This window comes from Burkholderia sp. MSMB1498 (genome assembly GCF_001526245.1).
Taxonomy (GTDB): domain Bacteria; phylum Pseudomonadota; class Gammaproteobacteria; order Burkholderiales; family Burkholderiaceae; genus Burkholderia; species Burkholderia savannae.
Genome location: NZ_LOYJ01000120.1, coordinates 1 through 55,641, shown reverse-complemented (window position 1 = coordinate 55,641; position 55,641 = coordinate 1). Strand labels below are relative to the sequence as shown.

Here is a 55,641-nt window from a genome sequence, read left to right as displayed (position 1 = left end):
CGGGTCGGCGGGTCGGCGGGTCGGCAGGTCGGCAGGTCGGTGAGCGGCGGGTCAGCGGGCCCACGCCGCGTTTCATGATCCCGGCCATCGTCTCCGCGCGCCGCCGTCGCGCGGCGTCCGCGCATCGGTTAAGCTCGGCGTTTTCGTTGGACGATTCCGCGCCGAGCTGCCGACATGACCGCCTTCCTGCTGATCTGGAGCCCCAAGAAATGGCCTTGGCCCGAGCTGCCCGAAATGGCCGCGCGCGTGAAGGCGGGCGAAGCGGTCGCCGACGTCTGGGGCTGCGGCTTCTCGCGCAGCATCCTGCCGGGCGACCGCGTGTTCCTGCATCGTGTCGCGAAAGAGCCGAAGGGCGTGTTCGGTTCCGGCTACGTGACGCGCGAGCCGTACGAGGTGCCTGATCCGCAAACGAAGCGCGGCTACCGGCTTTGCATCGACTTCGTCTACGACTGGCTCGTCGACGGCCACAGCGAAGTCGTGATCCCGCGCGACGCGCTGCGCGCGCATCCGTTCTCGGTGCAGACGTGGGATGCGCAGACGTCGGGCACGTCGATCAAGCCGATGGTCGAGGGTGCGCTCGAAAAACGCTGGGCCGAACTCACCGGCAAGCGCAAGCCACCGAAGCGCGCATAGCCGGCGCACCGCCGCTCGTCACGCGCCGCCCGTCGGGCGGCGATTCGTACGGCAATTCGCGCTGCAATTCGTGCTGCAATTCGCGCGGCGACTCGCCCCGCGCCTCATCCCGCCGTTCGCCGCGGCGAACAACGGCAATCGGCACCAAACCACGACCCATTCGTCGATCGACGCGACGAATCCGTCCGGCACCGCAGGAATCGCGCGAATCTCGCCGCGCCCGAGCGTCGATCGCGAACCGTTCCTCGATACGCCGCGCCGCGGCGTCGCCCGGACCCGCGTTGCCCGCGCTCCGCCCACACGCCCCGCCCCGCGCGCCGAACCGCCGCAGCGCCGGGAAAGCCCGCGCCGCGCGTCTCCGGTACAATCGGTCGGATCGATACGCCCGACGCGAGCCGCGGCGCTTCGCCGCTCGCGCGCACTCTCTCGCAGGTCCAATTCATGTCGAACAATCAGACTCTCTTCGAACGCGCTCAGCGAACCATCCCGGGCGGCGTCAATTCGCCGGTGCGGGCGTTCCGCTCGGTCGGCGGCACGCCGCGCTTCGTCGCGCGCGCGCAAGGCGCGTACTTCTGGGATGCGGACGGCAAACGCTACATCGACTACATCGGCTCGTGGGGCCCGATGATCGTCGGCCACGTGCATCCGGACGTGCTCGCCGCCGTGCAGCGCGTGCTCGCCGACGGCTTCTCGTTCGGCGCGCCGACCGAGGCCGAGATCGAGATCGCCGAGGAAATCTGCAAGCTCGTGCCGTCGATCGAACAAGTGCGGATGGTGTCGAGCGGCACCGAAGCGACGATGAGCGCGCTGCGCCTCGCGCGCGGCTTCACCGGCCGCAGCCGGATCGTCAAGTTCGAAGGCTGCTATCACGGCCACGCGGACAGCCTGCTCGTGAAGGCGGGCTCGGGGCTCCTCACGTTCGGCAATCCGACCTCGGCGGGCGTGCCGGCCGACGTCGCGAAGCACACGACCGTCCTCGAATACAACAACATCGCGGCGCTCGACGAAGCGTTCGCCGCGTTCGGCGACGAGATCGCCGCGGTGATCGTCGAACCCGTCGCGGGCAACATGAATCTCGTGCGCGGCACGCCCGAGTTCCTGAACGCGCTGCGCGCGCTCTGCACGAAGCACGGCGCCGTGCTGATCTTCGACGAAGTGATGTGCGGCTTTCGCGTCGCGCTGGGCGGCGCGCAGCAGCACTATGGAATCGCGCCGGACCTCACGTGCCTCGGCAAGGTGATCGGCGGCGGAATGCCGGCCGCCGCGTTCGGCGGCCGCAGCGACATCATGTCGCATCTCGCGCCGCTCGGCGGCGTCTATCAGGCGGGCACGCTGTCGGGCAACCCGATCGCGGTCGCCGCGGGCCTCGCGACGCTCAAGCTGATCCAGGCGCCCGGCTTCTACGACGCGCTCGCTCAAAAGACGCGCCGGCTCGCCGACGGTCTCGCCGCCGAAGCGCGCACGACCGGCGTGCCGTTCTCGGCCGACGCGATCGGCGGGATGTTCGGCCTCTACTTCACCGAGCACGTGCCGGCGAGCTTCGCCGACGTGACGAAGAGCGACACCGAGCGCTTCAACCGCTTCTTCCATCTGATGCTCGACGAAGGCGTGTATTTCGCGCCTTCCGCGTACGAAGCGGGCTTCGTGTCGAGCGCGCACGACGACGACACGCTCGACGCGACGCTCGCCGCCGCACGCCGCGCGTTCGCGGCGCTGCGCCCCTGATCTGCCGCACGACTGACAGGACGAATCGATGTTCTCGGAAAGCGACTTCACCCACATGCAGCGCGCGCTCGCGCTCGCCGCGCGCGGGATGTACACGACGACGCCGAATCCGCGCGTCGGCTGCGTGATCGTCAAGGACGACGTCGTGATCGGCGAGGGCTTCACGCAGCCGGCGGGCCAGGATCACGCGGAAGTGCAGGCGCTGAAGGACGCGCGCGCGCGCGTCCACGACCTGCGCGACGCGACCGTCTACGTGACGCTCGAGCCGTGCAGCCACTTCGGCCGCACGCCGCCGTGCGCGCACGCGCTGATCGACGCGCGCGTCGGCAAGGTCGTCGCGGCGATGGAGGACCCGAACCCGCAGGTGTCCGGGCGCGGCCTCGCGATGCTGCGCGACGCGGGCATCGACGTGCGCTGCGGCCTGCTCGCGCACGAGGCGCACGAAATGAACATCGGCTTCGTGTCGCGAATGACGCGCGGCCGGCCGTGGGTGCGGATGAAAACGGCCGCGTCGCTCGACGGCCGCACGGCGCTCGCCTCCGGCGAAAGCAAATGGATCACGGGTGACGCCGCGCGCGACGACGGCCACAAGTGGCGCGCGCGCGCGTGCGCGATCCTGACGGGCATCGGCACCGTGCGCGAAGACGATCCGCAGTTGAACGTGCGCGGCGTCGACACGCCGCGCCAGCCGCGCCGCGTGCTGATCGACAGCCGCCTCGACATTCCGCTCACCGCGCGCCTGCTCGAAGGCGGCTCGCTCCTCATCTTCTGCGGCGCGCTCGATTCGCAAAGCGAAGCGCGCGCGCTGGCGCTGCGCGAGCGCGGCGCGGAGATCGTGCCGCTCGCGAACGCGCGCGGCAAGGTCGACCTGCCCGCGATGCTCGCCGTGCTCGGCGAACGCGGGATCAACGAACTGCACGTCGAGGCGGGCCACAAGCTGAACGGCTCGCTGCTGCGCGAGCGCTGCGTCGACGAGCTGCTCGTCTATCTCGCGCCGAGCCTGCTCGGTGCCGACGCGGCCGCGATGTTCGATCTCGCCGCGCCGGCGTCGCTCGCCGATCGCACGCGCCTCGCGTTCCACAGCGTCGAGCGCGTCGGCGACGACCTGCGCATCCTCGCGCGCTTCGCGCCCGCACACGCGAGCGCGCCCCCCACTCACTGATAACGGAACCCGACACGATGTTTACCGGAATCGTCGCGGCAGTCGGCCGCATCGAAACGATCGAGCCGATCGCCTCCTCGCCCGACGCGGGCGTGCGCCTCACGCTGCGCGCGGGCGGGCTCGACCTCGCCGACGTCGCGCTCGGCGACAGCATCGCGATCCAGGGCGCGTGCATGACGGTCGTCGCGAAGACGGCCGACACGTTCGATGTCGAGGTGTCGCGCGAAAGCCTGAACAAGACGGTCGGCCTCGCCGAACCCGGCGACGTGAATCTCGAAAAGGCGCTGCGCGCGCACGATCGCCTGGGCGGCCACATCGTGTCCGGGCACGTCGACGGGCTCGGCGCCGTCACGCGCTTTGCGCCCGTCGGCGAATCGCACGAACTGCGGGTGATCGCGCCGCGCGAGCTCGGCCGCTACCTGGCCTACAAGGGCTCGATCACCGTCAACGGCGTGAGCCTCACCGTCAACGCCGTCGAGGACCGCGACGACGGCTGCGAATTCTCGATCAACCTGATTCCTCATACGGTCGAGGTGACGACGCTGCGGCATCTGAAGCCGGGAGCGAAGGTCAATCTGGAAATCGACATGATCGCGCGGTATGTCGAAAGGATGCTGTCGTCGGCGTCACTCATGAGACGCCCGTAACTGGTTAAACCAGCGCGAGTTTCGAGTTTAATCGTCCGCCGACTTACTTGGCGATCCGCTGCCGGAACCATTCCGCCAGCGCAGCTTCATCGAGCGCGCCAGCAGCAACCATTTCCATCGTCCTTACGGCGTCGGCCGGATCAAACTTCAGCCGATAGCCGTTGTCTGCCAGGAAAAGGCGCGCGACCACCCACGCAGTTCTCTTGTTGCCGTCCGCAAAGCCATGATTCCGAGCTAGTCCATACGCATAGGCGGCAGCGAGCGCCGCCGCGTCCGCATTTGCGTATAGGTCCAGGTTCTGCGGCCGAGCCAGTGCTGACTCCACTGCGCCTTTGTCGCGCACGCCATCGAGCCCTCCATGCTCGGCAAGCTGGCGATCATGCACCGCATAAGTCAGATCTGCGCGTACCCAGCGCCACGCTGTCATTGAGCCAGCGCCCGCAGAATCTCGCGGTCATCGTGCATGATCTCTTCCGCCAACTTCATCTGGCGTTCAAAATCCGGGTTGTACGGCGTAATCCGGTAGCCGCCTTCGGGCGCCTCAGTCAGATACACGGTATCGCCCTTCTGCACCTTGAGCCGTGCCATCGCCTCCTTGGTAAGAATGAAGCCAGCCGAAGCTCCGACCGTTGTGACCTTGAATGTAAGCATGACGCCCTCCTTGCTATATAATTTTCATTATATAGCAATCGCTCGAAGGACATGGATTGAACCGCTCCACGACAGTTGGTGTTCAGGGACAGAAAGGTGTCCATCCCGTTCACGACGCCGACACAACACTAGAGATCAGCGAACTGGAGCGGTTGCGCGCCGAAAATGCGAGGCTCCGTGCCGTGCTCGATGCGCACGGCATCGACTTCCAACGGTCGTTGGCCGAACCAGTGGCCCCGCAGCAGTCCGAGGCGTCCCGGCTTAGTACGGACGAGAAAGTCGCTTTGTTTCGCCGGCTGTTTCAGGGTCGTACCGACGTTTATCCGGTCAGATGGCAAAGCAAGGCTGGCAAATCAGGCTACTCACCCGCTTGTGCCAACGAGTGGAGACCCGGTATTTGTGAGAAACCCCGAATCAAATGCTCCGACTGCGGCCACCGCCTCCTGATACCGTTGTCGGACCAGATTGTCTATGACCACCTTGCCGGTAGGCACACGATTGGCGTCTACCCCTTGCTGGCTGACGATACCTGTCATTTTCTTGCCGTCGATTTCGATGACGCCGACTGGCAGGAGGATGCTCAGGCTTTCAGGTCGTCATGCACCGAATTAGGCGTACCGGTTGCGCTGGAAATCTCGCGATCTGGCAATGGCGCGCACATCTGGATTTTCTTCCGGTCGGCCGTACCTGCTCGGGATGCGCGACGCCTGGGCACCGCGATCATCAGCCACACATGCGCGCGAACCCGGCAACTGAAGCTGGCATTCTACGACCGCCTTTTCCCTAATCAAGACACGATGCCGAAGGGTGGCTTCGGCAATCTGATTGCACTTCCTCTGCAAAAGACGCCGCGCGAGCAGGATTGCAGTGTATTCGTCGACGAGAACTTCCAACCCTACACGGACCAGTGGGCCTACCTGGCGTCGATTCAGTCGATGGCGACTGACTCCGTCGAGCAGACCACCATGGATGCTACGGGCGGTACGCACCCTCTCGATGTAACCTTCATTACCGAGGAGGATCAGGCAGAACCGTGGAAAGTGCGCAAAAACCGGCAAGACACACTGCCGGGTCCGATGCCAGCTTCGCTCTCTGTCACAGCAGCAAATCTCGTCTATTTCGAGAAAGCATGCGTCCCCCAACCTTTGCTAAACCGGCTGATCCGCCTCGCCGCCTTTCCAAATCCCGAATTTTTTAAGGCCCAGGCTATGCGTTTCCCTGTCTGGGACAAACCACGAATTATTGGTTGCGCAGAAAACCACCCGAAGCACATCGCGTTACCGCGCGGATGTCTTGACGCCGCCCGCAAGTTGCTTCGTGACAACAGAATTCGGTGCGAACTTCACGACGAGCGGTTTTCAGGCAAACCCCTCGATGTCGCCTTTTCAGGCACGTTGCGAGCCGATCAGGAAGAGGCTGTCACGGCGATGCTTCGACACGATACCGGGGTGCTATGTGCTCCAACCGCATTCGGCAAAACAGTAACTGCGGCAGCCCTGATCGCGCGACGTGGGGTCAACACGCTAGTCCTTGTACACCGAACCGAACTGCTCCGGCAATGGCAGGAGCGGCTACAAGCGTTTCTCGGTGTCAGCAAGGGTGTTGTCGGCACAATTGGCGGCGGAAAAGTGAAGCCCAGCGGGCGAATCGATATTGCCGTCATGCAGTCGCTCTCACGCCAGGGCGACACGAGCGAGTTGATCGAGCAGTACGGGCATGTGATCGTGGACGAATGCCACCATCTCTCTGCGGTCTCATTCGAAGGATTGCTGAAGCGCGCCAGAGCGAAATATGTGCTCGGGCTGACTGCGACGCCGATCCGCAGAGACGGCCAGCATCCCATTATATTCATGCAGTGCGGACCAATCCGCCATACTGCCTCGCGACCGGACACGGCGCCACACGACCTTGAGGTCATTCCCCGAATCCAATCTTCGACGATTGACCTACCTGCCGAAGCAGGTATTCAGGATGTCTTCCGGCATGTCGCTACCGACCCGCACCGTACGGCGGCCATCGGGGACGAGGTGGTCGCTGCACTTTCCAGCGGGCGCAAGGTTCTCGTTCTGACCGAGCGCACCGAACACGTCGCGGCCATCGAAGAAGTTCTGACCAGAAGCGTGGAGAAGATTTTCACACTGCATGGGCGCATGTCGAAGAAACAACGAAGTCTCGTAATCGCCGAACTCGAAGCGTTGCCGGCAGATGCTCCACGAGTGATTCTGGCAACCGGCAAGCTCGTGGGCGAAGGTTTCGACCATCCTCCGCTTGACACGCTCGTCCTCGCAATGCCCATCTCATGGAAAGGTACGCTTCAGCAATACGCCGGAAGACTACACCGCGAGCACGCAACGAAAGCCGATGTTCGCATCCTCGATTTCGTCGACACTGGGCATCCGGGCTTGCTTCGGATGTGGGACAAGCGCCAGGCAGGTTATCGAGCAATCGGATATAGGGTAGAACATCCTAACCCGACTCATCGGCTTCTATAGCAGCCGATCAACGGCAGGAAAGTTCAGCGAGCCACAACCTGGCGCGACAACCGATTGCCCCGAAATGAATATTGAAACGTGAGCGAATACCAATACTACGAATTTGCCGCAGTCGACCGACCGCTTACTGGGCAACAGCAGGCTGAGTTGCGAACCCGCTCAACGCGTGCAACGATCACAGCCTCGAGCTTCGTCAATGAATATCACTGGGGCAACCTCAAAGGCGATCCGCTCGACTGGGTAGAGCGCTACTTCGACGCCCATGTCTATTCAGCCAACTGGGGGAGCTGCCGCCTTCTGTTGCGACTGCCACGGGCAATATTCAATGCTCGGTCGCTGCTCGATTACACCGGTCGCAAGGGGCGCGCGGCACCGTCGCAATTTGCGAAGACGTTCAACGCAATCGACACTGGCGAACATTGCCTCCTCGACTGGTGGTTCAACGACGACTCTGGAGAACACCTTCGCTTCTCGGAAGAAGCAGACGGCGCAGGGTGGATGGCCCGGCTGCTACCCATCCGCGATGAACTGCTCAGAGGCGATACACGCCCGCTTTATCTCGGCTGGCTAGCGCGGATAGGTAATGGCGAGTTGCGCGACGATGACAGTGAACCGCCATTGCCGGACGGACTCAAGACACTGACACCTGCACAGAACGCCCTCGCTGAATTCCTGATGCTCGATCCGGACTGGCTCGCCGCCGCAGCAGAAACGAGCCCTCCACAGGCTGCTGGATCCGGGGATGATGACCGGTTCGATCCTTGGCTGCTCGAGTTGACGGAAGATGAAATGCGGGCAGCACTACGCATGCTGCTCGAAGGACGAAGCCAGGAAGCCGAGCGAACCCTTCGGCGCAGGTTCCTCACGTGGGAGCAGACAAGGCTTCCCAATCGCGTCACGAGCCCTGAACTACGACGTGTAGGCGAAATTGAGGCGCGGGTCTGTTTTCATCGTGAAGTCCGCGAGCAAAGGGAACGTGAAGCGCGCGAAGCTGCTGAAGCACGGCGCAAGACGGAGCGCGCAGGCTACCTGACATCGCTTCTCGAAGACGAGGACAGTGCGTGGTCCGCCATCGATTCGAAGCTCCTGCGTGGATCAGGGTCGTCCTACGACCAGGCTTTCCGCGCGCTACAGGATCTTGCCGAGGCGTACGCAGGCGCCAAACGCGACACGACATTTCGACGCCGCCTTGTTCGACTGATGGCACAGCACGGAAAACGCGGCGCCTGGGTGACCCGGTTGACCAAGGCGGGATATGTGTGGGAGCCAAAGCGGTGAGCAACGGAAGTACTAATTGCCCTCGGCGCCGACGGAGTGAGGCAAGGCATGTGTTGCGTCTCGTGCTATCCATTGCAGTCTCGCTTCAGCCACCGCTACTTGACGGTATACGCGTGCACTTTCGACCCCCGCGCCATGCCGAGTAAGCCTTTCCGGCCAGACTCAACATAATCGCGCGGTATGTCGAGCGGATGACGACCGCGCCGAAATAAGCGCCCGCCCCGCCACGTCCGGCGCCGCGCGCCGCCGGACGCGCCCGGGGTGCGACGCATGCGCGCGCGACCGGGCATCGGAACGATCGGCTCTTCGGCGCGCGCATGGCGCCCTTTACGCCTGCTCGCCGTGCGCGACGCATCGCGCGCCGATCTTTACCGACGCTCGCAAACACCCGCCGGACGGCCGCCGCCGGGCTATCCGGCCGCATCGTCGCACGCGCCGCCGTCGGCCATTCGGCCAACGCGCCGGCCGCCCTCGCCGCATCCGTCTAAAACCCGGCCGGCGTGGCGTAAAATACGCGCTTTCCCTTGCCCTGATCCTTTTATGACGCTCGCCTCCACGCCCGACATCATTGCCGAGCTCAAAGCCGGCCGGATGGTGATCCTCGTCGACGAAGAAGACCGCGAAAACGAGGGCGACCTCGTGCTCGCCGCCGAGTTCGTCACGCCGGAAGCGATCAACTTCATGGCCCGCTACGGCCGCGGCCTGATCTGCCTCACGCTCACGCAGGAGCGCTGCAAGCAGCTCAACCTGCCGCTCATGACGTATCGCAACGGCACCCAGTACGGCACCGCGTTCACGGTCAGCATCGAGGCGGCCGAAGGCGTGACGACGGGCATCTCGGCCGCGGACCGCGCGCGCACGATCGCAACGGCGGTCGCGCACGACACGCGCGCCGAGCACATCGTGCAGCCGGGCCACGTGTTCCCGATCATGGCGCAGCCGGGCGGCGTGCTCGTGCGCGCGGGCCACACCGAGGCGGGCTGCGACCTGACCGCGCTCGCGGGCTTGACGCCCGCCGCGGTGATCTGCGAGATCATCAAGGACGACGGCACGATGGCGCGCCTGCCGGACCTGATCGAATTCGGCAAGGAGCACGGCCTGAAGATCGGCACGATCGCCGATCTGATCCACTATCGCAGCCGCACCGAATCGATCGTCGAGCGCGTCGCCGAGCGCACGATGCAGACCGCGCACGGCCCGTTCAAGGCGGTGCTGTACCGCGATCACCCGACGGGCTCGCCGCACATCGCGCTCGTGCGCGGCAAGCCCGCGCCGCACGACGAAACGCCCGTGCGCGTGCACGAGCCGCTGTCGGTGCTCGACCTGCTCGAGACCGGCGTGTCGACCCACTCGTGGACGCTCGACGCCGCGATGAAGGAAATCGCCTCGCGCGAGCTCGGCGTGATCGTGCTCCTGAACTGCGGCGACACGAGCGAGCATCTCGTCGACGTGTTCCGCGCGTTCGACGAGAAGGAAAAGGCGGCCGTGCTCAAGCGCCGGCCGGTCGATTTCAAGACGTTCGGCATCGGCGCGCAGATTTTGCGCGACGTCGGCGTCGGCAAGATGCAGGTGCTGTCGAATCCGCGCAAGCTCGGCAGCATGTCCGGCTACGGTCTCGAAGTCACCGGCTTCGCGCCGATGCCGGGCGGCGCGGCATCCGCCTGCGACGCCGCGTGACGGTTTCGTGTCGTAGTGTCGTACCGTTGTCAGCCTGTGCTGCAGCCCCTATCACCGCTCATCCACTCCACGGAAAGAATATGGAAATCGGACAATATCAACCGAACCTCGAAGGCGATGGCCTGCGTATCGGCATCGTTCAATCGCGCTTCAACGAACCCGTTTGCAACGGCCTCGCGGACGCGTGCGTCGAAGAGCTGGAGCGCCTCGGCGTCTCCGGCGAAGACGTGCTGCTCGTGACGGTTCCGGGCGCGCTCGAAATCCCGCTCGCGCTGCAAAAGCTCGCGGAAAGCAACCAGTTCGACGCGCTGATCGCGCTCGGCGCGGTGATCCGCGGCGAGACGTATCACTTCGAGCTCGTGTCGAACGAGAGCGGCGCAGGCATCACGCGCATCGCGCTCGACTTCAACACGCCGATCGCGAACGCCGTCCTCACGACCGAAACCGACGAGCAGGCGATCGCCCGGATGACCGAAAAGGGCCGCGACGCCGCGCGCGTCGCCATCGAGATGGCGAACCTCACGATGACGCTCGATCAACTGAGCGACGATGAAGACGAAGAGGACGAAGACGAGGGCGACGAAGACGAAGAGGAGCGCGCATGAAGAAGAGCGCCCGCCGACAATCGCGCGAGCTGGCGACGCAGGGCCTGTATCAGTGGCTGCTGTCGAACGCGGCGCCGGGCGAGATCGACGCGCAATTGCGCGGCGCGCTGGGTTACGACAAGGCTGACAAGACGCTGCTCGACACGATCCTGCATGGCGTGATCCGCGAGCATGCGACGCTTGCCGAGGCGATCTCGCCGAATCTCGACCGTCCGATCGATCAGTTGTCGCCCGTCGAGCGCGCGGTGCTGCTGATCGCGACGTACGAGCTCACGCATCAGATCGAAACGCCGTACCGCGTGATCATCAACGAAGCCGTCGAGCTCGCGAAGACGTTCGGCGGCTCGGACGGCTACAAGTACGTGAACGGCGTGCTCGACAAGCTGGCCGTCAAGCTGCGCCCGGCCGAAACGCACGCGCGACGCGACGCGTAACCCCCTTCGCGGGCGCGCGGCGCGCGCCCGCTTTTCGCTCTTTCCGCACCGCTTTGATTCGACGATGAATACCGCTGCCGATTCGCTCCTGAGGCTTGCGTCGCGCGTCGACGCGATCGAGCCGTTCTACGTGATGGAAATCGTCAAGGAGGCCGCCGTTCTCGAGCGCGCCGGCCGCGACATCATTCACATGAGCATCGGCGAACCGGATTTCACCGCGCCGGAGCCCGTCGTCGAGGCGGCCGCCGCGGCGCTGCGCCGCGGCGTCACGCAATACACGAGTGCGCTCGGCATCGCGCCGCTGCGCGAGGCGATCGCCGCGCACTACGCGCGTGCGTACGGCCTGTCGATCGAGCCGGAACGGATCGTGGTGACGGCAGGCGCGTCGGCCGCGCTGCTGCTCGCGTGCCTCGCGCTCGTCGGGCGCGACGACGAAGTACTGATGCCCGATCCGTCTTACCCGTGCAATCGCCACTTCGTGGCGACGGCTGAAGGCCGCGCGGTGCTCGTGCCGAGCGGCCCCGAAGCCCGCTTCCAGCTGACCGCGAACGACGTGAAGACGCGCTGGGGCGAGCGCACGCGCGGCGTGCTGCTCGCGTCGCCGTCGAACCCGACGGGCACGTCGCTCGATCCGGCCGAGCTCGGCCGGATCGTCGACGCGGTGCGCGCACGCGGCGGCTTCACGATCGTCGACGAGATCTACCAGGGCCTGAGCTACGACGGCGCGCCCGTCTCCGCGCTGTCGTTCGGCGACGACGTCGTCACCGTCAACAGTTTCTCGAAATATTTCAACATGACGGGCTGGCGGCTCGGCTGGCTCGTCGTGCCGCCCGCGCTCGTCGGCGCGTTCGAAAAGCTCGCGCAGAATCTGTTCATTTGCCCGTCGGCGCTCGCGCAGCACGCGGCGCTCGCGTGCTTCGAACCGGACACGCTCGACATCTACGAGGCGCGCCGCGCCGAATTCCAGCGCCGCCGCGACTTCATCGTGCCGGCGATCGAATCGCTCGGCTTCAAGGTGCCCGTGATGCCGGACGGCGCGTTCTACGTCTACGCGCAATGCGGCGGCGTCGCGCACCCTGCGGCGGGAAACAGCGCCGCGCTCGTGAACGCGATGCTGCATGACGCGGGCGTGGTGCTCGTGCCGGGAATGGATTTCGGTGTCCATGCGCCGCGCGACTATATCCGGCTGTCCTATGCGACCGCGTACTCACGGCTCGAGGAGGCCGTCGAGCGTCTCGGCACGCTCTTCGGACGATAGAACGGGCGACGGCTGTGCGCTAACGCGCAACCTCATGCGCAAGCCCGCCGCGCGCGTAGCGAGTCGATCGCGCCCGTCGTGCGCGGCAGGTCGCACGCTATTTATAGCGTGGCGCCCGCCTCTTTCGCTTTCGCGCTTCTTTATTTGTCGGTTTTCGCATCTGTCGTCGCGGCGTACGCTTCGGCCCGACTGTTCGACGCTTCGGAAGCCCGAAGCTTGAAAGTCGAAGACTTCGGACTCCGGCGCAATTCGCACGGCCGGCCACAGTCGCAACAAATCGCAACAATTCAGCGTCACTGCGCCACCACCGCGTCGCCTTCGGTTAGTTGCATTCATGACGCACCACCGTCGCCGCCCGCAAAGGCAAAAAGGCCGAGCCCCGCTCAACACAGGACCCGGCCTTTTCGATGATTCCCGATCTTCCACCCACTCGCGCTCGCGGCCGAAGCAACCTGCCGCTGCGGCGAATCCGCCGTTCGCGCGTCGTCAGGTGCCGAGCTCCGAAGCGGCGGCATCGTGCTTCGCCGCCGTGTCGACGCTCGCGTCGTCCTGCTGCGGCGCCTTCGGCGCGGTGGCTGACTTGATCGTCAGCGGGTGCGCGCCGTCGAGCGTCGTGCGCACGCGCTTTTGCGTCGCACCCGACGTCGACACGGTCGTGACCGTCACCGCGCCCTGCGCCGGCTGCTGCGACGCGTAGATCGACACCTTGCGGCCGCGCGCGACGTCGCGCAGCCGGTCGCGCTCGCCGACCACCTTCGCGCCGTAGCCGCCGTCGTCGGGCGTCGTCGCGCCGACGTACAGACGCAGCCCGCCCGCGAGCGAGCCGCCACGCGCGATGCAGTCCTTCAGCACGAGCGCGCCGACCTGGATGTTGACGAGCGGCTGCAGCGCGGCATCGGTGCCGCCGAAATACTCGAACTTGTCCGAATGCACCTTCGACATCACCTGCATCAGGCCCTGGGCCCCGACGCCGCTTTCCGCATAAGGATTGAAGCCGGATTCGATCGCCATCACGGCGAGGATCAGCAGCGGGTCGAGCCCGACGTCGCGCCCCGTCTCGAACGCCGCCTTGACGAGCTGGCCGACGGGCTCCTGCGCGACACGATAGCGGCGCGCGAGGTACGTGGCGACGAGCGCCTGTTCGCGGTTCGACGCGAGCGCGCGGTCGTCGCGCGCGTCGGCGGCGACTCGCTGCATCGGGATGAGCTTCGCGAGCGACACGGGCGACGGGCCGTTGCGCGCGGCGTCGAGGGTCGCGGCGGCGTCGACGGGCGAGGCCGTCGACGAGGGCGTTGCGTCCGCGCTGATCGATTCGCTTTCTTCGGCGTTCGCCGGGCCGAAAGCAGGCACCGGATGACCGGTGAGAAGCCGCGCCGGACCGGCCTGCACGGCCGCCGACACGAACGGCATGACTTTCGCTGCGAGCGTGCCGCGCACGTTGGGCAGCAGCCACAGCGCAAGCCCGATCGCTACCGCACAACAACCGACCACGCTGAATAGATGGTGACTGACACGCGTCCCGCGACGCAGCGCTGCGCGCAACAGCTGCGCATGCCGCTCACTGGGACGCCACGATAACCAAGCATTCATTCAGATCCTCCATGGACATGATTCATGCGGCTCGCTCGGCGCTCGAGACGAGACATGACGCGCTGCCGCGGAATCAAGACACCGAGCGTCTTGGTCGGACCGCATCGGTATCGGAGAAACGGTATAAGTACCGTTCGGAGCCACGTCGAAACAAGGCCTGCACTTGCGGCAAGCGGACGCGCGAGGCTCCTACGCAAAAAACCAGCGTCGACTGGGCGCTGGCTAGGACAACAAACAGACCGTCAGAAGGCCGTGCAGGTATCGGCGGACGGCGACGCGTTGCGTCTATAGGACCGGGGATTGAAGGTTCAACACTGGGGCCTGCAACCAATGTGAGCGGATTCTAGCAGGGTTTTATAGATCGTCAACACTATAGAAATACGATTTCATAACAAAAAGTAATGATTTGTTACGGGTCGGAATCGGGAGCCTCGTGCCGTCTGGCGTTCAGATCCGCCGCCATTTTTTGCGTTTTCATCGCTTGGCCGTCCGGCCGGGTAAAATCGGCGCTCGTTTCCGGGCGGACGCCGTGCCCGCCCCCCACCGCCGCCCGCCTGCCGCGCGCGGCCCGGACATCCTTCATGAAATACAAAGACTTACGCGATTTCATCCACAGCCTCGAACAGCGCGGCGAGTTACGGCGCGTCGCGCAACCCGTGTCGCCCGTGCTCGAAATGACCGAGCTCTGCGACCGCGTGCTGCGCGCGGGCGGCCCCGCGCTCCTGTTCGACGCGCCGACGGGCTACCGGTTTCCGGTGCTCGGCAACCTGTTCGGCACGCCACGGCGCGTCGCGCTCGGCATGGGCGTCGACGCCGACGACGAAGCGGCGCTCGCGTCGCTGCGCGACATCGGCCGGCTGCTGTCCGCGCTCAAGGAGCCCGATCCGCCGAAGAGCCTGAAGGACGCGGGCAAGCTGCTGTCGCTCGCGAAGGCCGTGTGGGACATGGGCCCGAAGACGGTGTCCGCGCCGCCGTGCCAGGAAATCGTCTGGGAAGGCGCCGACGTCGACCTGCACAAGCTGCCGATCCAGACCTGCTGGCCGGGCGATGCCGGCCCGCTTCTCACGTGGGGCCTCACGGTCACGCGCGGGCCGAACAAGACGCGCCAGAATCTCGGCATCTACCGGCAGCAGCTGATCGGACGCAACAAACTGATCATGCGCTGGCTCGCGCATCGCGGCGGCGCGCTCGACTTCCGCGAATTCGCGCTCAAGCATCCCGGCCAGCCGTATCCGGTCGCCGTCGTGCTCGGCGCCGATCCGGCGACGACGCTCGGCGCCGTCACGCCCGTACCCGACACGTTGTCCGAATACCAGTTCGCCGGGCTCCTGCGCGGCGCGCGCACCGAGCTCGCGAAATGCCTGACGCCCGGCGTCGACACGCTGCAGGTGCCCGCGCGCGCCGAGATCGTGCTCGAAGGCTTCATCCATCCGCAGCAGGGCTCGCCCGCGGCGGCGCCCGAAGGCGCGCCGCCGCGCCCGGCCGCGGGCGCCGCGGCCGCCTACGAGCACGCGCTCGAAGGCCCGTACGGCGACCACACCGGCTACTACAACGAGCGGGAATGGTTTCCGGTCTTCACGGTCGAGCGGATCACGATGCGCCGCGACGCGATCTACCACTCGACCTACACCGGCAAGCCGCCCGACGAGCCGGCCGTGCTCGGCGTCGCGCTGAACGAGGTGTTCGTGCCGCTGTTGCAGAAGCAATTCGCCGAGATCACCGACTTCTATCTGCCGCCCGAAGGCTGCAGCTACCGAATGGCGATCGTCCAGATGAAGAAGAGCTACGCGGGCCACGCGAAGCGCGTGATGTTCGGCGTCTGGAGCTTCCTGCGGCAGTTCATGTATACGAAATTCATCGTCGTCGTCGACGAGGACGTGAACGTGCGCGACTGGAAGGAAGTGATCTGGGCGATCACGACGCGCGTCGATCCGGCGCGCGACACCGTGCTCGTCGAGAACACGCCGATCGACTATCTCGATTTCGCGTCGCCCGTCGCGGGCCTCGGCTCGAAGATGGGACTCGACGCGACCAACAAGTGGCCGGGCGAAACGCAGCGCGAATGGGGCCGGCCGATCGAGATGGACGCCGCCGTGAAGGCGCGCGTCGATCGCCTGTGGACCGAAATCGGCCTGTCGTGAGCCGGCGCGCCTCCAATCTTCGATAACGACACACCCCATGATGAGCTTCGCGCCCACGTCGATGTTGTCCGACGGCTTTTTCCTGTCGCTTTCCCTTTGCCTCGACATCGGCATCGCGAACGTCGCGATGTTGTCGCTCACGCTGTCGCACGGATTCAAGCAGGGCTTCTGGCTCGGCATCGGCTCGTGCATCGGCGATCTCGTCTATGCGGCGCTCGCGCTCGCCGGGATGGCCGTGCTGCTGCAGTTCGAGGCAGTGCGCTGGGCCGTATGGCTCGGCGGCGGCGCGGTGCTGCTCGTCCTCACATGGAAGATGGCGCGCGAGGCGCTCCTTCCCGCGCCGGCGCCCGCCACCGGCGGCAACGACACGCCCGCCGCGCCCGTTCAAGCGAGCACCTGGCGCCATTTCGCGCGCGGCATGTTGCTCGCGATGTCGTCGCCGTCGGCGATCCTGTGGTTCGCGGCGGTCGGCGGCGCGCTGATCGCGAAGGCCGGCGCGACGACGCCCTCGACGGCATCCATATTCCTGTCGGGCTTCTTCCTCGGCGGGCTCGCTTGGACGCTCTTTCTCTGCACGCTCGCGAGCCAGGGCCGCAAGCGCGCGGGCGCGGGACTGATGCGCGCGTGCCACGTCGTGTCCGCGCTGCTCTTCGCGTATTTCTCGTACAGCGTGATCGTCGGCGGCTATCGCGACCTGATCCTGAACGCGGCGGCTTGACACCCGCCTCGCCAGCCTCGCCAGCCTCGCCCGCGAGGCGGCGCACGGCGATCCGCGCGCCCCTTTCGCGCGCCCCTTCCACGCGCGTCGGCCTCTCGCGCCGAGCCGCCACCGACACCGACACGGCCACCGCGATCAAGAAACAAGCCGCTTCGCGGCCGTCCGCTCGGCGTCCATCGGAGGCATCCGTGCCGAGCGGCATCGCATCGCCGACCGAATCGACCCGCCGCGCAGGATGTCGCTCGCACACGCACGCCCGCCGACGAGCACGACACCGCACCGCACCGCACCGCCGGTCGATCATCACGCCCGCCAGCATCGCATGCACGCCCGTCGCGTGCGCGCGAACGTTTCAGGCAACGGGCGGCGCACCGCCGCCGCCCATCCCCCCGCTCACCCGCGCAGGAACTCGCCGTAGCGCGCCAGATCGACGTTGCCGCCGCTCACGATCACGCCGATGCGCTTGCCCGCGACGGGCAGCACGCCGTCGAGCACCGCGGCCGCGCCGAGGCAGCCCGTCGGCTCGACGACCACCTTCATCCGCTGCGCGAAGAATCGCATCGTGTCGATCAATTGCGCGTCGCTGACCGTGACGACCTGCTTGACGAGCCTCTGGATGATCGGAAAGTTGTACGCGCCGACGTGCGTCGACGCCGCGCCGTCCGCGATCGTCCGCGGCGCGGGGATGTGCACGACCTCGCCGCGCGCGAGCGACTGCTGCGCGTCGTTGCCCGCTTCCGGCTCGACGCCGATCACCGCGCAGCCGGCCGCGAGCGCGGCGGCCGACAGCGCGCTGCCCGCGAGCAGCCCGCCGCCGCCGAGCGGCGCGACGAGCAGGTCGAGCTCGCCGACTTCGTCGATCAGTTCCTTCGCGGCCGTCCCCTGCCCCGCGATCACGTGCGGATGGTCGTACGGCGGCACGAGCGTCATCCCGCGCTCCTGCGCGAGCCGCGCGCCGATCTCCTCGCGGTTTTCGGTGTAGCGATCGTAGGTGATGACTTCGCCGCCGTAGCCTTTCGTCGCCGCGACCTTCGCGGCGGGCGCGTCGTGCGGCATCACGATCGTCGCGCGGATGCCCGCGAGGCGCGCGGCGAGCGCGATCGCCTGCGCGTGGTTGCCGGACGAATACGTGAGCACGCCCGCGCGGCGCTGCTCGGCGTCGAAGTGCGAGATCGCGTTGTACGCGCCGCGGAACTTGAACGCGCCCATCCGCTGGAAGTTCTCGCACTTGAAGAAGATCGTCGCGCCGGTGTGCGCGTCGGCGGTGCTCGACGTGAGGACGGGCGTGCGATGCGCGACGCCGGCAAGCCTGGCGGCTGCGTCGGTCACGTCGGCGAAGGTCGGGAGAACGAGATCGGAGGCGGATTGAACAGGCATGGCGGCGAGAGCGAAAAACGCATCGTTGGACGAGGGAACAATCATTGTCCCAGCTTCGCTCGACTCGCGCAGCAGCCCGAAAGGAAAACGGCGCGGCACGAACCTTCGCCGTGCCGCGCCGTGGCATCAGGCGCGCCGCCGGCCGGGCGGCGCGTCGACGTCAGTGATCAGCGACGCCAGTACGGACGGCCGTAGTAGCCGTGATGACGCCAGTACGGGCGGCCGTAGCCGTAGTAGCCGCCGCCGACCACGACGGCGGGCGGCCCGTAGTACACGGGCGCCGGCGCGTAGACGACGGGCGGCGGGGGCGGCGCGTAATAAACGGGCGGCGGCGCGGCATAGACCGGGTAAGCCGGCGCGATCGGCACCCCGATGCCGACACCGATCGACACGTGCGCCTGCGCGGCGGCCGCAGCCCCGAGGCCCAGTGCTGCGACGGCGATCAACGGAATGAGCTTTTTCACTTTGGTTCTCCTGGCGGCGGGCTTCGGTGCCCGCCACATCAACAGCGACGGCATGCTTGCCGCATGAGACGAATGTAGCGAAATCCGGGATCGCGAGCCACGCCCATTTGTTGCAAATTGCAATTGCACAAAGCCTCGCGGCGCGGCGATGCGCGAAATCGGACGCCGCCGCGCGGGTGCGATCCGGCGGCAATTCGGCGGATGGCGGGAAGTCGCCGAACGCGCCGCTCGGCGGGCCCCGCCGCCCGTCCGGCGAACGGTAATGAACGATTACAAATTAGAGACAGCTTGTGGACGGCGCGAGACGGACGACCCCGCCCCTCGTTCCGCCCCCTAAAGCGAGCCGCCTTGGGGCCAGAGCGAACGCCGTCGTGACCGAATACGCGATACTGACGGTTTGCCGCAGATTACGGATCGCCGCCATGTCCTTGTCCGCCACGCCCCGCATCGGCTTCATCGGCGCGGGCCGCCTTGCCCGCTGCGTCGCCCGCCGCTTCGCGCGCGCCGGGTACGCCGTCACCGCGATCGCGAGCCGTTCGAACGCGTCGGCCGCGGCGCTCGCCGCGCAGATCGACGCCGATCTCGCCGTGCGCGTCGCCGCCGCTGCCGCCGCAGCCGCACCCGCCGGCCACGACGGCCATCGCGCAAGCGCGACGCCCGGCGCGCGCTGCGCGGCGGTCGATTCGCCGCAGGCTGTCGTCGACGCCGCCGACCTCGTCTTCATCACCGCGCCCGACGACGCGCTCGGCCGAATCGCCGCCGAGCTGCGCTTCTCGCCGGCGCGCGCGGGCGCTCAGGCGCTCGTCCACTGCAGCGGCGCGTCGAGCGTCGAGCTACTCGCGCCCGCACGCGCGCAGGGCGCGGCGACGGGAGGCTTCCATCCGCTCTATCTGTTCGGCGGCGGCGACGCCGATCTCGCGCGGATCGACGGCTGCTCGGTGACGATCGAGGCCGACGGCGCGCTGAAGGACGCGCTCGTCGCGCTCGCGGCCGCGCTCGGCTGCCATCCGCTGTCGATCCCGGCGGGCGGCCGGATGCTCTATCACGCGGCCGCCAACTACGCGGCGAGCTTCGCGCTTTGCAATCTCGCCGAATGCGTCGAGCTGTGGCGCTCGCTCGGCTTCGCCGAGGGCGACGCGCTGCGCGCACTGCTGCCGATGCTCGCCGGCACGATCGAAACGGCGCGCGACAAGGGGCTCGCGAACGCGCTCGCGGGGCCCGTGTCGCGCGGCGACGTCGGTATCGTGGAGCGGCAGCTCGCGCTCCTCGAATCGCTCGGCGGCGACCACGCGACGCTCTATGCCCTCAACACCCGTCGCGCGGTCGCGCTCGCGCGCAAGCGCGCGTCGCCGCCCCCGTCGCTCGACGCGCTCGAGCAAGCCGTCGACGCATCGCTCGCACGTTCGCTCGACCTCGCACGCCCCGCCCGCGGCGAGCCGTGATAAGGTGACGCCCGATGCGCGCCGCCCACGGGCGGCGACGGCACGCTACCCGACTGGCCTGGATAACGAAAAGGATTCAAAGATGTTCGGCGAGATCGCCCGCTTTCTGCTCAATACCGTCTTCACGCTGTTCGGCGCCGCGCTGATCCTGCGCGTCTGGCTGCAGGCCGTGCGCGTGCCGCCGTACAACCCCGTCACGCAGGCCGTGCTGCAGGCCACGAACTGGATCGTGCTGCCGCTGCGGCATATCGTCCCGGGCGTGCGCGGCGTCGACTGGGCGAGCATCGCCGCAGCCGTCGTCACGTCGCTCGTCTACGTCGCGCTGATGGTGACGATGGCGGGCGTCGACGCGCTGTCGATCATCCCGACGATCCTCATCGTCGCGCTGCTGACCGTCGTGAAGTGGGCGCTCAATCTCGTGCTGTGGCTGACGATCCTGATGGCGCTGCTGTCGTGGCTGAATCCGCGCTCGCCCGCGATGGCGATCCTGTATCAGCTGACGGCGCCGTTCCTGAACCCGCTGCGCCGGCTGATCCCGCATCTCGGCGGCATCGACCTGTCGCCGATCCTGCTGTTCGTGATCGTCCAGGTGCTGATCATGGTCGTCACGCGCGCGGCGGTGTCGCTCACGCTGTTCGGAATCTGACGCGCTATCCCTTCGGCGAATCAGCGGCGGCCGGCGCGCCGTCGCCGAGATTGTCGATCACGCCGAAGCGCGCGGGAATCGTCGCGTAGCACACGCGCACCTTCTCGCGCGACACGCGCTCGACGAGCCGCTGCGCCTCTTCGGCCGTGACGATGAATTCGATCTCGATCGCAAGCGAGCCCTGCAGCTCGAAGAAGCGGTCCTCGTGCAGCACCCGGTGCTGGCCGAACCCGGCCATCGCGCGAAACGCGGAGCCGCCCCCGATGCCCATCCGGTTCGCCTCCTCGAGCAGCCATTCCCAGAGCGGCTTCCAGTGCAGCCGGTGATTCTCGTGTACGTAAAAACGCAGGAAGATCGCGTCCATAGCCGCCTCCGCCGGCGCCGGTCAGGCCGGCGCGAGCCACGCCCGCGCGGTCCACATGCCGAGCCCCGTCAATGTGAACGAACCTATCAAGTGTAGGGCAGCCACGGCGAGCGCCCAGCCGAACTCGCCCTGAGCCGCGTGCGTCATCACTTCGACCGAGTACGTCGAGAACGTCGTGAGCCCGCCCATGAAGCCCGTGATCACGAAGAGCCGCCATTCGGGCGGCAGCCCCGCCCGCGTCGTGAACGCGACGACCGCGAGGCCGACCAGATAACCGCCGATCAGGTTAGATGCGAGCGTGCCGAGCGGCACGTCGGGGAAGATCGCGTTGAGACCGAGGCTCAGGAACCAGCGCAGCAGCGCGCCGAGCCCGGCGCCGACGAAGATCGCGACGATCGAATAGAACAAGGCCGTACCTCATGATTGACGGGGAAGATCCGCGCGCGGCCCGTGCGGCCCATGCGGCAAGGGCCGCGCATCCCGCGCCGCCTCGGCGGCGCGTGACGCCGGACGCGCCCGCATCGGTCGCGCACGCTCAACTTTATGCGGATTGCGGGATGTCCGGCAATCGGCCGACGCGCGCGATATCGGCCGCCCCCCCCGAATGCGCCCGCGGTTTCGCTCGCCGGCCGCATCGGCGGCACCGCTTCGACCGTTCGTCATCGTCATGAAAAAATCCCGAATAAAACTTCCGTTCGTTCTATTTTCGAAGCGTCAAATAAAACGCAATCGAAAAACCAATAAATCAACCATTCGGATTATCAAGAAACTCTCCCCTGGGTTATTCCGGATATCGCACGGCCCGTTCCAACGCATTCCCCGCCGCTTGACGATCGCCCGCCACCGCCAATCTCCCGAGCCGTCCGATCGATTCGAAAAGAACAACGATCCCCATCCTCTGAATATCGAAATGGGCTCGGGGAATTCCCTCAATTCTCTCATTCCTATACAAAAAAAATTTTCCGCCCCGTAGAATTCAAACAGACCACTCCATTTATTGATATGGAGAATTCAACATGAAAAACAAACCCTTGCTGTCCGTCCTGATGGCGGCCGCATGCATTCAGGCATTCGCGACGTCGGCCGCGCTCGCGCAAGGCGACGGCCATTCGCCCTCGTACGTCGAAGGCACCCGCGTGCCGAAAGGCTACGCGCGACCGCCGTTCCACACGAATCCGACGCGCTTCTCGACCACCGGCGTCGCAGGCCTCGCGCCCGCCGCCGTGCGGCACGCATACGGCTTCGATTCGATCGCGAATCAGGGCGACGGCATGGTGGTCGCGATCGTCGACGCCTACGACGATCCGAGGATCGAATCCGATCTCGGCGTGTTCAGCAAGAACTTCTCGCTGCCGCCGTGCACGACGCTGAACGGCTGCTTCAAGAAGATCTACGCGAGCGGCGGCAAGCCGCGCGCCGACGCAGGCTGGTCGCTCGAAATGTCGCTCGACGTCGAATGGGTGCACGCGATCGCGCCGAAAGCGAAAATCGTGCTCGTCGAGGCGGCGTCGAACAGCCTCAACGACCTGATGACCGCGGTCGACGCCGCGGTCGGCGCCGGCGCATCCGTCGTCTCGATGAGCTTCGGCGGCAGCGAGTTCAGCGGGGAGACGGGCTTCGACGGCCACTTCAGCTCGCCGCAGCGCGTCACGTTCGTCGCATCGTCCGGCGACAGCGGCAACGGCACCGAATATCCGGCCGTGTCGCCGTACGTCGTCGCGGTCGGCGGCACGACGCTGTCCGCCGACGCGTCCGGCAACTACATCGGCGAAACCGCGTGGAGCGGCAGCGGCGGCGGCGTCGGCACGTACGAGCCGGAGCCGTCCGGACAGGCGCTGTGGCCGATTCCGTACGCGGGCAGCCGCGGCGTGCCCGACGTCGCCTACAACGCGAATCCGAGCTCGGGCTTCGCGGTGTACGACTCGGTGACCTACCAAGGGCAGTCGGGATGGTTCGTCGTCGGCGGCACGAGCGCGGGCGCGCCCCAATGGGCGGCGCTCTTCGCGATCGCGAACTCGATGCGCGCCGCCGCCGGCAAAGCGAAGCTCGCCGGCTCGTACAACCTGCTCTACACGGCCGGCAAGTCCGCGTACGGCAGCGACTATCACGACGTGACGTCGGGCTCCAATGGCACCTGCGGGATGGTTTGCACCGCGAGCGGCGGCTACGACTACGTGACGGGATTGGGCTCGCCGCGCGCGCTCGACCTGGTTCAAGGGCTCGTCGCGCAACCGTGACGGGCGCGCGGCGGCGCGGGCGGCCGCTCGTCAGTCTCGCCGCCACGCGGCATCGAGCGCGCGCAGCGTCTCGAGCGCGCCGCCCGGCAGTCCGATCACGTCGGCTCGCCGCGCATGCGCTTCGCGAAGATTGATTCGGATCACGTCGTCGCCGATTCGCTCGCTGAAGAAGCGCACCGTCGGCACCGCCGTCCCGGCCCCGACTTCGACCACCACCACGCGCCCCGCGCGCGCGAGCCAGTCGCGCAACGCATCGTGCTGCGCGTCGTAGCGCGCGCCGAGCCATTCGGCATCGTCGAACATCAGGATGTTCGGCCGCGCGATTCCGCCGCAATGCGCACACGTGGGGACATCGCCGACGAGACTGCACGCGGGCTCGTCGACGACGGGCACGAACGACGCGGCGCTCCAGGTGTGCGCCGAGCACGGGCGCAGACACTGCATCGCATGGATCGAGCCGTGGATCTCGACGATCCGCTCGGCATCGAAGCCCGCTTTCTGAAAGTGGCCGTCGACGTTGCTCGTGAACACGAATGCGCCGTTGCGCATTGCCCCGGCCCAGCGCCGCAGGATGCCGAATCCCTCATGCGGGACGACCGCGCGATACATCGCGAGCCGATGGCCGTAGAAGCCCCATGCGAGGCGCGGCCGCTCGCGAAACGCGCGCGGCGACGCGATCTCGTGAAACGCATAGCCGACATGGCCGAGCGCCGGATAGGCGCGCCACAGTCCTTCCGCGCCGCGAAAATCCGGCAGCCCGGAATCGATGCCGATGCCGGCGCCCGCCGCGACGAGCAGCGCGTCGGCGCCGGACAGCGCGCGTACGGCCGCGTCGACGCGCTCGGGGGCGATGCGCGCCGCGGCGTCGGATGCGTCGGGCGATGTGCCAAAGGATGCGCGGCGTGAGTCGGACATGGCTCGGAATCGTCGATCGAAGTCGGCACGATCATACGCCCGCGCGGCGCGCGCTCAGAAGCGTTTTCGACACCGAGCGATCATGGCGCGCGCGCTGTCGGCCGACGCGCGGCCGCCGGCTCGGTCGCTCCGCGATCCCCTTCACTTCGCCGCCGCACTCGCGCGCTGCAGCGCCGGCGCGCCTCGCAGCAGCTCGACGATGAAGGCTGAAGGCCATCGACGTCGACGTTCCCCGCCGGGGCCGCTCGACGTGCGCATCGAGCAAACGGTGATTGGCGCGAACTTCGTCGACACCGACTTTCGCAGCGGCCCGTACCCGGTCGCGTCGCTGCCCGCGGTGCTCGGCTTCGAAGGCGCGGGCGTCGTCGAGGCGGCGGGCGGCGAGGTCACGCGCCTGCGGCCGGGCTCGCTTGCGCACGCGAACGATCCGGAGTTGTACGCGCGCGGCGCGAGCGATCTGCTCGATGCGCTCGTCGACGGAATGGTCGCGCCGATCGGCGCGCGCTATGCGCTGACCGATGCGGCGCGCGCATGCGGAGCTCGAGACGGGGAAGACAATGGGAAGCGTGATGTTGACCGTGTGACGCGGACGATGACGACGCGCGACGCTCGCGCGCGTCGTGCGTCGCGCGTCGTGCGTCGTGCGGGCTCGCGAATATCCGTTCCATGCGCGCTGCCCGCTCGTCCGACGATGCCGGCGACGCGTACAACAACGCATCAGGATGCCCGTCGAGCGGCAGCAGCAGCAGCGGGCAGCGGCGTATGCATCGAACGGAGGCCAGGCACCGGCTTCCGTCGTCGGCAAACCGGGCCCATTGCCATCCCCGCTTCAAACCCTGTAGAATCACGCGTTCTGCGGGCGTCGTATAATGGCCATTACCTCAGCTTCCCAAGCTGATGACGTGGGTTCGATTCCCATCGCCCGCTCCACTTTCCCGGCCGTGGATGCCATCCGCCGCCGAAGCACGCGAAGCCGCCTCGTCGAAGGCGGCTTTTTCGTATTTCGTACGCAGTATCGGGCGGCCCGTCGAACGCGACGCCGTCGCGCGCCGCGGCGCCACGCCCGCCACTCGCCTTTCATTGTCACGATGACTCACGACGACCCGAACGCCCCCGGCGTGCCGCACGACGACGCCAACGACGCAGCCTCCGCACCGGCCATCGACGCCGCGCCGGCAGCCGGCAACGCCGACGACGAATCGAATCCGCTCCATCTCCGCCGCATCCGCAGCTTCGTCACGCGCGCCGGCCGCGTGTCGACGGGCCAGCGCCGCGCGCTCGACGAGCTCGGTCCGCGCTTCGTCGTCCCGTACGGCAGCGCGCAGCCGGACTGGGACGCGATCTTCGGCCGCCGCGCGCCGCGCGTGCTCGAGATCGGCTTCGGGATGGGCGCGTCGACGGCCGAGATCGCCGCGCTTCGCCCGGGCGACGACTTCATCGGCGTCGAGGTGCACGAGCCCGGCGTCGGCGCGCTGCTGAAGTTGATCGGCGAGCAGCAATTGACGAACATCCGGATCATTCAGCACGACGCGGTCGAAGTGCTCGAGCACATGATCGCGCCCGGCAGCCTCGACGGCGCGCACATCTTCTTCCCGGACCCATGGCACAAGGCGCGCCACCACAAGCGCCGGCTGATCCAGCCGCCGTTCGTCGCGCAGCTCGCGGCGCGGCTCAAGCCGGGCGCGTACCTGCACTGCGCGACCGACTGGCAGAACTACGCGGAGCAGATGCTCGAGGTGCTCGGCGCCGAGCCGACGCTCGAGAACACCGCGCAAGACTATGCGCCCCGCCCCGACTATCGTCCGGTGACGAAGTTCGAGCGCCGCGGGCTGCGGCTCGGGCACGGCGTGTGGGATCTGGTGTTCCGGAAGCGCGCGGGCTGACGCGCGACGCCGCGCGGCTCGCGCGCGGCGCAGACCGGGGAAAGAGAATCCGGTCGATTGAACGTCCAATGCGGTCGCCGCGCGTCGCGGCGACCGCACGGCACGGCGGCGATGGCGGCTCGCTCGCCGCCGCCGTCAAACTCGTCGACTACCCGGGCGAAAATTCAGAACCGCGGCCTCAGCTCCACTCGATCCAGCCGCTATAGCCGACGAGCAGCACGAACAGCCCGAATGCGATCCGGTACCACGCGAATGCGGTGAAATCGTGCGACGCGACGTAGCGCAGCAGCCAGCGCACGCACGCGAACGCGCTGACGAACGCGGCGACGAGGCCGATCGAAAAGAGGCCGATCGAATCGACGCTGAACGCGCGCCAATCCTTCGCGGTTTCGTACAGCGTCGCGCCGAAAATCACCGGGATCGCGAGAAAGAACGAGAATTCGGTCGCGACGCGCCGCTCGAGCCCGAACAGCATCCCGCCGATGATCGTCGAGCCGGACCGCGACATCCCCGGAATCAGCGCGAAGCATTGTGCTAGGCCGACCTTCAGCGCGTCGAGCGGCGTCAGCTCGTCGATCGACTGCACGCGCGCCGGCGCGCCTCGCTCGCGCTGCCGGGCTTCGACCCACAGGATCGCCGCGCCGCCGACGACGAGCGCGACCGCAACGGGCACGGGCGCGAACAGCACCGATTTGATCGTTTTCTCGAACAGGAGCGCGAGCGCGATCGCCGGCAGCGTCGCGATCACGACGTTCATCGTGAACCGCCTGGCTTCGCGCTGCGCCGGCAGGCCGGTCACGACGTCGACGATCCGGCGGCGGTATTCCCAGCATACCGCGAGAATCGCGCCGAACTGGATCACGACGTCGAAGGTCTTCGCCTGCTCGGGATGAAAGCGCAGAAAGCTGCCTGCGACGATCAAATGGCCGGTGCTCGACACCGGCAGGAATTCGGTCAGTCCCTCGACGATGCCAAGCGCCAGCGCTTTGCAAATCAGTATCCAGTCCATCCGTGGCCCGTTTCCAAAGTGAATCAACCGAGGCCACGGAACCGCCGCGGCCGATCCGGCCGCGCGCGGCGCGACGTCACTTCTCGACGATCGCCACGCGTATGCCGTTTGTAAGAATTGTGATTGTACCGGGTTCGTAATTCACGCCGGCAAATTGCAATTGTTCCGGCTTGAACGTGTAGATCGGATAGTTGGTCAGCAATTGGGTCGCGAGCAGGCCAGCCGCCGCGCTGATCTGCTGCGTATAGAGTTGCGCGTCGCCGTCGACGCTCACGCTGTCGACGGCGGGCGCCTTCAGCACGACCGAGCGGCTTGGCGCGTCGTACGCGAGCTGGCCCGACACGGTGAACTTGCCGTTGACGGGCTCGCGCAGGAACGGGCTCCCGAAGCGCGCGTCGAGCCGCACCGCGACGCGGTTCCGGTCGGGCAGCAGCCCGACGACCGGATTCGCGAGCGCGACGTCGATCACCTGCGCGACCGTCTTCTGATACGGGAACTTGCGGGCGACCGCGCGCTGCACGTCGCCTTGCGAGAACGTGTAGTGATCGGGAATGAACGGGAACGTCGACGCGCACGCGGCAAGCGACACGGTGACGCCCGCCGCCGCGCACGCGGCGATCAGGAAGCGGCGCCGGTCGGGCGCGCTCGTCTGGGTCATGCGGAATCTCCTGCTGAGGCAAGCGGCGCGGCCGGCCGCGTATCGGCTTCGAGGCGGGCGAGCCATGCGAGCGCGTCGGCGCGCGACGCGCCGCACATCTCGTCGCTCGGCTTGAGGCCCGAGCAGCACGCGGGCCGCTCCGGCCGGCCGAAGATCGCGCAGCGCTCGCCGTCGGCGAGTTGCGCGCAGCGCACGCCGGCCGGCTTGCCGCTCGGCATGCCGGGAATCGGGCTCGAGATCGACGGCGCGATGCAGCACGCGCCGCAGCCTTCGCGGCACGCGTGCGCGGGCGCCTTCCCCGACATCACGGCAACTTCGCCAATCATCACATCAAACATCCCATAACAAGCCGCAACCGCCGCAAAATGCGAGATCGCGGGCCCGCGTCGAACGAAAGCCGTATTGTGCCATCCGCCGCTGCGACGTTATTACACAATTCAATGAAAGCGCCAATTTATATACTGACCGGCGTCACAGAGCACGATTCGAGCTTCCAGCATGACGCCGCCGATCCCGTCCGAAGCGCTGTTTCGACCCGACTTGCTCGCCAAATACACGGCGAACGGCCCTCGTTATACGTCCTACCCCACCGCGTTGCAGTTCCGCGAAGATTTCGATCCCGCCGACTACATCCGCGCGGCGGCCGATCCGGGCGCATCGGCAAGCGATCTGTCGCTCTATTTCCACATCCCGTTCTGCGCGGCCGCGTGCTTCTACTGCGGCTGCAACAAGATCGCGACCCGCAACCGCAAGCGCGCGCGGCCCTATCTCGATCAGCTGACGCACGAGATCGCGCTGCAGGCGGCGCTCTTCGACCCCGAGCGGACCGTCACGCAACTCCATTGGGGCGGCGGCACGCCGACCTTCCTGTCGAACGCCGAGACGGCCGAGCTGATGGCGGCAACCCGCGAATACTTCACGCTCGCGTCGGACCGCACGGGCGAATTCTCGATCGAGATCGACCCGCGCACCGCGTCGCCCGCGACGATCGTTCATCTGCGCACGATCGGCTTCAACCGCGTGAGCCTCGGCGTGCAGGACTTCGATCCCGACGTGCAGCGCGCGATCAACCGCGTGCAGCCGCTCAAGATGACGTCGGACCTCGTTCGCGCGGCGCGCGCGACGGGCTACCACTCGGTCAGCGTCGATCTCATCTACGGGCTGCCGCACCAGACGGTGTCGAGCTTCGCGCGCACGCTCGACACGATCGTCGAGCTCGAGCCAGACCGGCTCTCCGTGTTCGGCTACGCGCACATGCCGCATCTGTTCAAGATGCAGCGGCAGATCGACGCCGCCGCGCTGCCGCCGCCCGCGACGCGGATCGCGCTCCTCGGCCTCGCGATCGAGCGGCTCACTCGCGCGGGCTACGCGTACATCGGCATGGACCATTTCGCGCGGCCGGGCGACGAGCTCGTCCGCGCGCAGCGCAACGGCACGCTGCAGCGCAATTTCCAGGGCTACAGCACGCGCGCGGACGCCGATCTGGTCGGCATCGGCGCGTCGTCGATCGGCAAGGTCGGCGACGTCTACGCGCAGAACGCGAAGCATCTGCCGCGCTACGGCGCGGCCCTCGCCGACCAGCGCCTGCCGATCGCGCGCGGCGTGAGGCTGTCCGCGAACGACCGGCTGCGGCGCGACGTGATCTCGCACCTGATGTGCAACCTCGTGCTGCCGTTCTCGCATTTCGAGGCGGCGTACGGCGTGCGCTTCGCGAACAAATTCTCGCGCGAGCTCGACACGCTGCGCGGCTTCGAGCGCGACGGCCTGCTGTCGATCGGCGGCGATCGTCTGACGATTCATCCGGCGGGACGCCTCTACGTGCGCAACATCGCGATGGTGTTCGACGCATACCTGTCGGGCGCGTCCGAAAACCGTTATTCGAAGACGGTCTGAGCGCGGCGCGCGCTCGGCCCGCGTTGTTGATAAAGTGACGGTTTCATCGCACTCCGTTTTGACGCACGATGCGCACCACGCAAGCGACCCGCGCGGTCGAACGCCTGAAAGCCCGCGCCGGCAACCCGCAGTATTCGGCGGTCGGCATGCCGGGCGGCCTCTTCTACCTCGTCGACCGGGCAAGCGGCGCCGCCGAGAAGCTCTGCGCGCCGCTGCCGCTCGAGGATTTCGTCGCGTTCGTCGACGGCCTCGGCCCGAAGAAGCCGCGCAAGGCGAGCAAGCTCGACGTCGCCTTCGAGCAGCAGATCAAGAACAGCAAGCGCTAGCCGGTTTCGGGCTGCAGGCGTTCTGAAGGCAAGACATCAACCCCGTTTGGTACAATTCGAAAGTTCTTCGTCCCCTCGCTGACGGCCGTCCAGGCCCGCATGACACCATGAATATCGAAAAAGCGCGTTTCAACATGATCGAACAGCAGATCCGCCCTTGGGACGTACTGGATCACGACGTCTTGAGCTTGCTGTCGGTCGTCAAGCGTGAAAACTTCGTGCCGGCCGCGTACCGCGAGCTGGCGTTCACCGACATCGAGCTGCCGTTGCCGAACGGCCAGAAGATGCTGTTCCCGCGCGTCGAGGCCCGCATCCTGCAGGAGCTCGCGGTGAAGAAGCACGAGAACGTGCTCGAGATCGGCGCGGGCTCCGGCTACATGGCGGCGCTCCTCGGCGCGCGCGGCCAGCGCGTGACGACGGTCGAGATCGATCCGGAGCTCGCGCAGTTCGCCGAGGAAAACTTGAAGAAGAACGGCGTGACGAACGTCGAAGTCGCGCTCGGCGACGGCTCGCGCGGCTGGCCCGCGAAAGCGCCGTACGACGTGATCTGCGTGTCGGGCGGCCTGCCCGTCGTCCCGCAGGAGCTGCTCGAGCAACTGAAGGTGGGCGGCCGCCTCGCCGCGTTCGTCGGCGGCCGGCCGGTGATGGAGGCGCAGATCATCACGCGCATCGACGAGAAGCAATACCGCGTCGCCGATGTGTTCGAGACCTACGTCGAGCACCTCGTCAACGCGATCGAGCCGTCGCGCTTCAAGTTCTGAGGCAGCGCGTGCCGATGCAGATCCTGACCGCTTCCGCCCTCGCCGAATGGCTGCGCGACCCGGCGCGCCCGGCGCCTGTCGTGCTCGACGTGCGCGAGCCGTGGGAGATCGCGACCGCGAAGATCGACGGCAGCGTATCGATCCCGATGCAGCAGATCCCCGCGCGCAGCGAGGAGCTCGACGACGAGGCGGAGATCGTCTGCATGTGCCATCACGGCATGCGCAGCGCGCAAGTCGCGATGTTCCTCGAATCGCGCGGCTTCACGAAGCTCTACAACCTGCAAGGCGGGATCGACGCGTGGTCGCGCGACGTCGATCCGTCGGTGCCGCGCTACTGAGCGCGCATCGCGGCGGCGCGCGCGATGCGCGCCGCTTCGCCCGAGCGTCCCGCCCGCTTCCCGTCCCGCCTACTCCGTTTCCTTCAGCGCTTGCGCGACGATCGAGAACAGCTCGACGATCTGCGCCTCCTCCACGATGAGCGGCGGCGAGAACGCCAGGATATCGCCCGTGTAGCGGATCATCGCGCCCTTCTGGAAGCATTTGACGAAGACTTCGTACGCGCGCGCGCCCGGCTTGCCGTCGCGCGGCTTCAGCTCGACGCCGCCGACCAGGCCGAGATTGCGCACGTCGATCACGTGGCGCGCGTCCTTCAGCTGGTGGATCTCGCGCTCGAAGGTCGGCGCGATCTGCGCGGCGCGCGTGAGCAGCCCGTCGCGCTCGTAGAGATCGATCGTCGCGACGGCCGCCGCGGCCGCGAGCGGGTGCCCCGAATACGTGTAGCCGTGGAACAGCTCGATGCCGGCGGGCGCGCCGTTCACGATCACGTCGTGAATCGCGCCGCTCGCGGCCACCGCGCCCATCGGCACGGCCGCGTTGTTCGTGCCCTTCGCCATCGTCAGCAGATCGGGCGTCACACCGAAGAACTGCGATGCGAACGGCGCGCCGAGCCGCCCCCAGCCGGTGATCACTTCGTCGAAGATCAGCAGGATGCCGTGCTTGTCGCACAATTCGCGCAGCCGCTCGAGATAGCCCTGCGGCGGAATCAGCACGCCCGTCGAGCCCGCGACCAGCTCGACGATCACGGCGGCGATCGTCGACGCGTCGTGCAGCGCGACGAGCCGCTCCAGTTCGTCCGCGAGATGCGCGCCCCACGCGGGCTGCCCCTTCGAGAACGCGGCCTCCTTCAGGTTCAGCGTGTGCGGCAGATGATCGACGGACGGCAGCAACGCCCCGGAGTACGCCTTGCGGTTCGGCGCGATGCCGCCCACCGAGATGCCGCCGAAGCCGACGCCGTGATAGCCGCGCTCGCGTCCGATGAAGCGCGTGCGCTCGCCTTCGCCGCGCGCGCGGTGATACGCGAGCGCGATCTTCAGCGCGGTGTCGACCGCCTCCGAGCCCGAATTCGTGAAGAAGATGTGCTTCAGGTCGCCCGGCGTGTGGCGCGCGATCTTCGTCGCCGCTTCGAACGCCTTCGGGTGTCCCATCTGGAACGTCGGCGCGAAATCCATCTCCTCGGCCTGCGCCTTCACCGCGGCGACGATCTCGTCGCGCCCGTGCCCCGCGTTCACGCACCAGAGGCCCGCGGTGCCGTCGAGAATCCGGCGGCCGTCGTGCGACGTGTAGTACATCCCCTTCGCCGCGACGAGCAGGCGCGGCGCTTCCTTGAATTGCCGGTTCGCGGTGAACGGCATCCAGAACGCGGATAGGTCGGGGGTCTTCGAAACGTGTTCGGCCATGGAGGCTCCTCGGAGATCGATCGAACGATGCCTGGAATACGTCTTGATGCGCGCTGACGGGCGCGGCGCCCGAGCGCCGCACCGCGGGGAATTCGCATTGAGAGTGTAAGCACGCGGCACGCGATGCACAACCATGCAGCATGCGCGCGCCCGGCGCTGCACCGCGACGGACCACGCGATGCGCGAACGCGGGCATCGCAGGCACCGCGGCGCATCGCCGAAAGCCCCGCCGACGGGCGCGCGCACGCGCGCCGCGCCGCTTCTGGCACATGCCTTGCGTAATCGGTTCGCCGCGTGTCCGCTCCGGTGCGCGCCCACACTCCAACAGGCAAGGGGAATTCGATGAAACGTCGCAGTCTTTTGAAGTTCGGATCGATGGCAGGCGTGATGGCGCTCGCGGGGCAAAGCCCGCTCGCGCGCGCGGCGGATGCGGGCAAAGGCCCGATCAAGGTGGGCATCCTGCATTCGCTGTCGGGCACGATGGCGATCTCCGAGACTTCGCTCAAGGACACCGCGCTGATGACGATCGCCGACATCAACAAGAACGGCGGCGTGCTCGGGCGGCAGATTCAGCCCGTCGTCGTCGATCCCGCCTCGAACTGGCCGCTCTTCGCCGAGAAGGCGCGCCAGTTGCTCACGCAGGACAAGGTCGCGTGCGTGTTCGGCTGCTGGACGTCGGTGTCGCGCAAATCGGTGCTGCCCGTGTTCGAGGAGCTGAACGGCCTGCTCTACTACCCGGTTCAGTACGAGGGCGAAGAGATGTCGCGCAACGTGTTCTACACGGGCGCCGCGCCGAATCAGCAGGCGATTCCGGCCGTCGAATACATGATGAGCTCGGAAGGCGGCGGCGCGAAGCGCTTCTTCCTGCTCGGCACCGATTACGTCTATCCGCGCACGACCAACAAGATCCTGCGCGCGTTCCTGAAATCGAAGGGCGTCAAGGATTCCGATATTCAGGAAGTCTACACACCGTTCGGGCACAGCGATTACCAGACGATCGTCGCGAACATCAAGACCTTCGCGCAAGGCGGCAAGACGACGGTGATCTCGACGATCAACGGCGATTCGAACGTGCCGTTCTACAAGGAGCTCGGCAATCAGGGGCTCAAGGCGACCGACGTGCCCGTCGTCGCGTTCTCGGTGGGCGAAGAAGAGCTGCGCGGCATCGACACGAAGCCGCTCGTCGGGCACCTGGCCGCGTGGAATTACTTCATGTCGGTGAAGGGGCCGGCGAACGCGAAGTTCAAGGAGCAGTTCGCCGCGTGGGTGAAGTCGCAGAACCTGCCGGGCGGCGCGAAACGCGTGACCAACGATCCGATGGAAGCGACGTTCGTCGGCATCCACATGTGGAAGCAGGCGGTCGAGAAGGCGAAGAGCACCGATGTCGACCGCGTGCGCGCCGCGATGATCGGCCAGAGCGTGGCCGCGCCGTCGGGCTTCACGCTGACGATGGACGGCAACCATCATCTGCACAAGCCGGTGATGATCGGCGAGATCCGCGGCGACGGCCAGTTCAACGTCGTCTGGAAGACGAAGACGGCCGTCCGCGCGCAGCCGTGGAGTCCGTTCATCGCGGGCAATCAGGGCAAACCCGATGTGGTCGGCTCGATTTCCGAGTTCCTGCGCCGCCGCCGCACGGCACTCGCCTGACGCCTGCGCACGCGCCGCGCGAAAGCGCGGCGTCTTCATCGCGCGCGGCCGCGCCGCGCGCGCCCTCTCCCTTCGCGAGGACATACCGATGCCCACGCCTTTGAGCCGCGCCGCCCGTGCGTTCGCGGCGCTCGCCGCGTGCGCGGCGTTCGCGCTCGGCGCGCCCCGCGCGGCGCTCGCCGTCACGGCTGCCGACGTCGCCGCGCTCGCCGGCGACGACTTCGACGCGAAGACCGCCGCGGTCGACCATCTCGCCGCCGAGCACGACGCCGCCGCCGTCGCGCTCCTGAACGCGCTCGCGAACGGCGACGCGCTCGCGACCGACGCGGGACGCATCCTGATCCAGAGCGGCGACACCGCGCGCGACGCGCTGACGAACGCCCCCGCGCAGACGGGCGACGCGCAACCCGTGATGCTCAACAACCTGCTGCGCACGAAGATCGCGAATGCGCTGTCCGGGCTCGATCTCGCTTCGCCCGATCCCGACACGCGGCGCGGCGCGATCGATGCGCTGCTGAAGAACCCCGACGCATCGTTGAAACCGATGATCGACGCGGCGCGCGCGAAGGAGACCGACCCGACGCTCAAGCGCCGCCTCGACGCGCTGCGGGCGATCGCCGCGCTGCACGACGCCGATCCGGCGAAGCGCCTCGAAGCGGTGCGGCTCGTCGCCGCGCGCCGCGATCTCGACATGATCGAGCAACTGCGCCCGCTCGCCGCGAAAAATGCCGACGGCAGCTATGCGGAGCCCGATGCGCGCGTGCGCGACGCCGCACAGCAAGGGCTCGACGCGCTGCACACGATCCAGCGCCGCGGCGAGATCGCGGGCACGCTGTTCGCGGGCCTGTCGCTCGGCAGCGTGCTGCTGCTCGCCGCGCTCGGCCTCGCGATCACCTACGGCCTCATCGGCGTCATCAACATGGCGCACGGCGAATTCCTGATGATCGGCGCATACGCGACCTATGTCGTGCAGACGCTCGTGCAGCGCTACCTGCCGGGCGCGTTCGACTGGTATCCGCTCGCCGCGATTCCGGCGTCGTTTCTCGCGGCGGCCGCGCTCGGTGCCGTGCTCGAGCGCACGGTGCTCAAGCACCTGTACGGCCGCCCGCTCGAGACGCTCCTCGCAACCTTCGGCGTGAGCCTCATCCTGATCCAGGCGACGCGAATGATCTTCGGCGCGCAGAACGTGCAAGTCGTCAATCCGTCATGGATGAGCGGCGGCGTGACCGTGATGCAGAACCTGATCCTGCCGTACAACCGGCTCGCGATCCTCGCGTTCGCGCTCGCCGTCGTCGGCGTCGCGTGGGCGGTGCTCACGAAGACGCGGCTCGGCCTGTTCGTGCGCGCGGTCACGCAGAACCGCCGGATGGCCGCGTGCGTCGGCGTGAAGACGGCGCGCGTCGATTCGTATGCGTTCGCGTTCGGCGCGGGCATCGCGGGGCTCGGCGGCTGCGCGTTGTCGCAGATCGGCAATGTCGGCCCCGATCTCGGCCAGAGCTACATCATCGATTCGTTCATGGCGGTCGTGCTCGGCGGCGTCGGACAGATCGCGGGCACGGTGCTCGGCGGCTTCGGCCTCGGGCTCGTCAGCAAGGCGATCGAACCGTTCTGGGGCGCCGTGCTCGCGAAGATCGCGGTGCTCGTGATGATCGTGCTGTTCATCCAGAAACGCCCGCAAGGGATGTTCGCCCTGAAGGGCCGCAGCGCGGAGGCTTGACATGACTTCGACGATCCAATCACTTTGCGTCGCGCCGAGCGCCGCCTCCCCCGCGGCGGCCGCCCCCGCCGCGCCGCGCTTCGCGCTCGGCCTGCCGCCGCGCCCCGCGCTGCTGTCGCGGCGCGCGTGGCTCGCGCTCGTCGCGCTGTGCGTCGCGGTGGGCGTCGGCGTGCCGCTCGCCGCGCTCGTCGCGCCCGAGTCGAGCGCTTTTCATCTGTCATCCTATGCAATGACGCTCGCGGGCAAGCTGATGTGCTACGCGATCGCCGCGCTCGCGCTCGATCTCGTCTGGGGCTACTGCGGCATCCTGAGCCTCGGGCACGGCCTGTTCTTCGCGCTCGGCGGCTATGCGATCGGCATGTACCTGATGCGCGCGATCGGCCGCGACGGCAAGTACGGCAGCGACCTGCCCGACTTCATGGTGTTCCTCGACTGGCATCGGCTGCCATGGTACTGGAGCGGCACCGAGCATCTCGCGTATGCGCTCGCGCTCGTCGTGCTCGTGCCTGCCGCCGTCGCGTGGGTGTTCGGCTTCTTCACGTTTCGCTCGCGCGTGAAGGGCGTCTATCTGTCGATCATCACGCAGGCGACGACGTTCGCCGCGATGCTGCTCTTCTATCGCAACGAGACGGGCTTCGGCGGCAACAACGGCTTCACCGATTTCAAGCGCATCGCCGGCTTCGCGATCACGTCGCCCGACACGCGCACGGCGCTGTTGCTGATGACGTTCGCGACGCTCGTCGCGTCGTTCGTGGCCGCGCGCGCGATCGTCACGAGCAAGCTCGGCCGCGTCGTCACCGCGATCCGCGACGGCGAGACGCGCATCATGTTCCTCGGCTACAGCCCGCTCGCGTACAAGCTGTTCGTGTGGGTCGTGTCGGCCGTGCTGTGCGCAATCGCGGGCGCGCTGTACGTGCCGCAGGTCGGCATCATCAACCCGAGCGAGATGTCGCCCGGCAACTCGATCGAGATGGCGATCTGGGTCGCGGTGGGCGGCCGCGGCACGCTGATCGGCCCGATCGTCGGCGCGTTCGCCGTCAACGGCGCGAAGAGCGTGTTCACCGCGTACTTCGCCGAATACTGGCTGTTCTTCCTCGGCCTCATCTTCGTGCTCGTGCCGCTCGTGCTGCCGCGCGGCATCATGGGCCTCGTCGACACCGTCACGCGCAAGGGAACGCCACGATGAACGAGAACGCGATGATTCCCGACCTCGCGCAGCCGGACGGCGTCGATCTGCGCGCGGTCAGCGGCACGGCGCCGATGTCGCACGTCGTCACGCCCGGCGCGATCGACACGTCGCACGGCACGATCCTCTATCTTGAGGATGTCGAAGTGAGCTTCGACGGTTTTCGCGCGCTGAGAAAGCTGTCGCTGTCGATCGACGTCGGCGAGCTGCGCTGCGTGATCGGCCCGAACGGCGCCGGCAAGACGACGATGATGGACGTGATCACCGGCAAGACGCGCCCCGACGCGGGCAAGGTGTTCCTCGGCCAGACGCTCGACCTCGCACGCATGAACGAGCCGGAGATCGCCCGCGCCGGCATCGGCCGCAAGTTCCAGAAGCCGACCGTGTTCGAGCAGCACCCGGTATGGGAAAACCTCGAGCTCGCGATGGCGGCCGACAAGCGCTGGTTCGCGTCGCTGCGCGCGCGGCTCGACCGCGCGGCGCAGGCGCGGATCGAAGAGACGCTCGCGCTGATCCGGCTCGAGGACAGCGCGTACCGGCTCGCGGGCGAGCTGTCGCACGGGCAGAAGCAGCGGCTCGAGATCGGCATGCTGCTGATGCAGCGCCCCGCGCTGCTGCTGCTCGACGAGCCCGCGGCCGGCATGACCGACCACGAGACGATGGCGCTCGCCGAGCTGCTGAACACGCTGCGCGGCACGTGCTCGATGATGGTCGTCGAGCACGACATGGAGTTCGTCGCGGCGCTCGCGGGCGACGCGGGCCGCGTGACCGTGATGGCCGAAGGCGCGGTGCTCGCGCAAGGCACGCTCGATCAGGTGAAGCGCGACGAAGCGGTGATCGAGTCTTACCTCGGACGATGATGCGATGCTGACGATCGAAGCGCTGAACCAATACTACGGCGGCAGCCACATCCTGCGCGACGTGACGCTCGAAGCCGGCGACGGCAAGCTCACCGTGCTGCTCGGGCGCAACGGCGTCGGCAAGACGACGCTCTTGCGCTGCGTGATGGGCGTCGTGCCGACGAAAAGCGGCGGCATCGCGTGGCGCGGCAAGCCGCTCGGCGCGCTGCCGCCCTACGCGCGCGTCGCCGCGGGCCTCGCTTACGTGCCGCAGGGCCGCGACGTCTTTCCGCGGCTCACCGTCGAGGAGAACCTGCTCGTCGGCGCGGCGAGCCGCAAGGCGCCGTCCAAGGTGCCCGACCGCATCTACGATCTCTTTCCGGTGCTGAAAGACATGCGCGCGCGGCGCGGCGGCGACCTGTCGGGCGGCCAGCAGCAGCAGCTCGCGATCGGCCGCGCGCTGATGAGCGAGCCGCAACTGCTGATCCTCGACGAGCCGACGGAAGGCATCCAGCCGTCGATCATCCAGGACATCGGCCGCACGCTGCGGCAGCTCGTCGACGAATCGAAGATGACGGTGCTGCTCGTCGAGCAGTACTACGATTTCGCGCGCTCGATCGCCGATCGCTACTGGGTGATGAGCCGCGGCGAGATCGTCGCGGGCGGCGCGGGCAGCGAGATGGACGCGCACGGCGTGCGTGAGATGATCGCGGTTTGAGCCGCGCGCTTCGCGGCGAAGGCGAGCCGAGCGCGCCCGTGCCGAACGCGCATTGCGTCAATCCGCGAGCGGCAAGCGGCTGCGCCGCGACGCGGCTCGCTCGCGCGAAATCGTCGCGCGCAACCATCGCGCCCGGCCGCGCCCGCGCGCCGGGTATCCTGTAGCATTGATGCGCCCGCTTTCCAGATTCGACCGATGTCCGCCCACGAACCCCACGCCACGCTCGTCCGCCCCGCCGCCAAGGCGTGGCACGCCCGCCTCGAGCTCGGCTTCGAGCGGCAGCCGGCGGGGCGCACCGCGCTCGCCCATCGCCGGCACGCGGGGCCGCTGCGCGTGCAGCGCGCGCTCTATCCGGAAGGCGACGCAATCTGCCACGCGGTCATCGTTCATCCGCCGGGCGGCGTCGCCGGCGGCGACCGCCTCGAGATCGACGTGAGGCTCGACGCCGGCACGCACGCGGTGCTGACGACGCCCGGCGCGACGAAGTGGTACAAGTCGAACGGGCTCGACGCGCGGCAGCGGATCGACATCGACGTCGGCGCGCACGCGAAGCTCGACTGGCTGCCGCAGAACAATCTGTTCTTCGACGCCGCGCACGCGTCGCTCGAATTCGTGCTGAAGCTCGGCGACGGCGCGAGCGCGCTCGGCTGGGACGCGACGCAGCTCGGCCGCCAGGCGGCGGGCGAAGCGTGGTCGACGGGCAGCATCGCATCGTTCTCGAAGATCGTCGGCCCGTCGGGGCGGCCATGGTGGGTCGAGCGCGCGCGCCTCGACGCGGCCGATCCGCTGCGCGCCGCGCCGCAAGGGCTCGGCGGCTTTCCCGTCTACGGCACGCTGTGGGCGCTCGGCGCCGCATGCACCGACGCGCTCGCCGAATCGATCGCGCCCGCGCTGCCGTTCGACGACGCGCTGCGCGCCGGCGTCACGTGCGTCGCGCCCGGCGTGATGCTGATTCGCGCGCTCGCCCATTCGATGGAAACGCTGCAGCGCCTGTTCATCGACCAATGGCTTGCGCTGCGCCCGATCGTCCACGGCGTCGACGCGAAGCCGCTGCGTCTCTGGCAGACCTGATCGCCGCACGTTCCTGACGCACGCCTTTCAGAAAAACGCGCCATCTCGGTGCGCGCCGCACCGCCGCGCGGCACGAACGCGCGGATAAAACGCGTGGCACGTGCCTTGCTCTCTTGCTTCAGCAGGCCTCGCCGCACGCGCACGTTCGCAGTGCTACGATATCTTCGCGCCCGCCGCGCAGCGCGCCGCCCGAATATTACGTTTTCCAAAATGTTTCTTTCATGAAACTGACTCCCCGAGAAAAAGACAAGCTGTTGATCTTCACGGCGGCGCTCCTCGCCGAGCGCCGCCGAGCCCGCGGGCTCAAGCTCAACTACCCGGAGACGATCGCGTTCATCACGGCCGCGCTGATGGAAGCCGCGCGCGACGGCAAGACGGTCGCCGAGGTGATGCATTACGGCACGACGCTGCTCACGCGCGACGACGTGATGGAAGGCGTGCCCGAGATGATTCCCGACATCCAGGTCGAAGCGACGTTTCCCGACGGCACGAAGCTCGTCACCGTCCACCACCCGATTCCGTGAAGGCGCGTCATGATTCACCGCATGGTTCATTTCCCCGCGCATTCCGCTGACGGATTCCGCGCCGCACGCACGCTTGGCCGGAGGGCCGCATGATCCCCGGCGAAATCCTCAGCGACGAAGGCGAGCACGAGCTGAACGCGGGCCGCAAGACGATCGAGCTCGCCGTCGCGAACACGGGCGATCGCCCCGTGCAGGTCGGCTCGCACTATCACTTCCACGAAGTCAACGACGCGCTGTCGTTCGATCGCGCGGCCGCGCGCGGCTTTCGGCTGAACATCGCGGCCGGCACCGCGGTGCGCTTCGAGCCCGGCCAGTCGCGCACGGTCGAGCTCGTCGAGCTCGCGGGCGCGCGCGCCGTCTACGGCTTCCAGGGCAAGGTGATGGGGCCGCTCTGAGCGCCCGCCCCGACGCGACTCGTTGACACGCCCGCACGGGCATCCGAAGGATTCGACGACATGACATTACGTTTGAGCCGCCGCGCGTACGCGGAAATGTACGGGCCGACGACGGGCGACCGCATTCGCCTCGCGGACACCGAGCTGCTGATCGAAATCGAGCGCGACTATACGATCTACGGCGAAGAAGTGAAGTTCGGCGGCGGCAAGGTGATCCGCGACGGCATGGGGCAATCGCAACTGAGCGCGGCCGACGTGGCCGACACCGTGATCACGAATGCGGTGATCCTCGATCACTGGGGCATCGTGAAGGCGGACATCGCGATCAAGCACGGCCGCATCGCCGCGATCGGCAAGGCGGGCAATCCGGACATCCAGCCGGGCGTGACGATCGCGATCGGCGCGGCGACCGAGATCATCGCGGGCGAAGGCCTGATCGTGACGGCGGGCGGCATCGACACGCACATCCACTTCATCAGCCCGCAGCAGATCGACGAAGCGTTGGCTTCCGGCGTGACGACGATGATCGGCGGCGGCACGGGCCCCGCGACCGGCACCAACGCGACCACCTGCACGCCGGGGCCGTGGCACATGGAGCGCATGCTGCAGGCGGCCGACGGCTGGCCGATCAATCTCGGCTTCCTCGGCAAGGGCAACGCGAGCCGGCCGCAGCCGCTCGTCGAGCAGGTCGAGGCCGGCGCGATCGGCCTCAAGCTGCACGAGGACTGGGGCACGACGCCCGCCGCGATCGACAACTGCCTCGCGGTCGCCGACGACACCGACACGCAGGTCGCGATCCATACCGACACGCTGAACGAAGGCGGCTTCGTCGAAGCGACGGTCGCCGCGTTCAAGGGCCGCACGATCCACACGTACCACACCGAAGGCGCGGGCGGCGGCCACGCGCCCGACATCCTGAAGGTGTGCGGCGAGCCGAACGTACTGCCGTCGTCGACGAATCCGACGCGTCCGTACACGATCAACACGCTCGACGAGCACCTCGACATGCTGATGGTGTGCCATCACCTCGACCCGTCGATCGCCGAGGATCTCGCGTTCGCCGAATCGCGCATTCGCCGCGAGACGATCGCGGCCGAGGACATCCTGCACGATCTCGGCGCGCTGTCGATGCTCTCGTCCGATTCGCAGGCGATGGGCCGCGTCGGCGAAGTGATCATCCGCACGTGGCAGACCGCGCACAAGATGAAGGTGCAGCGCGGCGCGCTTGCCGAGGACAGCGTGCGCCACGACAACTTCCGCGCGAAGCGCTACGTCGCGAAGTACACGATCAATCCGGCGCTCACGCACGGCATCGCACACGAAGTCGGCTCGATCGAGCCGGGCAAGTGGGCCGACCTCGTGCTGTGGGAGCCCGCGTTCTTCGGGATCAAGCCCGCGATGATCATCAAGGGCGGCATGATCGCGCTCGCGCAGATGGGCGACCCGAACGCGTCGATCCCGACGCCGCAGCCCGTTCATTACCGCGAGATGTTCGCGACGCGCGGCGGCGCGCTCGCGCGCACGTCGCTCACGTTCGTGTCGCAGCTCGCGCTCGACGCGGGCATCGGCCAACGCTACGGGCTCGCGAAAAGGCTCGTGCCGGTGCGCGGCTGCCGCACCGTGACGAAAAACGACATGATCCACAACGCGTGGCGGCCCGCCATCAGCGTCGATCCCGAAACCTACGACGTCGTCGCCGACGGCACGCTGCTCACCTGCGAGCCCGCCGCCGTGCTGCCGATGGCGCAACGCTATTTCCTGTTCTGAAGTCCTGACGAATCATCATGCGCACGATCGACAAACGCATCGCCCCGAACGTGAAACTCGCCGCCTCGCTCGTCGCGCGCGCGCCGGCGCTCACGCTCGCTTATGACGCGCGCTGCAAGAGCCGGCTCGCCGCGACGCTCGACACGGGCGAGGAAATCGCGCTCGTGCTGCCGCGCGGCACGGTGCTCGCCGACGGCGACGTGCTCGTCGCCGACGACGGCGCGCTCGTGCGCGTCGCCGCGGCCGACGAAGCCGTGCTGCTCGTGCGCGCGCCCGACGCGCTCACGCTCACGCGCGCCGCGTACCATCTCGGCAACCGGCATACGCCCGTCGAGGTCGGCGCGCATTACCTGAAGCTCGAATACGATCCCGTGCTCGCCGACATGCTCACGCGCCTCGGCGCGACGATCGAGCGCGCGAACGCGCCGTTCCAGCCGGAAGCCGGCGCATACGGCGGCGGGCATCGGCACGGGCACGACGCGACGTTCGCCGAGGATTACGCGCTCGCGCAGCAGGTGTTCGGCGAGCACCACGGCCACTCGCACTCGCACTCGCACTCGCACTCGCACGATCACGATCACGATCACGATCACGATCATCAGCATGGTCCGTCCTGCTCGCACGGTCATGGCCATGGACACCGCTGAGCTCGTCGCGCTGCTGCATCTCGCGTCGCCGGCCTTGCCGATCGGCGCGTTCAGCTATTCGCAGGGCCTCGAGGCCGCGCTCGACGCGCCGCTCATCCGCAACGCCGACGACGCGCGCGACTGGATCGCGAGCGGTCTCGCCGACGTGCTCGCGCACGGCGAGCTGCCGTTCCTCGCGCATCAAGTCGCGCGCTGGCACGCGCACGACGCGGCGGCGCTCGCCGAGGCGAACGACGAATTCGTCGCGAGCCGTGAATCGTCCGAGCTGCGCCGCGAAACCGAGCAGATGGGCTGGTCGCTCGCGCAACTGTGCGCGTCGCTCGAATGGGGCGACGCCGCGCGCCGCGCGACGCTCGCGTCGATCTCGCCGATCGCGCTGCCGAGCGCGTTCGCGTTCGCGGCGGCCGCGCACGGCGCGACGCCCGACGCGACGCTCGCCGCGTACGCGTTCGGCTGGGTCGAGAACCAGACGGCCGCCGCGATCAAGGCGGTGCCGCTCGGCCAGCTCGCGGGCCAGAAGATCATCGTCGCGCTGCGCGAGCCGATCCGCGCCGCGGTGCGCCGCGCGCTCGCGACGCCGCCCGACGCGATCAACACGTTCGCGCCGCAGCTCGGCATCCTGTCCGCGCGGCACGAATCGCAGTATTCGCGCCTGTTCCGTTCATAAGCATCCCAGAGCATTCTCACGCACCGAATCATGAACGCACCCCATTCCGCGGCGGCGGCCCGCCGCACGAAGAAGCTCCCGCCGCTGCGCGTCGGCATCGGCGGCCCCGTCGGCTCCGGCAAGACGACGCTCCTCGAAATGCTCTGCAAGGGCATGCGCGAGCGCTACGACCTCGTCGCGATCACGAACGACATCTACACGAAGGAAGACCAGCGCCTGCTGACGATCGCGGGCGCGCTGCCCGAAGAACGGATCATGGGCGTCGAGACGGGCGGCTGCCCGCACACGGCGATCCGCGAGGACGCGTCGATCAATCTCGAGGCGGTCGACCGGATGCTGTCGCGCTTTCCGGACGCGGACATCGTGTTCATCGAATCGGGCGGCGACAACCTCGCGGCGACGTTCAGCCCTGAGCTGTCGGACCTGACGATCTACGTGATCGACGTCGCGGGCGGCGAGAAGATTCCGCGCAAGGGCGGCCCGGGGATCACGAAGTCGGATCTGCTCGTGATCAACAAGACGGATCTCGCGCCGCTCGTGGGCGCGAATCTCGACGTGATGGCGTCCGACACGAAGAAGATGCGCGGCGAACGCCCGTACGTGATGTGCAATCTGAAGGCGCTCGACGGCGTCGCCGACGTGATCGCGTTCATCGAGAAAAAAGGATTGCTGACGGTCTGAGCGCGCGGCGCGCGATGTTCGCGGCCTGGGCTCGCGCGATCGCGGAGCGGCGCGACACCGCGATCGCGCGATGCGGCGGCCGTGGCGGCCGCGGCTGCGATGACGCCGCCGTCTCGCAACCACGCACGGCGCGATGCGGCGCTCAGTCGCGCGCAGCCCCCGTGTCGCGCCCGCCGCCCTCGCCTTCGTCGCTTGCCGCCGACACGGCGCGCGGCGGCGGCAACAGCGCATTCAGCACGTCGACCGTGCGCGCGGTCGCCCCGCGATGCCGCGCGGCGAACGCGGCGCCCGCCGCGCCCATCGCGGTGCGGCGCGCGTGATCGGCGAACAGTTCGTCGAGCGTGCACGCAAGATCCGCCGAATCCCGCACCTGCGCGCACGCGCCCGCCGCGACCGCATCGGCCGTCGCCTGCGTGAAGTTGAACACGTGCGGCCCGATCAGCACCGGCACGCCCACCGCGCACGCCTCGATCAGATTCTGCCCGCCGAGCGGCAGCAGGCTGCCGCCGATGAACGCGACGTCGGCGGCCGCGTAGTACGCGCCCAGCTCGCCCATCGAATCGCCGAGCAGCACGTCGACGTTTGCCGGCAACGCGGATGCGGCCGGCTGGCCCGCCGCGGCGGCGGCCGCGTCGGCCGCCCATTCGGTGCGGCGTGCGTGGCGCAAGCCGCGCCGCTCGACGAGCGCCGCGACTTCGGCGAAGCGCTGCGGATGGCGCGGCACGAGAATCAGCAGCGCGCCCGGCGTCGTCACCCCAGCGAACGCGTCGAGCACGAGCGCCTCCTCGCCGTCGCGCGTGCTCGCCGCGACCCACACCGGCCGCCCGCCGATCGCCTCGCGCCATGCGCGGCCGCGCGCGGCGAGCTCGGGCGGCGTCGTCATGTCGAACTTCAGGTTGCCGAGCACGGCGACGTTGCGCGCGCCGAGCGATGACAGGCGCTCCGCGTCGGCCGGGCTTTGCGCGAGCACGCGCGAGAAGCCGCCGAACACTTCGCGCGCGGCCGAGCCGAACTTCGCCGCGCGCCTGAACGAGCGCGCCGACATCCGCGCGTTCGTCAATACGAGCGGCACGTCGGCGCGGCGGCACTCGTCGATGAGCGTCGGCCAGACTTCAGTCTCCATCACGAGGCCGAGCGACGGCCGCCACCCATGCAGGAAGCGCCGCACGAGATGCGGCAGATCGTACGGCAGATAGCAGCGCGACACGCGCTCGCCGAAGATCTGCTCGCCCGTCGCGCGGCCGCTCGGCGTCATGTGCGTGAGCAGCACGTGCACGTCGGGCCGTGCGCGCATCAGCGCATCGACGAGCGGCTGCGCGGCGCGCGTCTCGCCGACGGACACCGCGTGCACCCAGACGATCGGCGTCGATTCGTCGATGTGGCGCGCAAGCGCGCGGCCCGGCCCGAAGCCGAAGCGCTCGCCGATATGCTCGCGATAGCCGCGCTCCTTGCGCGAGCGCCACAGCAGGCGCAGCACCGCGAGCGGCGCGATCAGCCACCACAGCGCGCGATAGATCGCTCTCAGCATCGCGCGGCGGCTCCGTCGAAGGAAACGTCGCGCGCGCTCAAACGAGAGCCCTGCCCTGCAGGCGTTCGAGAATGCCGAGCGGCGCGCGCTCCGGACGGACCATCGCGTCCACCGGCAGGAAGAAAGTCTGCTCGAGCATGAACTGGCCGGACATCACCGCGTGCGACGCCTGATCCGAGAAACACACCCACACGCTGCCCGACGGGAACGGCATCGTCTGCTGCGGGCTGCTCTTCTGATAGTCGAGATCGGCCTTCATGCTGTCGTGCAGATTCAGCATCAGGTGGTCGTACGCGCTGCGGCGCGACTTCGTCACGTGCAGCAATTCGAGCAGCCACGCGGAGCCCGGCACCTGCGGCTTGATGCGCGGCAAGAAGCGCTTCGCGACGTCCTCGAACGGCTCGCCGACGCGCCACACGCGCGGCACGCCCGCCGGGTTCACGTTGGTGAACACGCGCAGAATCCGCTCGCCGTAATTCGGCCGCGACGGAAACGCGTCGACGTGCAGGCGGCTGTCGTCCTTGCGCCACGACGTCTCGCGCGTCTCGACCTGCATCAGGCGCAGGCTCGTCGGCGCGACGCGCAGCTTGCCGCGATACTCGGGAAAGAGGCCGTCGACGAGCGTGCCCGCCTGCTGCTGGAAACGCGCGATCAGCGCGCGCACGGCCGATTGCGTGACGGCGTCGCCCGCCACGCCGGCGAGCGCGCCGCCGTTCGGCGCGAGGCTGATGTTCTTGCGCTTCGGATCGGCGAACGCGGGATCGAGCAGCGCTTCCTCGCCGCCTTCGATCGCGAAGCGCAGATGTGAAAAGAACAGCACCTTGCCGTCTTCGAGGCCGGCGAGCAGCTGCTCGCGCGGCACGGACAGATGTTGGCCGCTCCAGTCGGCGGACGCAATTTCGATGATCTGGGATTCGCTCATGATCGCCTGTCGGGATTACAAGAGGCCGAACGACGCGAGTGCGTCCTTCACCTGCGAAAGGGACGGCGGCGCGCCGGCGGTGCCGAGATTGACGACGTTGGGCGACCAGTAGCCGCCCGTGCGCCAGGCTGTCGCGAAATTGTACAGTTCGACGGTCGGACGCTTCAGCGCCGCCGCGATGTGGACGAGGCCGGTATCGACGCCGACCGTCGCCGCCGCGCCGTCGATGAGGCCGACGACCGCGGGCAGCGACAGCTTCGGCGGCACGATCGCCGCCGCGCCGAACGCCTTCGCGAGACGCTCGCTCGTCGCGCGCTCGGCGTCGCTGCCCCACGGCAGCACGAGCGACGCGCCGCGCCGCACGAGCGCCTCGCCGAGGCCGATCCATGCGTCGTCGGGCCACTGCTTGTCGGCGCGCGACGTCGCGTGGACGAACACGACGTACGGCACCGGCAGGTTCAGATCGAGCGACGCGAGCGCTTGCGACGCGCCGCGCGTGTCGACGCCGAAATCGATCGCATCGGCAGGCGTCGGCGCGGGGTCGCCCAGCGCGGCCGCGACGAGCTGCCGCGAGCGCTCGACGACATGCGTGCGCGGCACGATCGGCACGCGCTTGTCGTAGAAGAAGCGCACCGGCCACTCGTAGCCCGCGCCGTCGGTGCGGTTGCCGAGGCCGACGAGCGGCCCGCGCGCCCAGCTCGCGACCCACGCGGTCTTGATGAGCCCCTGGCAATCGATCACGAGGTCGTAGCGCTCTTCGGCGAGCCGCCGCCGGAACGCGCGGATCTCGCGCCATGTGCCGGGCGTGCCGAGGCGCTTGCGCCAGCGCCGCAGCGAGAACGGCAGCACGTTGCGCACGCCGTCGACGAGCCGCACGAGATCGGCGAAGCCTTCCTCGACGAGCCAGTCGATCTGCGCGTCGGGATGGCGCCGGCGGATGTCGGCGATCACCGGCATGTTATGCACGACGTCGCCGAGCGACGACACGCGCACGATCAGAATTTTTTGCACGCTGAAAAAAATGGCCGGCAGCCGCCGGCACAGACCGAAAGGACGGATTTTATCGCGCCGGACGGCCGGCACAGACAAAAAGCGGCGAACGCACGAATGCGTCGCCGCTTTTTCGACAAGGCTTGCGTCAGCGCAAGGCCGGTCGGGCCGCCCCCGCCGCGCGACGCGCGAAAGTCAAGCTCAGAACGGCAGGTTCGCGTCCGGCTTCGCGGCCTTCAGCGCGCGCCGGAAATCGTCCTGGATTCGCGCGAGCGCCGCGTCGGACGTCGCCTCGAAGCGCAGCACGACCACGGGCGTCGTGTTCGACGAGCGCGCGAGGCCGAAGCCGTCCGGATACTCGACGCGCAGGCCGTCGATCGTCACGACTTCGTCGGCGCCGTCGAACTTCGCATCGGCGCGCAGCTTGTCGATCAGCTTCACGTTCTCGCCCTCTTCGAGCTTGAGCTGAAGCTCCGGCGTCGACACTGCGTTCGGCAGGCCGTTCAGAAGCGCGCTCGGATCGGCCACGCGCGCGAGGATCTCGAGCAGGCGCGCGCCCGTGTAGAGACCGTCGTCGAAGCCGTACCAGCGATCCTTGAAGAACACGTGGCCGCTCATCTCGCCCGCGAGCGGCGCGCCCGTTTCGCGCAGCTTCGCCTTCACGAGCGAGTGGCCCGTCTTCCACATCAGCGGCTCGCCGCCCTTCTCGCGCACCCAGTGCGCGAGGTTGCGCGTGCACTTCACGTCGTAGATGATCTGCGCGCCCGGGTTGCGCGACAGCACTTCCTGCGCGAACAGCATCAGCTGGCGGTCCGGGTAGATGATCTGGCCGTCCTTCGTGACGACGCCGAGGCGGTCGCCGTCGCCGTCGAACGCGAAGCCGATCTCGGCGTCGGTCGTCTTCAGCTTCGCGATCACGTCCTGCAGGTTCTCCGGGTGCGCCGGGTCCGGGTGGTGGTTCGGGAAGTTGCCGTCGATGTCGGTGAAGAGCTCGACGAGCTCGCAGCCGAGCGCCTTGAACAGGCGCGTCGCGAGCGGGCCCGCGACGCCGTTGCCCGCGTCGACGACGAGCTTGAGCGGCCGCGCGGGCTTGATGTCGCCGACGATGCGCTCGACGTACTGGTCGGCGACGTCGTATTGCTCATACGAACCGCTGCCGACTTCGAAGCGCTCGTCGACGATGCGCTTATAGAGGGCCTGGATCTGGTCGCCGTAGATCGCGGCGCCGCGCAGCACCATCTTGAAGCCGTTGTAGTCGGGCGGGTTGTGGCTGCCCGTGACGACGATGCACGAGTCGACGCGGCGCTCGCCGTTGGCGAGCGCGAGCGGCACGCTCGCCGCGAAGTAGCCGACGGGCGTCGGCACCATGCCGACGTCGACGACATCGACGCCCGACGCGCGCAGCCCGTCCGCGAGCGCGCCGACGAGCTCGGGGCCCGACAGGCGGCCGTCGCGCGCGACGACGACCGCGTCGCCGCCCTGCGCGCGCACTTCGCTGCCGAACGCGCGGCCGATCGCGCGCGCGACGTCGGCGTCGAGCGTCTTGCCGATCACGCCCCGAATATCGTATGCCTTGAAGATGGATTGGGAGATCATCGATTCACTCTCAGTGTCGTCCATAAAAAATTTGGCCGCCTCAACGCGAATGCGTAAAAAATTGTCGCCCGAACCGACCGGCGAGCGGCAACGCATGGCTCTGCCGATGCCGGAAGCGAATCCGATCCAACTTATAATCGCTGGTTTCAGCTACGCCGATCGCGCCCATTTTAATGCCTGAATGCTTCATCGCAGCAAAACCGCTCCCGCGGTCGGCCGGCCCGGTCATCTCGCGCACGTTTGCCCGCGGCGCGTCATGCTGAAATCCAGGCTTTCGAATCCCGACGTCGCGAAGGCCGTCGCGAACCTCGCGTGGCTCGGGCTCGAGCGGCTCACGCAGATCGGCGTCGCGATCGTCGTGAGCGGCCTGCTCGCCCGCTACTTCGGCCCCGACGCGTTCGGCAAATGGCAATACGCGAATACGCTCCTCCTCGTCCTCGCGCCGCTCACCTGGGTGTGCGGCGCGGAGATCCTCGTGCCGACGATCGTCCAGCGCACGGGCGCGCAACTGGGCGCCGTGCTCGGCAGCGCGTTCGCGCTGCGCTTCGCGGTGTCGGTCGCCGCGCTCGCGCTCACGTGGGCGGCGATCGCCCTGGGCGCGTTCGATCCGCTCGTCGGCGCGATGCTCGCCGGGCTCGCGGTGACGCTCGTGCTGCGCGAGCCGTTCGTCGGCATCGTCAATGCGTGGCTGCAGAGCATGACGTACAGCAAGCCGCAACTGCTCGCGAGCATCGCGGCGGCGATCGCGAAGATGGCGCTCGTGTGGCTCTTGGTGCGCGCCGCCGCCGCGCCCGCGCGCTTCGGCTGGCTGTGGGCGCTCGAGGCCGCGGCGATCGCGGCCGCGCTGATCTGGTATTACCGCGGCCGCAACGGCGGCGCGCTCGGCTGGCGCGTCGAGCGCCTGCTCGTGCGCGAGTTCGCGACGACAGGCACCGTCTTCTGGCTCGGCCTCGTCTGCATGTACCTGTTCCTGAAGCTCGACCGGCTGATGCTCGAGCGCTACGTGTCGTTCGCCGAGCTCGGCCGCTACGCGGCCGCGCAGCAGTTGAACGAGAACTGGATCACGCTCGCGCTGATGCTCGCGCAAACGATCGCGCCCGCGTTCGTCTACCGCGTGCAGGACGCGCCGCGGCTGCGCCGCAACGTGTGGCGCCTGATCGGCATGACGGCCGCGCTGATGGCCGCGGGCGCGCTCGTGCTCGACCTGCTCGCGGGCTTCATTATCCGCAAGGTGTTCGGCCCCGGCTTCGAGACGTCGGTCGACGTGTTCCGCCTTGCGGTGTGGCTGTCGGTGCCGGCCGGCATCGAGGCGATCGGCAATCTCGTCGTGCTCAAGTATCAGGCGAAGTTCGTGCTGCTCGCGAAATGGTCGACGGCGCTCGCGCTCGCCGCGCTCGTCAACCTGATCGCGATTCCCGCACTCGGCCTCTATGGCGCGCTCGCGGGCCTCGCCGCCGGCTATCTCGCCGCCGCGTCGGTCAATTTCTACTACATCAGCCTGAAGCTGCGCCCATGACGCCTTCCCTCGCCCCGCCCGGCGCCGCCCGCCCGCTCGACGACGTCGCCGTGCTGATTCCGGCATACAACGCGCACGACGACCTGCTGCGCACGCTGATGTCGTTTCGCGAGGACGCGCCCGTGCGCGTGCTCGTCGTCGACGACGGCAGCACGCCGCCGATCGCCGCGCCCGAACTGCCGGGCCTCGCGATCGACGTGCTGCGGATGCCGCGAAACGGCGGAATCGAGCGCGCGCTCGCGGCCGGCATCGACGCGCTCGCCGCGCGCGGCTTCCGCTACGCGGCGCGCATCGACGCGGGCGACCTCGCCGCGCCCGGCCGGCTCGCGAAGCAGCGCGCGTACTTCGACGCGCATCCGCACGTGGCGGGCCTCGGCACGTGGACGCAGGTCGTGTCGCGCGACGGCCGGCCGCTCTTCATGCTGACGCCCGCCGCCGATCCCGCGACGCTGCGCCGCACGCGCTTCTTTCGCTCGCCGTTCGTCCATCCGTCGATGATGCTCGACATCGCGGCGGTGAAACAGGCCGGCAACTATCGAATCAAATATCGCGCGGCGGAAGACCTCGATCTTTTTTTACGGTTAATGGAACGCTACGATTGCGCGAACCTGCCGGAGCTCGGTTTGTATTACGAATTGAACGAAGGCGGCATCAGCGCGACGAAGCGGCGGCGGCAGATCGCGTCGACGCTCGCGCTGGCGCTGCATTACTTCGATCCGCTCAATCCTTACGATTGGCTCGGCGTCGCGAAAAATCTGCTCCATTTCGTGACGCCCTATTCGACGCTGCAGCGCGCGAAGCGCCTGCTGTTCGCCCCGCGCGGCGCCGCATGACGCGCCGCGCCCGCTCACGCGCCCGCTCAGACTGGCCCGCGCATCCGATTATTTTTTTCAGCCCGACATGAGTTCCGCTTCCGCCCTGCGCATCGTTCTCGTCTGCAATACCGCGTGGGCGATCTACACGTACCGGCACGGCCTGCTGCGCATGCTGATCGCGCGCGGCGCGCAGGTGACGGTGCTCGCGCCGCGCGACCGCACGGTCGAGCCGCTCGTGCGGATGGGCTGCCGCTACGCGGAGCTGCCCGTCGCATCGAAAGGCACGAGCCCGCGCGAGGACCTGCGCACGCTCGCCGCGCTCTATCGGCACTATCGGGAAATCAGGCCCGATCTCGTGTTCCATTACACGATCAAGCCGAACATTTACGGATCGATCGCCGCATGGCTCGCGCGCGTGCCGTCGATCGCGGTGACGACGGGCTTGGGCTACGTATTCATCCAGAGAAGCCGCGCCGCACGCGTCGCGAAGGCGCTGTACCGCTTCGCGTTCCGCTTCCCGCGCGAAATCTGGTTCCTGAACCGCGACGATCTCGACACGTTCGCGCACGAGCGGCTCCTCGCGCATCCGCAGCGCGCGCGCCTCCTGCACGGCGAAGGCGTCGACCTCGAGCAGTTCGCGCTCGCGCCGCTGCCCGAGCGCGACACGTTCACGTTCGTATTGATTGGCCGCCTGCTGTGGGACAAAGGCGTGCGCGAATATGTCGACGCGGCGCGCGCGCTGCGCACGCGCTATCCGCAGGCGCGCTTCGCGCTGCTCGGCCCCGTCGGCGTCGACAATCCGAGCGCGATCTCGCGCGCCGACGTCGACGCGTGGGTGCGCGAGGGCGTGATCGATTACCTCGGCGAGGCGCACGACGTGCGGCCGCACATCGCCCGCGCCGACTGCGTCGTGCTGCCGTCGTATCGCGAAGGCGTGCCGCGCACGCTGATGGAAGCGTCCGCGATGGGCCGCCCGATCGTCGCGACCGACGTGCCGGGCTGCCGCGACGTCGTCGCCGACGGCGACACGGGCCTCTTGTGCACGGCGCGCGACAGCGCGAGCCTCGCCGCGCAACTCGCGCGGATGCTCGACATGAGCGCCGCCGAGCGGCGCGCGATGGGCGAGCGCGGCCGGCGAAAGGTCGCCGCGGAATTCGACGAAGCGAAAGTCATCGAACGTTATCATCAGACCATTTCCGCCCTGACGGGCGTCACACTTTGACGGAGCAATCAGCAATGAGCACGAAGGGCACGATCCTCGTCACCGGCGGCGCGGGCTATATCGGTTCGCACACCGCCGTCGAGCTGCTCGAGCACGGCTACGACGTCGTGATCGCCGACAACCTCGTCAACAGCAAGCGCGAGGCGATCGCACGGATCGAGAAGATCACGGGCAAGACGCCCGCCTTCCACGAAGTCGACGTCTGCGACGAGCGCGCGCTCGCGCGGGTGTTCGACGCGCATCCGATCACGGCCGCGATTCACTTCGCCGCGCTGAAGGCGGTCGGCGAATCGGTCGCGAAGCCCGTCGAGTATTACCGCAACAACCTCGACGGCCTGCTGTCGCTGCTGCGCGTGATGCGCGAGCGCAACGTGAAGCGGATCGTGTTCAGCTCGTCGGCGACCGTATACGGCGTGCCCGAGCGCTCGCCGATCGACGAGACGTTCCCGCTCTCGGCGACCAACCCGTACGGCCAGACGAAGCTGATCGCCGAGCAGATCCTGCGCGACGTCGAGCTCGCCGATCCGGCCTGGCGCGTCGCGACGCTGCGCTACTTCAATCCGGTCGGCGCGCACGAGAGCGGCCTCATCGGCGAGGACCCGGCCGGCATTCCGAACAACCTGATGCCGTACGTCGCGCAGGTCGCGGTCGGCAAGCTCGAGAAGCTGCGTGTGTTCGGCAGCGACTACCCGACGCCCGACGGCACCGGCGTACGCGACTACATCCATGTCGTCGATCTCGCGCGCGGCCACATCGCGGCGCTCGACGCACTCGAGCGCCGCGACGCGAGCCTCACCGTCAACCTCGGCACGGGCCGCGGCTACAGCGTGCTCGAAGTCGTGCGCGCGTTCGAGAAGGCGTCGGGGCGGCCCGTGCCGTACGAGCTCGTCGCGCGCCGCCCGGGCGACGTCGCCGAGTGCTACGCGAACCCCGCCGCCGCGGCCGATATCATCGGCTGGAAGGCCGAGCGCGACCTCGACCGGATGTGCGCGGACCACTGGCGCTGGCAGGAAAACAACCCGCGCGGTTTTGTATAATCCGCTGTCCAATTTCCGGGCACGCCCATGCTCAGCTTCGCCGTCGGCTTCATCGTCTCGCTTCTCGTCACGCTGCTCATCGTCCGCTATGCGCACCTGCACGAGAAATTCTCGATCGACAACGATCTCGCCGGCGTGCAGAAATTCCATGCGCGGCCGGTGCCGCGGGTGGGCGGCATCGGCATCCTGATCGGGCTCGTGGTCGCGACGGCGCTGCTGTCGCGCCGGTATCCGGCGATCGCGGGCAGCATTCTCGGGCTCGCCGCGTGCGGGCTGCCCGCGTTCGCGTCCGGGCTGATCGAGGATCTGACGAAGAAAGTGACGCCCGCCGCGCGGCTTGTCTGCACGATGGCGGCCGCGGCGCTCGCGTTCGTGCTGATGGGCATCGCGATCACGCGCATCAGCGTGCCGCCCCTCGATTTCCTGCTCGGCTACGCGGCGATCTCGGCCTCGGTCACGGTGCTCGCCGTCGCCGCGCTCGCGAACGCGGTCAACATCATCGACGGCTTCAACGGCCTCGCATCGATGGTCGCGTTCATGATGTTCGCGTCGCTCGCGTACGTCGCGTTCCAGGTCGGCGATCCGGTCGTGATGTCCGGCTCGATCGTGATGATGGGCGCGATCATGGGCTTCTTCATCTGGAACTTTCCGGCGGGCCTCATCTTCCTCGGCGACGGCGGCGCGTACTTCATCGGCTTCATGCTCGCCGAGCTCGCGATCTCGCTCGTGATGCGGCACCGCGAGGTGTCCGCGTGGTATCCGGTGCTGCTCTTCATGTATCCGATCTTCGAGACCTGCTTCTCGATCTATCGGAAGAAATTCATTCGCGGCATGTCGCCCGGCATCCCGGACGGCGTGCACCTGCATATGCTCGTCTACAAGCGGCTGATGCGCTGGGCGGTCGGCACGCGCGCCGCGCACGAGCTCACGCGCCGGAATTCGCTGACGTCGCCGTACCTGTGGCTGCTCTGCCTCGTCGCGGTGATTCCCGCGACGCTCTTCTGGCAGCACACGATCCATTTGTTCGCGTTCGTGATCGTGTTCGCGCTCACGTACGTGTGGCTTTACGTGAGCATCGTCCGGTTCAAGTCGCCGCGCTGGATGGTGGTCCGCAAGCATCAGCCGAGGCGGTAACGCGGCGGCGGCACAACGGCAGGCAAAAAAAAGCGCGAGCCGATCTTCGACTCGCGCTTTTTCCATGAAGCAGCCCATCCCGAATTGGATCGATGCCGTTTCGGCCGCTCGCTGTTCCCGCTACCGTTTCGAGCGTTGATTCAACGAATCGAACGCTTGCCGTGCGCCTCGCATGTTCGAGCGAACGCGGCAACGAATTCAGCGGCGCGGCGCCCCGGCCAGAGGTGGCCGCGCAAATTCGGACAGTCGGGTAAGTGGAATGCCCGGGGCCTGAGCCAGCGATAATGCAGGCAAAGG

54 protein-coding genes, 1 tRNA gene and 2 pseudogenes are annotated in these 55,641 nt (G+C 67.8%); 39 read left to right on the top strand and 18 right to left on the bottom strand.

The genetic code is table 11. The features are described 5' to 3' along the window. Window positions 1–174 precede the first annotated feature (174 nt). The 4 genes and pseudogenes from WS91_RS28215 (at window position 175) to WS91_RS28195 (ending at window position 4,167) form a co-directional block, all read left to right on the top strand. Window positions 175–633, top strand: coding sequence for a hypothetical protein (locus WS91_RS28215; protein ID WP_038745739.1), 459 nt, complete (start codon window positions 175–177; stop codon window positions 631–633). Window positions 634–936: 303 nt separating this feature from the next. Then, window positions 937–2,358, top strand: a pseudogene (gene hemL / locus WS91_RS28205) (glutamate-1-semialdehyde 2,1-aminomutase); the annotation flags it as partial. Between the two features lie 28 nt (window positions 2,359–2,386). After that, a complete protein-coding gene (gene ribD, locus WS91_RS28200) occupies window positions 2,387–3,520 on the top strand; it encodes a bifunctional diaminohydroxyphosphoribosylaminopyrimidine deaminase/5-amino-6-(5-phosphoribosylamino)uracil reductase RibD (protein ID WP_038745745.1) in 1,134 nt (377 codons plus the stop codon). A 17-nt stretch (window positions 3,521–3,537) separates the two neighbouring features. Further along, window positions 3,538–4,167, top strand: coding sequence for a riboflavin synthase (locus WS91_RS28195; protein ID WP_059584424.1), 630 nt, complete (start codon window positions 3,538–3,540; stop codon window positions 4,165–4,167). A 43-nt stretch (window positions 4,168–4,210) separates the two neighbouring features. Here the strand turns inward: WS91_RS28195 and WS91_RS28190 are convergent, their stop codons facing one another. Together WS91_RS28190 and WS91_RS28185 are read right to left on the bottom strand one after the other, a co-directional pair. Beyond that, complete coding sequence (locus WS91_RS28190) at window positions 4,211–4,594, bottom strand: type II toxin-antitoxin system death-on-curing family toxin (RefSeq protein ID WP_059584422.1); 384 nt, start codon at window positions 4,592–4,594, stop codon at window positions 4,211–4,213. After that, window positions 4,591–4,818, bottom strand: a complete 228-nt coding sequence (locus WS91_RS28185; protein WP_059671456.1) for a transcriptional regulator — start codon at window positions 4,816–4,818, stop codon at window positions 4,591–4,593. The genes WS91_RS28190 and WS91_RS28185 overlap by 4 nt, the downstream gene beginning before the upstream one ends. Window positions 4,819–4,874: 56 nt before the next feature. Between WS91_RS28185 and WS91_RS28180 the strand changes: the two genes are divergently transcribed. From WS91_RS28180 to WS91_RS28160, 6 genes are all read left to right on the top strand, one after another. After that, window positions 4,875–7,310, top strand: a complete 2,436-nt coding sequence (locus tag WS91_RS28180) for a TOTE conflict system archaeo-eukaryotic primase domain-containing protein (protein WP_331458340.1) — start codon at window positions 4,875–4,877, stop codon at window positions 7,308–7,310. 78 nt (window positions 7,311–7,388) lie between these two features. Beyond that, window positions 7,389–8,588, top strand: a complete 1,200-nt coding sequence (locus WS91_RS34835) for a hypothetical protein (RefSeq protein WP_231752108.1) — start codon at window positions 7,389–7,391, stop codon at window positions 8,586–8,588. 540 nt (window positions 8,589–9,128) lie between these two features. Next, window positions 9,129–10,265, top strand: a complete 1,137-nt coding sequence (ribBA, locus tag WS91_RS28175; RefSeq protein WP_059584417.1) for a bifunctional 3,4-dihydroxy-2-butanone-4-phosphate synthase/GTP cyclohydrolase II — start codon at window positions 9,129–9,131, stop codon at window positions 10,263–10,265. 80 nt (window positions 10,266–10,345) lie between these two features. Continuing rightward, the gene (gene ribH, locus WS91_RS28170) at window positions 10,346–10,870 is read left to right on the top strand and encodes a 6,7-dimethyl-8-ribityllumazine synthase (protein WP_059644987.1); all 525 of its coding nucleotides are present in this window, start codon (window positions 10,346–10,348) and stop codon (window positions 10,868–10,870) included. Continuing rightward, on the top strand, window positions 10,867–11,304 hold the full coding sequence (gene nusB, locus WS91_RS28165; RefSeq protein ID WP_038745753.1) for a transcription antitermination factor NusB: 438 nt from the start codon (window positions 10,867–10,869) through the stop codon (window positions 11,302–11,304). The genes ribH and nusB overlap by 4 nt, the downstream gene beginning before the upstream one ends. A gap of 64 nt (window positions 11,305–11,368) precedes the next feature. Continuing rightward, a complete protein-coding gene (locus WS91_RS28160; protein WP_059671455.1) occupies window positions 11,369–12,562 on the top strand; it encodes a pyridoxal phosphate-dependent aminotransferase in 1,194 nt (397 codons plus the stop codon). Between the two features lie 486 nt (window positions 12,563–13,048). On the opposite strand, the gene WS91_RS28155 is transcribed toward WS91_RS28160, so the two are convergent. Next, entirely contained in the window at window positions 13,049–14,152 is a 1,104-nt protein-coding gene (locus WS91_RS28155; RefSeq protein ID WP_059580356.1) for a lytic transglycosylase domain-containing protein, read from the bottom strand. A gap of 409 nt (window positions 14,153–14,561) precedes the next feature. Further along, window positions 14,562–14,762: a hypothetical protein gene (locus WS91_RS36485; protein WP_156432537.1), complete on the bottom strand. Its 201-nt coding sequence runs from the start codon at window positions 14,760–14,762 to the stop codon at window positions 14,562–14,564. Here WS91_RS36485 and WS91_RS28150 point away from each other — a divergent pair. After that, window positions 14,734–16,293, top strand: coding sequence for a UbiD family decarboxylase (locus WS91_RS28150; protein ID WP_038745759.1), 1,560 nt, complete (start codon window positions 14,734–14,736; stop codon window positions 16,291–16,293). The genes WS91_RS36485 and WS91_RS28150 overlap by 29 nt on opposite strands. 37 nt (window positions 16,294–16,330) lie before the next feature. Beyond that, window positions 16,331–17,011 (top strand): LysE family translocator, encoded by a 681-nt coding sequence (locus WS91_RS28145; RefSeq protein ID WP_186448569.1) that lies wholly within the window; start codon window positions 16,331–16,333, stop codon window positions 17,009–17,011. Window positions 17,012–17,404: 393 nt separating this feature from the next. Here WS91_RS28145 and WS91_RS28140 read toward each other — a convergent pair whose 3' ends face one another. Then, window positions 17,405–18,388, bottom strand: a complete 984-nt coding sequence (locus WS91_RS28140) for a threo-3-hydroxy-L-aspartate ammonia-lyase (protein WP_038745761.1) — start codon at window positions 18,386–18,388, stop codon at window positions 17,405–17,407. Between the two features lie 167 nt (window positions 18,389–18,555). Next, on the bottom strand, window positions 18,556–18,852 hold the full coding sequence (locus tag WS91_RS28135) for a hypothetical protein (RefSeq protein WP_059580363.1): 297 nt from the start codon (window positions 18,850–18,852) through the stop codon (window positions 18,556–18,558). Window positions 18,853–19,274: 422 nt separating this feature from the next. On the opposite strand from WS91_RS28135, the gene WS91_RS28130 reads away from it, so the two are divergent. Beyond that, entirely contained in the window at window positions 19,275–20,294 is a 1,020-nt protein-coding gene (locus tag WS91_RS28130) for a Rossmann-like and DUF2520 domain-containing protein (protein WP_059671454.1), read from the top strand. Window positions 20,295–20,376: 82 nt separating this feature from the next. Further along, complete coding sequence (locus tag WS91_RS28125; RefSeq protein WP_059580349.1) at window positions 20,377–20,940, top strand: YggT family protein; 564 nt, start codon at window positions 20,377–20,379, stop codon at window positions 20,938–20,940. A gap of 4 nt (window positions 20,941–20,944) precedes the next feature. Here WS91_RS28125 and WS91_RS28120 read toward each other — a convergent pair whose 3' ends face one another. Continuing rightward, window positions 20,945–21,304 carry a DUF190 domain-containing protein gene (locus WS91_RS28120; RefSeq protein ID WP_038745767.1) on the bottom strand — a complete coding sequence of 120 codons (360 nt, stop codon included), beginning with the start codon at window positions 21,302–21,304 and terminating at the stop codon, window positions 20,945–20,947. Between the two features lie 21 nt (window positions 21,305–21,325). Further along, complete coding sequence (crcB, locus tag WS91_RS28115) at window positions 21,326–21,712, bottom strand: fluoride efflux transporter CrcB (RefSeq protein WP_059645001.1); 387 nt, start codon at window positions 21,710–21,712, stop codon at window positions 21,326–21,328. Between the two features lie 608 nt (window positions 21,713–22,320). Between crcB and WS91_RS28110 the strand changes: the two genes are divergently transcribed. Beyond that, window positions 22,321–23,541 (top strand): S53 family peptidase, encoded by a 1,221-nt coding sequence (locus WS91_RS28110; protein WP_038745769.1) that lies wholly within the window; start codon window positions 22,321–22,323, stop codon window positions 23,539–23,541. 30 nt (window positions 23,542–23,571) lie between these two features. Here WS91_RS28110 and WS91_RS28105 read toward each other — a convergent pair. Continuing rightward, window positions 23,572–24,714, bottom strand: a pseudogene (locus WS91_RS28105) (SIR2 family NAD-dependent protein deacylase). Between WS91_RS28105 and WS91_RS38050 the strand changes: the two are divergent. The 3 genes from WS91_RS38050 (at window position 24,656) to trmB (ending at window position 26,339) form a co-directional block, all read left to right on the top strand. Further along, window positions 24,656–25,354, top strand: a complete 699-nt coding sequence (locus WS91_RS38050; RefSeq protein WP_442854983.1) for an alcohol dehydrogenase catalytic domain-containing protein — start codon at window positions 24,656–24,658, stop codon at window positions 25,352–25,354. The pseudogene WS91_RS28105 and the gene WS91_RS38050 overlap by 59 nt on opposite strands. Next, window positions 25,312–25,386: transfer RNA gene (locus WS91_RS28095), tRNA-Gly, on the top strand. Before WS91_RS38050 ends, WS91_RS28095 begins: the two co-directional genes overlap by 43 nt. 158 nt (window positions 25,387–25,544) lie before the next feature. Then, window positions 25,545–26,339, top strand: a complete 795-nt coding sequence (trmB, locus tag WS91_RS28090; protein ID WP_059671452.1) for a tRNA (guanosine(46)-N7)-methyltransferase TrmB — start codon at window positions 25,545–25,547, stop codon at window positions 26,337–26,339. A gap of 178 nt (window positions 26,340–26,517) precedes the next feature. Here trmB and WS91_RS28085 read toward each other — a convergent pair whose 3' ends face one another. The 3 genes from WS91_RS28085 to WS91_RS28075 form a co-directional block, all read right to left on the bottom strand. Beyond that, complete coding sequence (locus WS91_RS28085; RefSeq protein ID WP_059583626.1) at window positions 26,518–27,348, bottom strand: undecaprenyl-diphosphate phosphatase; 831 nt, start codon at window positions 27,346–27,348, stop codon at window positions 26,518–26,520. A gap of 76 nt (window positions 27,349–27,424) precedes the next feature. Then, the gene (locus WS91_RS28080; protein WP_059583624.1) at window positions 27,425–28,006 is read right to left on the bottom strand and encodes a DUF1439 domain-containing protein; all 582 of its coding nucleotides are present in this window, start codon (window positions 28,004–28,006) and stop codon (window positions 27,425–27,427) included. Beyond that, on the bottom strand, window positions 28,003–28,332 hold the full coding sequence (locus WS91_RS28075) for a YkgJ family cysteine cluster protein (RefSeq protein ID WP_038745838.1): 330 nt from the start codon (window positions 28,330–28,332) through the stop codon (window positions 28,003–28,005). The genes WS91_RS28080 and WS91_RS28075 overlap by 4 nt, the downstream gene beginning before the upstream one ends. Before the next feature lie 172 nt (window positions 28,333–28,504). Here WS91_RS28075 and hemN point away from each other — a divergent pair, with 172 nt between their 5' ends. The 4 genes from hemN to WS91_RS28055 all read left to right on the top strand — a co-directional run bounded on the left by hemN (window position 28,505) and on the right by WS91_RS28055 (window position 31,324). Then, the gene (gene hemN, locus WS91_RS28070) at window positions 28,505–29,899 is read left to right on the top strand and encodes an oxygen-independent coproporphyrinogen III oxidase (RefSeq protein ID WP_038745776.1); all 1,395 of its coding nucleotides are present in this window, start codon (window positions 28,505–28,507) and stop codon (window positions 29,897–29,899) included. 68 nt (window positions 29,900–29,967) lie between these two features. Next, window positions 29,968–30,225 carry a hypothetical protein gene (locus WS91_RS28065; protein ID WP_038745780.1) on the top strand — a complete coding sequence of 86 codons (258 nt, stop codon included), beginning with the start codon at window positions 29,968–29,970 and terminating at the stop codon, window positions 30,223–30,225. Window positions 30,226–30,332: 107 nt separating this feature from the next. After that, window positions 30,333–30,986 (top strand): protein-L-isoaspartate O-methyltransferase family protein, encoded by a 654-nt coding sequence (locus tag WS91_RS28060; RefSeq protein ID WP_038745782.1) that lies wholly within the window; start codon window positions 30,333–30,335, stop codon window positions 30,984–30,986. Window positions 30,987–31,000: 14 nt separating this feature from the next. Continuing rightward, window positions 31,001–31,324, top strand: a complete 324-nt coding sequence (locus WS91_RS28055; RefSeq protein WP_038745784.1) for a rhodanese-like domain-containing protein — start codon at window positions 31,001–31,003, stop codon at window positions 31,322–31,324. 69 nt (window positions 31,325–31,393) lie between these two features. Here the strand turns inward: WS91_RS28055 and WS91_RS28050 are convergent, their stop codons facing one another. Then, window positions 31,394–32,722 (bottom strand): aspartate aminotransferase family protein, encoded by a 1,329-nt coding sequence (locus tag WS91_RS28050; protein WP_059671451.1) that lies wholly within the window; start codon window positions 32,720–32,722, stop codon window positions 31,394–31,396. A 342-nt stretch (window positions 32,723–33,064) separates the two neighbouring features. Between WS91_RS28050 and urtA the strand changes: the two genes are divergently transcribed. The 12 genes from urtA (at window position 33,065) to ureG (ending at window position 44,584) form a co-directional block, all read left to right on the top strand. Continuing rightward, window positions 33,065–34,372, top strand: coding sequence for an urea ABC transporter substrate-binding protein (urtA, locus tag WS91_RS28045; protein WP_038745788.1), 1,308 nt, complete (start codon window positions 33,065–33,067; stop codon window positions 34,370–34,372). An 88-nt stretch (window positions 34,373–34,460) separates the two neighbouring features. Further along, window positions 34,461–36,089: an urea ABC transporter permease subunit UrtB gene (urtB, locus tag WS91_RS28040; protein ID WP_059671450.1), complete on the top strand. Its 1,629-nt coding sequence runs from the start codon at window positions 34,461–34,463 to the stop codon at window positions 36,087–36,089. 1 nt (window position 36,090) lies between these two features. Then, window positions 36,091–37,275 (top strand): urea ABC transporter permease subunit UrtC, encoded by a 1,185-nt coding sequence (urtC, locus tag WS91_RS28035; RefSeq protein ID WP_059583617.1) that lies wholly within the window; start codon window positions 36,091–36,093, stop codon window positions 37,273–37,275. After that, window positions 37,272–38,135, top strand: a complete 864-nt coding sequence (gene urtD / locus WS91_RS28030) for an urea ABC transporter ATP-binding protein UrtD (protein WP_038745794.1) — start codon at window positions 37,272–37,274, stop codon at window positions 38,133–38,135. The genes urtC and urtD overlap by 4 nt, the downstream gene beginning before the upstream one ends. 4 nt (window positions 38,136–38,139) lie before the next feature. After that, the gene (gene urtE / locus WS91_RS28025) at window positions 38,140–38,832 is read left to right on the top strand and encodes an urea ABC transporter ATP-binding subunit UrtE (RefSeq protein ID WP_038745796.1); all 693 of its coding nucleotides are present in this window, start codon (window positions 38,140–38,142) and stop codon (window positions 38,830–38,832) included. 195 nt (window positions 38,833–39,027) lie between these two features. Beyond that, window positions 39,028–39,903 (top strand): urease accessory protein UreD, encoded by an 876-nt coding sequence (locus WS91_RS28020; RefSeq protein WP_038745798.1) that lies wholly within the window; start codon window positions 39,028–39,030, stop codon window positions 39,901–39,903. A gap of 221 nt (window positions 39,904–40,124) precedes the next feature. Next, window positions 40,125–40,427, top strand: coding sequence for an urease subunit gamma (ureA, locus tag WS91_RS28015; RefSeq protein ID WP_009889615.1), 303 nt, complete (start codon window positions 40,125–40,127; stop codon window positions 40,425–40,427). Between the two features lie 89 nt (window positions 40,428–40,516). Continuing rightward, window positions 40,517–40,822 carry an urease subunit beta gene (locus tag WS91_RS28010; RefSeq protein WP_059671449.1) on the top strand — a complete coding sequence of 102 codons (306 nt, stop codon included), beginning with the start codon at window positions 40,517–40,519 and terminating at the stop codon, window positions 40,820–40,822. Between the two features lie 60 nt (window positions 40,823–40,882). Further along, the gene (gene ureC, locus WS91_RS28005) at window positions 40,883–42,589 is read left to right on the top strand and encodes an urease subunit alpha (RefSeq protein ID WP_059671448.1); all 1,707 of its coding nucleotides are present in this window, start codon (window positions 40,883–40,885) and stop codon (window positions 42,587–42,589) included. Between the two features lie 17 nt (window positions 42,590–42,606). Continuing rightward, the gene (gene ureE / locus WS91_RS28000; protein ID WP_059671447.1) at window positions 42,607–43,236 is read left to right on the top strand and encodes an urease accessory protein UreE; all 630 of its coding nucleotides are present in this window, start codon (window positions 42,607–42,609) and stop codon (window positions 43,234–43,236) included. Beyond that, window positions 43,223–43,903 (top strand): urease accessory protein UreF, encoded by a 681-nt coding sequence (locus tag WS91_RS27995; protein ID WP_059671446.1) that lies wholly within the window; start codon window positions 43,223–43,225, stop codon window positions 43,901–43,903. The genes ureE and WS91_RS27995 overlap by 14 nt, the downstream gene beginning before the upstream one ends. A 30-nt stretch (window positions 43,904–43,933) precedes the next feature. Further along, window positions 43,934–44,584: an urease accessory protein UreG gene (gene ureG, locus WS91_RS27990; RefSeq protein WP_038745808.1), complete on the top strand. Its 651-nt coding sequence runs from the start codon at window positions 43,934–43,936 to the stop codon at window positions 44,582–44,584. Between the two features lie 142 nt (window positions 44,585–44,726). Here ureG and waaA read toward each other — a convergent pair whose 3' ends face one another. The 5 genes from waaA to WS91_RS34815 all read right to left on the bottom strand — a co-directional run bounded on the left by waaA (window position 44,727) and on the right by WS91_RS34815 (window position 49,849). Continuing rightward, window positions 44,727–46,112 (bottom strand): lipid IV(A) 3-deoxy-D-manno-octulosonic acid transferase, encoded by a 1,386-nt coding sequence (gene waaA / locus WS91_RS27985; protein WP_038745810.1) that lies wholly within the window; start codon window positions 46,110–46,112, stop codon window positions 44,727–44,729. Between the two features lie 37 nt (window positions 46,113–46,149). After that, window positions 46,150–47,034: a Kdo hydroxylase family protein gene (locus WS91_RS27980; RefSeq protein WP_038745812.1), complete on the bottom strand. Its 885-nt coding sequence runs from the start codon at window positions 47,032–47,034 to the stop codon at window positions 46,150–46,152. 15 nt (window positions 47,035–47,049) lie between these two features. Beyond that, window positions 47,050–48,117 carry a lipopolysaccharide heptosyltransferase I gene (waaC, locus tag WS91_RS27975; RefSeq protein WP_059583604.1) on the bottom strand — a complete coding sequence of 356 codons (1,068 nt, stop codon included), beginning with the start codon at window positions 48,115–48,117 and terminating at the stop codon, window positions 47,050–47,052. Window positions 48,118–48,225: 108 nt separating this feature from the next. Then, entirely contained in the window at window positions 48,226–49,644 is a 1,419-nt protein-coding gene (locus WS91_RS27970) for a phosphomannomutase/phosphoglucomutase (RefSeq protein WP_082758398.1), read from the bottom strand. Window positions 49,645–49,660: 16 nt separating this feature from the next. Further along, window positions 49,661–49,849, bottom strand: coding sequence for a hypothetical protein (locus WS91_RS34815; RefSeq protein WP_156432535.1), 189 nt, complete (start codon window positions 49,847–49,849; stop codon window positions 49,661–49,663). On the opposite strand from WS91_RS34815, the gene WS91_RS27965 reads away from it, so the two are divergent. From WS91_RS27965 to WS91_RS27945, 5 genes are all read left to right on the top strand, one after another. Further along, the gene (locus tag WS91_RS27965; protein WP_197422287.1) at window positions 49,802–51,136 is read left to right on the top strand and encodes a lipopolysaccharide biosynthesis protein; all 1,335 of its coding nucleotides are present in this window, start codon (window positions 49,802–49,804) and stop codon (window positions 51,134–51,136) included. The two genes, WS91_RS34815 and WS91_RS27965, sit on opposite strands and share 48 nt — an antisense overlap. Then, window positions 51,133–51,969 carry a glycosyltransferase gene (locus WS91_RS27960; RefSeq protein WP_038745814.1) on the top strand — a complete coding sequence of 279 codons (837 nt, stop codon included), beginning with the start codon at window positions 51,133–51,135 and terminating at the stop codon, window positions 51,967–51,969. The genes WS91_RS27965 and WS91_RS27960 overlap by 4 nt, the downstream gene beginning before the upstream one ends. A 67-nt stretch (window positions 51,970–52,036) precedes the next feature. Further along, window positions 52,037–53,173, top strand: a complete 1,137-nt coding sequence (locus WS91_RS27955; RefSeq protein WP_038745816.1) for a glycosyltransferase family 4 protein — start codon at window positions 52,037–52,039, stop codon at window positions 53,171–53,173. Window positions 53,174–53,187: 14 nt separating this feature from the next. Further along, window positions 53,188–54,210, top strand: coding sequence for a UDP-glucose 4-epimerase GalE (gene galE / locus WS91_RS27950; RefSeq protein WP_038745818.1), 1,023 nt, complete (start codon window positions 53,188–53,190; stop codon window positions 54,208–54,210). Window positions 54,211–54,237: 27 nt separating this feature from the next. Then, window positions 54,238–55,344 (top strand): MraY family glycosyltransferase, encoded by a 1,107-nt coding sequence (locus WS91_RS27945; RefSeq protein ID WP_038745820.1) that lies wholly within the window; start codon window positions 54,238–54,240, stop codon window positions 55,342–55,344. Window positions 55,345–55,641 lie beyond the last annotated feature (297 nt).

Coding starts and splice junctions, on each gene's coding strand:
- WS91_RS28215 (WP_038745739.1), top strand. CDS start 175: ATGACCGCCTTCCTGCTGATCTGGAGCCCCAAGAAATGGCCTTGGCCC.
- ribD (WP_038745745.1), top strand. CDS start 2,387: ATGTTCTCGGAAAGCGACTTCACCCACATGCAGCGCGCGCTCGCGCTC.
- WS91_RS28195 (WP_059584424.1), top strand. CDS start 3,538: ATGTTTACCGGAATCGTCGCGGCAGTCGGCCGCATCGAAACGATCGAG.
- WS91_RS28190 (WP_059584422.1), bottom strand. CDS start 4,594: ATGACAGCGTGGCGCTGGGTACGCGCAGATCTGACTTATGCGGTGCAT.
- WS91_RS28185 (WP_059671456.1), bottom strand. CDS start 4,818: ATGCTTACATTCAAGGTCACAACGGTCGGAGCTTCGGCTGGCTTCATT.
- ribBA (WP_059584417.1), top strand. CDS start 9,129: ATGACGCTCGCCTCCACGCCCGACATCATTGCCGAGCTCAAAGCCGGC.
- ribH (WP_059644987.1), top strand. CDS start 10,346: ATGGAAATCGGACAATATCAACCGAACCTCGAAGGCGATGGCCTGCGT.
- nusB (WP_038745753.1), top strand. CDS start 10,867: ATGAAGAAGAGCGCCCGCCGACAATCGCGCGAGCTGGCGACGCAGGGC.
- WS91_RS28160 (WP_059671455.1), top strand. CDS start 11,369: ATGAATACCGCTGCCGATTCGCTCCTGAGGCTTGCGTCGCGCGTCGAC.
- WS91_RS28155 (WP_059580356.1), bottom strand. CDS start 14,152: ATGAATGCTTGGTTATCGTGGCGTCCCAGTGAGCGGCATGCGCAGCTG.
- WS91_RS28150 (WP_038745759.1), top strand. CDS start 14,734: ATGAAATACAAAGACTTACGCGATTTCATCCACAGCCTCGAACAGCGC.
- WS91_RS36485 (WP_156432537.1), bottom strand. CDS start 14,762: ATGAAATCGCGTAAGTCTTTGTATTTCATGAAGGATGTCCGGGCCGCG.
- WS91_RS28145 (WP_186448569.1), top strand. CDS start 16,331: ATGATGAGCTTCGCGCCCACGTCGATGTTGTCCGACGGCTTTTTCCTG.
- WS91_RS28140 (WP_038745761.1), bottom strand. CDS start 18,388: ATGCCTGTTCAATCCGCCTCCGATCTCGTTCTCCCGACCTTCGCCGAC.
- WS91_RS28130 (WP_059671454.1), top strand. CDS start 19,275: ATGTCCTTGTCCGCCACGCCCCGCATCGGCTTCATCGGCGCGGGCCGC.
- WS91_RS28125 (WP_059580349.1), top strand. CDS start 20,377: ATGTTCGGCGAGATCGCCCGCTTTCTGCTCAATACCGTCTTCACGCTG.
- WS91_RS28120 (WP_038745767.1), bottom strand. CDS start 21,304: ATGGACGCGATCTTCCTGCGTTTTTACGTACACGAGAATCACCGGCTG.
- WS91_RS28110 (WP_038745769.1), top strand. CDS start 22,321: ATGAAAAACAAACCCTTGCTGTCCGTCCTGATGGCGGCCGCATGCATT.
- WS91_RS38050 (WP_442854983.1), top strand. CDS start 24,656: ATGAAGGCTGAAGGCCATCGACGTCGACGTTCCCCGCCGGGGCCGCTC.
- trmB (WP_059671452.1), top strand. CDS start 25,545: ATGACTCACGACGACCCGAACGCCCCCGGCGTGCCGCACGACGACGCC.
- WS91_RS28085 (WP_059583626.1), bottom strand. CDS start 27,348: ATGGACTGGATACTGATTTGCAAAGCGCTGGCGCTTGGCATCGTCGAG.
- WS91_RS28080 (WP_059583624.1), bottom strand. CDS start 28,006: ATGACCCAGACGAGCGCGCCCGACCGGCGCCGCTTCCTGATCGCCGCG.
- WS91_RS28075 (WP_038745838.1), bottom strand. CDS start 28,332: ATGATTGGCGAAGTTGCCGTGATGTCGGGGAAGGCGCCCGCGCACGCG.
- hemN (WP_038745776.1), top strand. CDS start 28,505: ATGACGCCGCCGATCCCGTCCGAAGCGCTGTTTCGACCCGACTTGCTC.
- WS91_RS28065 (WP_038745780.1), top strand. CDS start 29,968: ATGCGCACCACGCAAGCGACCCGCGCGGTCGAACGCCTGAAAGCCCGC.
- WS91_RS28060 (WP_038745782.1), top strand. CDS start 30,333: ATGAATATCGAAAAAGCGCGTTTCAACATGATCGAACAGCAGATCCGC.
- WS91_RS28055 (WP_038745784.1), top strand. CDS start 31,001: ATGCAGATCCTGACCGCTTCCGCCCTCGCCGAATGGCTGCGCGACCCG.
- WS91_RS28050 (WP_059671451.1), bottom strand. CDS start 32,722: ATGGCCGAACACGTTTCGAAGACCCCCGACCTATCCGCGTTCTGGATG.
- urtA (WP_038745788.1), top strand. CDS start 33,065: ATGAAACGTCGCAGTCTTTTGAAGTTCGGATCGATGGCAGGCGTGATG.
- urtB (WP_059671450.1), top strand. CDS start 34,461: ATGCCCACGCCTTTGAGCCGCGCCGCCCGTGCGTTCGCGGCGCTCGCC.
- urtC (WP_059583617.1), top strand. CDS start 36,091: ATGACTTCGACGATCCAATCACTTTGCGTCGCGCCGAGCGCCGCCTCC.
- urtD (WP_038745794.1), top strand. CDS start 37,272: ATGAACGAGAACGCGATGATTCCCGACCTCGCGCAGCCGGACGGCGTC.
- urtE (WP_038745796.1), top strand. CDS start 38,140: ATGCTGACGATCGAAGCGCTGAACCAATACTACGGCGGCAGCCACATC.
- WS91_RS28020 (WP_038745798.1), top strand. CDS start 39,028: ATGTCCGCCCACGAACCCCACGCCACGCTCGTCCGCCCCGCCGCCAAG.
- ureA (WP_009889615.1), top strand. CDS start 40,125: ATGAAACTGACTCCCCGAGAAAAAGACAAGCTGTTGATCTTCACGGCG.
- WS91_RS28010 (WP_059671449.1), top strand. CDS start 40,517: ATGATCCCCGGCGAAATCCTCAGCGACGAAGGCGAGCACGAGCTGAAC.
- ureC (WP_059671448.1), top strand. CDS start 40,883: ATGACATTACGTTTGAGCCGCCGCGCGTACGCGGAAATGTACGGGCCG.
- ureE (WP_059671447.1), top strand. CDS start 42,607: ATGCGCACGATCGACAAACGCATCGCCCCGAACGTGAAACTCGCCGCC.
- WS91_RS27995 (WP_059671446.1), top strand. CDS start 43,223: ATGGACACCGCTGAGCTCGTCGCGCTGCTGCATCTCGCGTCGCCGGCC.
- ureG (WP_038745808.1), top strand. CDS start 43,934: ATGAACGCACCCCATTCCGCGGCGGCGGCCCGCCGCACGAAGAAGCTC.
- waaA (WP_038745810.1), bottom strand. CDS start 46,112: ATGCTGAGAGCGATCTATCGCGCGCTGTGGTGGCTGATCGCGCCGCTC.
- WS91_RS27980 (WP_038745812.1), bottom strand. CDS start 47,034: ATGAGCGAATCCCAGATCATCGAAATTGCGTCCGCCGACTGGAGCGGC.
- WS91_RS27970 (WP_082758398.1), bottom strand. CDS start 49,644: ATGGACGACACTGAGAGTGAATCGATGATCTCCCAATCCATCTTCAAG.
- WS91_RS27965 (WP_197422287.1), top strand. CDS start 49,802: ATGCTTCATCGCAGCAAAACCGCTCCCGCGGTCGGCCGGCCCGGTCAT.
- WS91_RS34815 (WP_156432535.1), bottom strand. CDS start 49,849: ATGACCGGGCCGGCCGACCGCGGGAGCGGTTTTGCTGCGATGAAGCAT.
- WS91_RS27960 (WP_038745814.1), top strand. CDS start 51,133: ATGACGCCTTCCCTCGCCCCGCCCGGCGCCGCCCGCCCGCTCGACGAC.
- WS91_RS27955 (WP_038745816.1), top strand. CDS start 52,037: ATGAGTTCCGCTTCCGCCCTGCGCATCGTTCTCGTCTGCAATACCGCG.
- galE (WP_038745818.1), top strand. CDS start 53,188: ATGAGCACGAAGGGCACGATCCTCGTCACCGGCGGCGCGGGCTATATC.
- WS91_RS27945 (WP_038745820.1), top strand. CDS start 54,238: ATGCTCAGCTTCGCCGTCGGCTTCATCGTCTCGCTTCTCGTCACGCTG.